This is a genomic window from Pseudomonas ceruminis (assembly GCF_021602025.1).
GTDB classification, from domain to species: Bacteria; Pseudomonadota; Gammaproteobacteria; order Pseudomonadales; family Pseudomonadaceae; genus Aquipseudomonas; species Aquipseudomonas ceruminis.
This window is the reverse complement of sequence record NZ_BQHW01000001.1, coordinates 461,372-519,042: the sequence shown is the minus strand read 5'-3', so window position 1 is coordinate 519,042 and position 57,671 is coordinate 461,372. Positions and strand designations below refer to the sequence as shown.

Annotated in this window: 50 protein-coding genes (2 of these 50 running past the window's edge); 14 read left to right on the top strand and 36 right to left on the bottom strand. The window is 62.5% G+C overall.

The window, feature by feature from the left end:
• The 5 genes from L6D80_RS02180 to fabB form a co-directional block, all read left to right on the top strand.
• Window positions 1-1,916, top strand: partial view of a TonB-dependent receptor plug domain-containing protein gene (locus tag L6D80_RS02180; protein ID WP_176512524.1) — the 3' portion only. Its footprint begins 232 nt before the window's first position; only the last 1,916 of its 2,148 coding nucleotides appear in the window; its start codon lies off the left edge, out of view; the stop codon is at window positions 1,914-1,916.
• Window positions 1,916-2,806, top strand: a complete 891-nt coding sequence (locus L6D80_RS02175) for an ABC transporter substrate-binding protein (protein ID WP_176512523.1) — start codon at window positions 1,916-1,918, stop codon at window positions 2,804-2,806. The genes L6D80_RS02180 and L6D80_RS02175 overlap by 1 nt, the downstream gene beginning before the upstream one ends.
• Window positions 2,803-4,734, top strand: coding sequence for an ATP-binding protein (locus L6D80_RS02170; protein WP_176512522.1), 1,932 nt, complete (start codon window positions 2,803-2,805; stop codon window positions 4,732-4,734). Before L6D80_RS02175 ends, L6D80_RS02170 begins: the two co-directional genes overlap by 4 nt.
• A gap of 221 nt (window positions 4,735-4,955) precedes the next feature.
• Window positions 4,956-5,471, top strand: coding sequence for a 3-hydroxyacyl-[acyl-carrier-protein] dehydratase FabA (fabA, locus tag L6D80_RS02165; RefSeq protein WP_054899906.1), 516 nt, complete (start codon window positions 4,956-4,958; stop codon window positions 5,469-5,471).
• Window positions 5,472-5,482: 11 nt separating this feature from the next.
• Window positions 5,483-6,703 carry a beta-ketoacyl-ACP synthase I gene (fabB, locus tag L6D80_RS02160; protein WP_176512521.1) on the top strand — a complete coding sequence of 407 codons (1,221 nt, stop codon included), beginning with the start codon at window positions 5,483-5,485 and terminating at the stop codon, window positions 6,701-6,703.
• Window positions 6,704-6,801: 98 nt separating this feature from the next.
• Here the strand turns inward: fabB and L6D80_RS02155 are convergent, their stop codons facing one another.
• Entirely contained in the window at window positions 6,802-7,806 is a 1,005-nt protein-coding gene (locus L6D80_RS02155) for an amidohydrolase family protein (RefSeq protein ID WP_054899908.1), read from the bottom strand.
• A 115-nt stretch (window positions 7,807-7,921) separates the two neighbouring features.
• Between L6D80_RS02155 and L6D80_RS02150 the strand changes: the two genes are divergently transcribed.
• On the top strand, window positions 7,922-8,785 hold the full coding sequence (locus L6D80_RS02150; RefSeq protein ID WP_176512520.1) for a pirin family protein: 864 nt from the start codon (window positions 7,922-7,924) through the stop codon (window positions 8,783-8,785).
• A 30-nt stretch (window positions 8,786-8,815) separates the two neighbouring features.
• Here the strand turns inward: L6D80_RS02150 and L6D80_RS02145 are convergent, their stop codons facing one another.
• The 4 genes from L6D80_RS02145 to L6D80_RS02130 form a co-directional block, all read right to left on the bottom strand.
• Window positions 8,816-9,541, bottom strand: coding sequence for a dienelactone hydrolase family protein (locus L6D80_RS02145; RefSeq protein ID WP_054899910.1), 726 nt, complete (start codon window positions 9,539-9,541; stop codon window positions 8,816-8,818).
• A 65-nt stretch (window positions 9,542-9,606) separates the two neighbouring features.
• The gene (gene htpG / locus L6D80_RS02140) at window positions 9,607-11,511 is read right to left on the bottom strand and encodes a molecular chaperone HtpG (RefSeq protein ID WP_054899911.1); all 1,905 of its coding nucleotides are present in this window, start codon (window positions 11,509-11,511) and stop codon (window positions 9,607-9,609) included.
• Window positions 11,512-11,581: 70 nt separating this feature from the next.
• Window positions 11,582-12,064: a PaaI family thioesterase gene (locus tag L6D80_RS02135; protein ID WP_054899912.1), complete on the bottom strand. Its 483-nt coding sequence runs from the start codon at window positions 12,062-12,064 to the stop codon at window positions 11,582-11,584.
• A complete protein-coding gene (locus L6D80_RS02130) occupies window positions 12,061-12,537 on the bottom strand; it encodes a PaaI family thioesterase (RefSeq protein ID WP_054899913.1) in 477 nt (158 codons plus the stop codon). The genes L6D80_RS02135 and L6D80_RS02130 overlap by 4 nt, the downstream gene beginning before the upstream one ends.
• 154 nt (window positions 12,538-12,691) lie before the next feature.
• On the opposite strand from L6D80_RS02130, the gene L6D80_RS02125 reads away from it, so the two are divergent.
• Window positions 12,692-12,967, top strand: coding sequence for a hypothetical protein (locus L6D80_RS02125; RefSeq protein WP_016393105.1), 276 nt, complete (start codon window positions 12,692-12,694; stop codon window positions 12,965-12,967).
• Between the two features lie 67 nt (window positions 12,968-13,034).
• On the opposite strand, the gene L6D80_RS02120 is transcribed toward L6D80_RS02125, so the two are convergent.
• The 11 genes from L6D80_RS02120 to sdhC all read right to left on the bottom strand — a co-directional run bounded on the left by L6D80_RS02120 (window position 13,035) and on the right by sdhC (window position 27,069).
• Complete coding sequence (locus L6D80_RS02120; RefSeq protein WP_054899914.1) at window positions 13,035-13,781, bottom strand: DUF599 domain-containing protein; 747 nt, start codon at window positions 13,779-13,781, stop codon at window positions 13,035-13,037.
• 253 nt (window positions 13,782-14,034) lie between these two features.
• Window positions 14,035-15,348, bottom strand: coding sequence for a branched-chain amino acid transport system II carrier protein (brnQ, locus tag L6D80_RS02115; RefSeq protein ID WP_176512519.1), 1,314 nt, complete (start codon window positions 15,346-15,348; stop codon window positions 14,035-14,037).
• Window positions 15,349-15,730: 382 nt separating this feature from the next.
• Complete coding sequence (gene sucD, locus L6D80_RS02110; protein WP_004376004.1) at window positions 15,731-16,615, bottom strand: succinate--CoA ligase subunit alpha; 885 nt, start codon at window positions 16,613-16,615, stop codon at window positions 15,731-15,733.
• The gene (sucC, locus tag L6D80_RS02105) at window positions 16,615-17,781 is read right to left on the bottom strand and encodes an ADP-forming succinate--CoA ligase subunit beta (protein ID WP_011534748.1); all 1,167 of its coding nucleotides are present in this window, start codon (window positions 17,779-17,781) and stop codon (window positions 16,615-16,617) included. Before sucC ends, sucD begins: the two co-directional genes overlap by 1 nt.
• 171 nt (window positions 17,782-17,952) lie before the next feature.
• Entirely contained in the window at window positions 17,953-19,389 is a 1,437-nt protein-coding gene (gene lpdA, locus L6D80_RS02100; RefSeq protein ID WP_176512518.1) for a dihydrolipoyl dehydrogenase, read from the bottom strand.
• 95 nt (window positions 19,390-19,484) lie between these two features.
• Window positions 19,485-20,708, bottom strand: coding sequence for a 2-oxoglutarate dehydrogenase complex dihydrolipoyllysine-residue succinyltransferase (gene odhB, locus L6D80_RS02095; protein WP_054899917.1), 1,224 nt, complete (start codon window positions 20,706-20,708; stop codon window positions 19,485-19,487).
• Window positions 20,709-20,750: 42 nt separating this feature from the next.
• Window positions 20,751-23,582, bottom strand: coding sequence for a 2-oxoglutarate dehydrogenase E1 component (locus L6D80_RS02090; protein ID WP_054899918.1), 2,832 nt, complete (start codon window positions 23,580-23,582; stop codon window positions 20,751-20,753).
• Window positions 23,583-23,828: 246 nt separating this feature from the next.
• Window positions 23,829-24,533 carry a succinate dehydrogenase iron-sulfur subunit gene (locus tag L6D80_RS02085; RefSeq protein ID WP_012315348.1) on the bottom strand — a complete coding sequence of 235 codons (705 nt, stop codon included), beginning with the start codon at window positions 24,531-24,533 and terminating at the stop codon, window positions 23,829-23,831.
• Between the two features lie 11 nt (window positions 24,534-24,544).
• A complete protein-coding gene (gene sdhA, locus L6D80_RS02080; RefSeq protein ID WP_054899919.1) occupies window positions 24,545-26,317 on the bottom strand; it encodes a succinate dehydrogenase flavoprotein subunit in 1,773 nt (590 codons plus the stop codon).
• A 3-nt stretch (window positions 26,318-26,320) separates the two neighbouring features.
• Complete coding sequence (gene sdhD / locus L6D80_RS02075) at window positions 26,321-26,689, bottom strand: succinate dehydrogenase, hydrophobic membrane anchor protein (RefSeq protein ID WP_054899920.1); 369 nt, start codon at window positions 26,687-26,689, stop codon at window positions 26,321-26,323.
• Window positions 26,683-27,069, bottom strand: a complete 387-nt coding sequence (sdhC, locus tag L6D80_RS02070; RefSeq protein ID WP_077068487.1) for a succinate dehydrogenase, cytochrome b556 subunit — start codon at window positions 27,067-27,069, stop codon at window positions 26,683-26,685. Before sdhC ends, sdhD begins: the two co-directional genes overlap by 7 nt.
• Window positions 27,070-27,421: 352 nt before the next feature.
• Here sdhC and gltA point away from each other — a divergent pair, with 352 nt between their 5' ends.
• Window positions 27,422-28,711 (top strand): citrate synthase, encoded by a 1,290-nt coding sequence (gltA, locus tag L6D80_RS02065; protein ID WP_054899921.1) that lies wholly within the window; start codon window positions 27,422-27,424, stop codon window positions 28,709-28,711.
• 103 nt (window positions 28,712-28,814) lie between these two features.
• On the opposite strand, the gene L6D80_RS02060 is transcribed toward gltA, so the two are convergent.
• The 9 genes from L6D80_RS02060 to L6D80_RS02020 all read right to left on the bottom strand — a co-directional run bounded on the left by L6D80_RS02060 (window position 28,815) and on the right by L6D80_RS02020 (window position 35,729).
• Window positions 28,815-29,420, bottom strand: coding sequence for an START domain-containing protein (locus L6D80_RS02060; RefSeq protein WP_176512517.1), 606 nt, complete (start codon window positions 29,418-29,420; stop codon window positions 28,815-28,817).
• Window positions 29,421-29,453: 33 nt separating this feature from the next.
• Window positions 29,454-29,708, bottom strand: a complete 255-nt coding sequence (locus L6D80_RS02055; RefSeq protein WP_033699278.1) for a YkgJ family cysteine cluster protein — start codon at window positions 29,706-29,708, stop codon at window positions 29,454-29,456.
• 132 nt (window positions 29,709-29,840) lie between these two features.
• Complete coding sequence (locus L6D80_RS02050; protein WP_176512516.1) at window positions 29,841-30,305, bottom strand: hypothetical protein; 465 nt, start codon at window positions 30,303-30,305, stop codon at window positions 29,841-29,843.
• A 63-nt stretch (window positions 30,306-30,368) separates the two neighbouring features.
• Window positions 30,369-31,811, bottom strand: a complete 1,443-nt coding sequence (locus L6D80_RS02045) for an aminotransferase-like domain-containing protein (protein ID WP_054899923.1) — start codon at window positions 31,809-31,811, stop codon at window positions 30,369-30,371.
• Between the two features lie 167 nt (window positions 31,812-31,978).
• A complete protein-coding gene (locus L6D80_RS02040) occupies window positions 31,979-32,791 on the bottom strand; it encodes an OmpA family protein (protein WP_054899924.1) in 813 nt (270 codons plus the stop codon).
• Entirely contained in the window at window positions 32,788-33,141 is a 354-nt protein-coding gene (locus L6D80_RS02035) for a DUF4398 domain-containing protein (RefSeq protein WP_054899925.1), read from the bottom strand. The genes L6D80_RS02040 and L6D80_RS02035 overlap by 4 nt, the downstream gene beginning before the upstream one ends.
• A 9-nt stretch (window positions 33,142-33,150) precedes the next feature.
• On the bottom strand, window positions 33,151-33,972 hold the full coding sequence (locus tag L6D80_RS02030; RefSeq protein WP_054899926.1) for a substrate-binding periplasmic protein: 822 nt from the start codon (window positions 33,970-33,972) through the stop codon (window positions 33,151-33,153).
• Window positions 33,973-34,049: 77 nt separating this feature from the next.
• Window positions 34,050-34,979, bottom strand: a complete 930-nt coding sequence (locus L6D80_RS02025; RefSeq protein ID WP_054899927.1) for an electron transfer flavoprotein subunit alpha/FixB family protein — start codon at window positions 34,977-34,979, stop codon at window positions 34,050-34,052.
• On the bottom strand, window positions 34,980-35,729 hold the full coding sequence (locus L6D80_RS02020; RefSeq protein ID WP_025339979.1) for an electron transfer flavoprotein subunit beta/FixA family protein: 750 nt from the start codon (window positions 35,727-35,729) through the stop codon (window positions 34,980-34,982).
• 556 nt (window positions 35,730-36,285) lie between these two features.
• Between L6D80_RS02020 and L6D80_RS02015 the strand changes: the two genes are divergently transcribed.
• Complete coding sequence (locus L6D80_RS02015; protein WP_176512515.1) at window positions 36,286-37,950, top strand: electron transfer flavoprotein-ubiquinone oxidoreductase; 1,665 nt, start codon at window positions 36,286-36,288, stop codon at window positions 37,948-37,950.
• A 205-nt stretch (window positions 37,951-38,155) separates the two neighbouring features.
• Here the strand turns inward: L6D80_RS02015 and L6D80_RS02010 are convergent, their stop codons facing one another.
• The 3 genes from L6D80_RS02010 to L6D80_RS02000 form a co-directional block, all read right to left on the bottom strand.
• Window positions 38,156-39,472, bottom strand: coding sequence for an MFS transporter (locus L6D80_RS02010; protein WP_176512514.1), 1,317 nt, complete (start codon window positions 39,470-39,472; stop codon window positions 38,156-38,158).
• Window positions 39,473-39,538: 66 nt separating this feature from the next.
• Complete coding sequence (locus L6D80_RS02005) at window positions 39,539-40,018, bottom strand: response regulator (protein WP_054899930.1); 480 nt, start codon at window positions 40,016-40,018, stop codon at window positions 39,539-39,541.
• Window positions 40,019-40,189: 171 nt separating this feature from the next.
• On the bottom strand, window positions 40,190-40,666 hold the full coding sequence (locus L6D80_RS02000) for a sigma-70 family RNA polymerase sigma factor (protein WP_054899931.1): 477 nt from the start codon (window positions 40,664-40,666) through the stop codon (window positions 40,190-40,192).
• Between the two features lie 211 nt (window positions 40,667-40,877).
• Between L6D80_RS02000 and L6D80_RS01995 the strand changes: the two genes are divergently transcribed.
• From L6D80_RS01995 to L6D80_RS01980, 4 genes are all read left to right on the top strand, one after another.
• A complete protein-coding gene (locus L6D80_RS01995) occupies window positions 40,878-42,044 on the top strand; it encodes an efflux RND transporter periplasmic adaptor subunit (RefSeq protein WP_054899932.1) in 1,167 nt (388 codons plus the stop codon).
• The gene (locus L6D80_RS01990; protein WP_176512513.1) at window positions 42,045-44,009 is read left to right on the top strand and encodes a MacB family efflux pump subunit; all 1,965 of its coding nucleotides are present in this window, start codon (window positions 42,045-42,047) and stop codon (window positions 44,007-44,009) included.
• Window positions 44,010-44,012: 3 nt separating this feature from the next.
• Complete coding sequence (locus tag L6D80_RS01985) at window positions 44,013-45,410, top strand: efflux transporter outer membrane subunit (RefSeq protein WP_176512512.1); 1,398 nt, start codon at window positions 44,013-44,015, stop codon at window positions 45,408-45,410.
• A gap of 78 nt (window positions 45,411-45,488) precedes the next feature.
• Window positions 45,489-46,457 carry a siderophore-interacting protein gene (locus L6D80_RS01980; protein WP_176512511.1) on the top strand — a complete coding sequence of 323 codons (969 nt, stop codon included), beginning with the start codon at window positions 45,489-45,491 and terminating at the stop codon, window positions 46,455-46,457.
• 35 nt (window positions 46,458-46,492) lie between these two features.
• Here the strand turns inward: L6D80_RS01980 and L6D80_RS01975 are convergent, their stop codons facing one another.
• From L6D80_RS01975 to L6D80_RS01940, 8 genes are all read right to left on the bottom strand, one after another.
• The gene (locus L6D80_RS01975; RefSeq protein ID WP_176512510.1) at window positions 46,493-47,890 is read right to left on the bottom strand and encodes an aspartate aminotransferase family protein; all 1,398 of its coding nucleotides are present in this window, start codon (window positions 47,888-47,890) and stop codon (window positions 46,493-46,495) included.
• 100 nt (window positions 47,891-47,990) lie between these two features.
• Entirely contained in the window at window positions 47,991-49,313 is a 1,323-nt protein-coding gene (locus L6D80_RS01970) for an ATP-binding protein (RefSeq protein ID WP_054899937.1), read from the bottom strand.
• Complete coding sequence (locus L6D80_RS01965) at window positions 49,310-49,993, bottom strand: response regulator (protein WP_054899938.1); 684 nt, start codon at window positions 49,991-49,993, stop codon at window positions 49,310-49,312. The genes L6D80_RS01970 and L6D80_RS01965 overlap by 4 nt, the downstream gene beginning before the upstream one ends.
• Before the next feature lie 94 nt (window positions 49,994-50,087).
• Window positions 50,088-50,654: a nucleotidyltransferase family protein gene (locus tag L6D80_RS01960; protein ID WP_176512509.1), complete on the bottom strand. Its 567-nt coding sequence runs from the start codon at window positions 50,652-50,654 to the stop codon at window positions 50,088-50,090.
• A complete protein-coding gene (locus L6D80_RS01955; RefSeq protein ID WP_054899940.1) occupies window positions 50,651-51,622 on the bottom strand; it encodes an XdhC family protein in 972 nt (323 codons plus the stop codon). The genes L6D80_RS01960 and L6D80_RS01955 overlap by 4 nt, the downstream gene beginning before the upstream one ends.
• Before the next feature lie 3 nt (window positions 51,623-51,625).
• Window positions 51,626-52,837 carry a cytochrome c gene (locus L6D80_RS01950; protein ID WP_176512508.1) on the bottom strand — a complete coding sequence of 404 codons (1,212 nt, stop codon included), beginning with the start codon at window positions 52,835-52,837 and terminating at the stop codon, window positions 51,626-51,628.
• 2 nt (window positions 52,838-52,839) lie between these two features.
• Window positions 52,840-53,376 (bottom strand): (2Fe-2S)-binding protein, encoded by a 537-nt coding sequence (locus L6D80_RS01945; RefSeq protein ID WP_176512507.1) that lies wholly within the window; start codon window positions 53,374-53,376, stop codon window positions 52,840-52,842.
• A complete protein-coding gene (locus L6D80_RS01940; RefSeq protein WP_176512506.1) occupies window positions 53,369-56,200 on the bottom strand; it encodes a xanthine dehydrogenase family protein molybdopterin-binding subunit in 2,832 nt (943 codons plus the stop codon). The genes L6D80_RS01945 and L6D80_RS01940 overlap by 8 nt, the downstream gene beginning before the upstream one ends.
• A 300-nt stretch (window positions 56,201-56,500) precedes the next feature.
• On the opposite strand from L6D80_RS01940, the gene dsbD reads away from it, so the two are divergent.
• Window positions 56,501-57,671 carry the 5' portion of a protein-disulfide reductase DsbD gene (gene dsbD / locus L6D80_RS01935; RefSeq protein WP_176512505.1) on the top strand. It continues 542 nt past the right edge of the window, so the window shows 1,171 of its 1,713 coding nt (coding positions 1-1,171); it begins with the start codon at window positions 56,501-56,503; its stop codon lies beyond the right edge, outside the window.

Genomic DNA, 57,671 nt, shown 5'->3' with positions numbered 1-57,671 from the left:
CCCGCGACATCCCCGAACTGCTGCGCCTGGTGCCCGGCATGATGATCGGCTACAGCGCGGGCAACCAGCCGAACGTCAACTACCACGGCACCAGCGTCAACGAAGCACGGCGGATGCAGGTGCTGATCGATGGCCGCTCGGTCTACCGGGCTGGCCTGGCCACGGTGGACTGGAGCGACATTCCGGTGGCGCTGGAGGACATCGAACGCATCGAAGTCTTCCGCGGCCCCAATACCGTCAGTTACGGCGCCAACGCGCTGATGGCGGTGGTCAACATCCTGACCCGCAACCCCGCTGACAGCCATGGCACCCGGATGAAGCTGACCCGTGGCCAGGACGGCATCGACGACTACTACCTCAGCCATGGCTTAGGCTGGGACGGCGGCGACCTGCGCCTGTCGCTGTCGGGGCAGAAGGACGATGGCTTCGATGAAAACCAGTTCGGCCAGGCCTACCGCGACAGCCGCCGCCTGAACCGCTTCAACCTCAGCGTCAGCCACACCCTGGCACCGAACCAGACCCTGGAATGGCAATTGGCGGCCAAGGAAGGCAGCAACCAGCGCCCGTACACCTACCAGCCGGTGTTCCCCTACGTCAGCGAAAGCGGTGACAACGCCGATGTCAACGCCAAGGACTACGCAGGCTCGGTGCGCTGGAACATCGATTTCAACCCCGAGCACAGCCTGTATGTGCAGGGCTCGGCACAGCACTTCGACCGCCAGCAGGTGTGGCGTGCCTGCGATGCCGCACTGGCCTTCAGCCCGGAGCTGACCCGGCTGTGGCAGCTCAACCCGAACTACGCTGAGCTGGTGGCGCGCGGGGCCAACAACCCGCCCAACAGCAGCAACCCGGAAGAACAGGCCCTGGTCGATGCGATCAAGGACCAGTGGACCCACCAGGGCGGCAGTAACGTGGTGTGCGGCGATGTCGACCAGAGCACCCGCGAAACCCGTTACGACCTTGAGATTCAGGACACGCTCAGCCTCACCGACAGCCTGCGCCTGCTCAGCGGCATGAACTACCGCTATGACCGCGCCGACTCGCAGACCTACTTCAATGGCAGCGTCGACGACCAGACCTGGCGCCTGTTCGGCCAACTGGAGTGGCGCGCCGATGAACACTGGATCGTACAAGGCGGCGCGATGTTCGAGGACTCGCAACTGTCGGGCAGTTCCCTGACCCCGCGCGTGGCGGTCAACTACCTGATCACGCCGCGCCACGGCCTGCGCGCGGTGTATTCCGAAGCGGTGCGCTCACCGGACATGTTCGAGAACAACGTCAACTGGAGCTACACGGTCAAGAACCTGACCCCCACCGCCTTCGGCCAGCAACACGGTGAATACTTCGTCAAGACGCGCGGGCCAGGCGACCTTGACCAGGAACGCATGCGCTCACGCGAGCTTGGCTACAACGGCTACTTCAGCGACATCGACCTGAGCATGGACATCAAGTTGTTCTATGACGAGATCACCGGCATGATCAGCGAGCCCCTGAAGAACAACCAGTACATCGCCAGCAATGCCAACAAGGCCCGCTTCAGCGGTAGCGAGGCGCAGTTGGACTGGCGCGTCACCCGGCGCGACCGGTTGCGGCTGACGTACGCCTACGTGGACGCCTGGGCCAGTAACCCCGCCGACGCCGCCAACACTGCCCGTAACAGTGGTTCGGCCGGCTGGATACGCGAGTGGGGCGACGGCTGGTCGAGTGCGCTGTTTTATTATGGCGACGATGCGCTCAACCAGTACCGTTTTGAACGCCTCGACTTGCGCCTGGCCAAACGTTTCCGTATCCAGGGCAGCAACCTGGAGCTGGCGGCGTTGTGGCAACAGCGCCTGGACGACGAACCGACCACGATGGTCCAGAACCGTTATGACAGCCGCCACCGCCTGAGCGTCAGCGCGGAGCTGGAGTTCTGATGTCCCGACTGCTGCGCCTGCTGCTGTTCTGCCTATGGCCACTGGGTTCGCTGTCCGCCAGCGAAATCCTCCTGGTCGGTGGCGAGGACCAGCCTGGCATCCGCAGCTTCGTCAGCGCCCTGGAGAGCCGTCGCAACCATGACCAGGTGCGTTTCAAGGCCGTCAGCGAGCTGCCACGTCCCGGGCAGCTCAAGGGCGACCTGCGCCTGATACTGCTCGACAGCGGAGCACTTGACTGGCGCCTGAGCGAACCCAGCGGTCCGCCGGCATTGGCCATGCGCATCAGTCGGGTGCAAGCCCAACAACGCCTGGGAAAGTCACGCCCCGCCTACCTCACGCTGCTGTGGAGTGATCCGCCGCTGGGCCGGCAACTGCGCCTGGCACGCTACCTGCTCCCGCAGGCCCAACGCGTCGGCGTGCTGTACGGCGAACACAGCCACTTCCTGATCGACGAACTGCGCCAGGCGGCCCGCCCGCTGGGGCTGGAAATCATCGCCCAGGACTGGCCAGATCAACGCGACAGCAGGCCGCTGCAGCACCTGCTGGGCAGCAGCGACCTGCTTCTGGGCCTGGACGACCCGGCGCTGTACAACTCCAAGACGGCGAAAAACCTGTTGCTCAGCAGCTATGGCCGGCAAATGGCACTGATCGGCCCCAATGCCGGCTTCGTCCGTGCCGGCGCCCTGGCCAGCACCTACAGCGATCAGGAGGACTGGCTGGCAGTGCTCGATCAAATGCTTGATCATCCGCCCTCGCGCTGGCCCCGCAGCCTGTACCCGTCGCGCTTTGGTGTCAGCGGCAACCAGCAGGTGGCGCGCGCCCTGGGCCTGGAGCCGATCGATCCGAACGCCACTGCCAAGGCCTTGGCCGAAGGAGAACCCACCCCATGAGCAAACGCCTGAGCTGGGACATCCACACCCGCACCCAGATCATCAGCCTGGGCCCTGCGCTGCTGCTGACCTTGTTGCTGATCAGCTTCTTCACCTTCGTGCGCATCCAGGACCTGCGCCAGGAGCTCAACCATACCGGCCAACTGATTGCCAACCAATTGGCGCCGGCCTCCGAATACGGGGTGATTTCCGGTAACAACGAAGTCCTCGAAGGCCTGATGCGTGCGACCCTGAGCATCCCCCATGTACGTTTTCTCGAGGTTCAGGACAACGGCAACCACATTCTGGTGTATGTCGAGCAGGCTGACGAAAGTGCCAACCGGGCCCAACGCGTGGAGGTGTTCCAGGCACCGATCCGCCTGCAGCAAATCCGCCTGGACAATGACTTCCTGCAGCAGGGCAAGGCACCGCCCACCGCCATCGGCGACGACTACCTGGGGCGGGTAATCGTCGGTATGTCGGACGACGCGTTCAGCCAGCGCCAACAGGAAATCGTGATCAAGGCCGGCATCCTGGCCCTGTTCGCCCTGCTGTTCACTTTCCTTCTCGCCCGCCGCCTGGCCGTGAGCCTGGCCAAGCCGATCAGCGACATGGGGCGCGCCGTCAAGGCGATTCAGGAGGGTGATTACAACACCCCACTGCCGGTGGTCGACGACAGCGAGCTGGGCCACCTGGCGCGTCACATCAATAATCTGGCCCGCGCCCTGGAACAGGCCAGCACCGAACAGAAGCAGGCCATTGCCCAGTTGATCCAGGCGCGCGAGGAAGCCGAACAGGCCAACGGCGCCAAGTCGGAATTCCTGGCAATGATGAGTCACGAACTGCGCACGCCCATGAACGGCGTGCTGGGCATGCTGCAATTGTTGGAAACCACCCAGTTGACCAGTGAACAGGCCGACTATACAGCCGTGGCCAGTGAATCCACCGGGCACCTGCTCAAGGTGATCAACGATATCCTCGACTTCTCGCGGATCGAACGCACCACACTGCAGTTGGAGCACATCGACTTCCATCTGGGCGAGCTAATCACCAGTTGCGTGCAGTCATTCCAGCACAGCGCGCAACAGCGCGGCCTTCAGTTGCACCTGCAGTTGCCCGTGGACCGCGAGCACCTGCAGGTGGTGGGCGACCCTACCCGTATCCGCCAGATCCTGCTCAACCTGGTAGGTAACGCCTTGAAGTTCACCGAACGGGGCCAAGTGCAGGTAGAGGCCCACTGGCAGCTACTTGATCGCCAGACGCTGCAATTCACCTGCAGTGTGCGCGACACCGGCATCGGCATCGACAGCGAGCGCCTGGAGATGATGTTCGTCGCCTTCCAGCAAGCGGACAGCTCGATTTCCCGGCGCTATGGGGGTACCGGCCTGGGCCTGTCCATCGCCCGTACCCTGGCCGAACGCATGGGCGGCAAATTGCGCGGTGAAAGCCGCGAGGGGCTGGGTTCGACCTTTACCCTGGAGATGCCATTGGCCCTGGCCAGCGCCCTGCCAGTGCCAGCCCCCGGCACACTGGCAGCCCCAGGGTCGCTGGCCGAGGGCCAACGCGTGCTGCTGGTCGAGGACAACCCGGTCAACCAAAGTGTCATCGAGGCCATGCTGCGCAGCCTGGGCCTGGAGGTCAGCGTGGCTCACGATGGTGCCCAGGCAGTGGAGCAGGTCAGCCAGCAGCACTTTGCCGCCATTCTGATGGACTGTCGCCTGCCGCAGGTCGATGGTTACGAGGCCACCCGGCGCATTCGCCGGCTGCCCAACGGTGGCCAGTTGCCGATCATCGCGCTGACCGCCAATGCCCTGCAGGGCGACCGCGAGCGCTGCATGGCCGCCGGCATGGACGATTATCTGAGCAAACCGTTCCGCCGCACTGACCTGCAGCGGGTATTGCAACGCTGGTTACCTGGCCGGACAGCCGCGACTGGCGATAAATGCTAAAGTGCGACAGTCTTAAGGACTGGACAGGACCTTCGTCGGCCCTGAAAATAGACGTTTCAGTGCACACCTGTACTTCTTTCGCCAGGTGCGCTGTGACTTTCACCACAACGCAATAGTCTACCTGTAGGCTGCCGCCCCGTAGTCATCGAACTGTGTGTCATCGATTGCGGGCCGGCCGGGAAGATTCATCCCCTGCCACAGGGGGTTATTGAGGAGCTCGCATGACCAAACAACACGCCTTTACTCGGGAAGACCTGCTGCGCTGCAGTCGCGGTGAGCTGTTCGGCCCAGGTAATGCGCAACTGCCCGCGCCGAACATGCTGATGGTCGATCGCATCACCCATATCAGCGAAGAAGGCGGCAAGTACGGCAAAGGTGAATTGGTCGCCGAGCTGGATATCACCCCGGACCTGTGGTTCTTCGCCTGCCACTTCGAAGGCGACCCGGTAATGCCTGGCTGCCTGGGCCTCGATGCCATGTGGCAGCTGGTGGGCTTCTTCCTCGGCTGGCAGGGCCTGCCGGGCCGTGGCCGCGCGCTGGGCTCGGGCGAAGTGAAGTTCTTTGGCCAGGTGCTGCCTACCGCCAAGACGGTCACTTACAACATTCATATCAAGCGCGTCCTGAAGGGCAAGCTGAACATGGCCATCGCCGATGGCTCGGTCAGCGTTGACGGCCGCGAGATCTACACTGCCGAAGGCCTGCGGGTCGGCGTGTTCACCTCCACTGACAATTTCTAAGGGTTATTCGCATGCGCCGCGTCGTTATCACTGGTCTGGGCATCGTATCGTGCCTGGGCAATGACAAAGCTACCGTCACCGAAAACCTGCGCAACAGCCGTCCGGGTATCCGTTACAACCCGGAGTACAAGGAACAGGGGCTGCGTAGCCAGGTTTCCGGCTCCATCGACCTCAACCTCGAAGAACTGATCGACCGTAAGGTCTACCGCTTCGTTGGTCACGCCGCCGCCTATGCCTACCTGGCAATGCAGGACGCGATCAAGGACGCTGGGTTGACCGAAGAACAGGTCTCGAACCCGCGCACCGGCCTGGTAGCCGGCTCCGGCGGCGCTTCGACCCTGAACCAGATGGAAGCGCTGGACACCCTGCGCGAGAAAGGCGTCAAGCGCGTCGGCCCATACCGCGTCACCCGCACCATGGGCAGCACCGTTTCGGCGTGCCTGGCCACCCCGTTCAAGATCAAGGGCATCAACTACTCGATCTCGTCGGCCTGCGCCACTTCTGCACACTGCATCGGCACTGCGCTGGAGCAGATCCAGTGGGGCAAGCAGGACATCGTCTTCGCCGGTGGCGGTGAAGAAGAACACTGGAGCCAGTCGTTCCTGTTCGATGCCATGGGCGCCTTGTCGACCAAACGCAACGAAACCCCGGAGCTGGCTTCCCGCGCCTACGACGCCGACCGTGATGGCTTTGTCATCGCCGGCGGTGGCGGCATGGTGGTGGTCGAGGAGCTGGAGCACGCGCTGGCCCGCGGCGCCAAGATCTACGCCGAAATCGTTGGCTACGGCGCCACGTCCGACGGCTACGACATGGTTGCCCCAAGCGGCGAAGGCGCCATCCGCTGCATGCAGCAGGCGCTGTCCACCGTCGACACCCCGATCGACTACCTGAACACCCACGGCACTTCGACCCCGGTCGGTGACGTTGCCGAAATGAAGGGTGTTCGCGCAGTGTTCGGCGACAAGGCACCGAAGATCAGCTCGACCAAGAGCCTGTCTGGCCACTCGTTGGGCGCTGCAGGTGTGCACGAGGCAATCTACTGCCTGCTGATGATGGAAAACAACTTCATCGCCGGCTCTGCCAACATCGACGAGCTGGACCCGGAGGTCGCCGACCTGCCGATCCTGCGTAAAACCGAAGAAGGCGCCAAGATCGACACGGTCATGAGCAACAGCTTTGGCTTTGGTGGCACCAACGCCACCCTGGTACTCAAGCGCTGGGAAGGCAAGTAAGGCCTTTTGATGCTGCGATGAAAACGCCCCGACTGGTTCGGGGCGTTTTCATTTGTGCTTGGTTGCACTGGCCATTTTCGCGGGGCAAGCGCAGACGGTTAACCAGCCTTGGGCAATACAGCCAGAAAGTTATCCCTTGCCACCTGCTTCGCCACCGCCTCTGGCAAGGCATCCAGGAACGGTTTGAAGCCGTGCATCTGTTCACCAAGGCTGCCAAACCTACCCACCACATCAGAGCCGAGCATGAACCGCTCCGGGAAGCGCTCGACCAACGCGACCCACTCCTTGCGAGGCACGCCCTTGTCATCCAGCAGGTAAGGCTCCAGCACGCTCCACGATAAATCGATGTACAAGTTGGGGTAGTCCTCCAGCATTCGGGTCAGCACCGGCAACAGAAAATCCATCTGTGTCTGATGCCGGTGAATCTCCAGGCTCGTGCCCGCATGCGCCCAGATAAACCGGGTATGCGGATGATTGCGCAGCGGCTCTTCGATCTCTGCCAGGTACAGCGGGTTGCGCTCGCGCTTGGAGGTGATGTTGGAATGCACCAGCACTGGCATATCGTGTTCGGCCGCCAGGTGGTAGATGCGAGTCATGGCCTCGTTATTGGCACGCGGTGTATCGCCACTGGTCAGGGCGGTGAGGTCATCATGGCGGGTGAACACTTCACCAATGCCCTGCCACAGCCCCGGGTACAGCTCGAGCATGCGCTCGATATGGCTCACGGCGTTCTTGTCCACCGGATTGAAACCCGCAAGGAACGGGTGGAAGCGTTGACGCTGCGCCTCGGGCAACTTCTGCAACGCTGCAGCCACGTAGAGGTCAGTGGCGCTATACCAGTACGCATCTGCGTCATCACCGGCGTAGTAGCGAGGGCGCTTGGGTTCGTCCTCGTGCCACTTCTTGGCCACGGACACACCAGAAATCATCGAGTGCTCGACACCGGCGTCATCCATGGCCTTGATCAGCGCAGGCATGCCTTCGCTCTCCTGAAAGAAGTCCACGTAGTGCAGGTGGGCATCACTGTAGCGATAGTCACGGGCCTGTATTGCCTGGCACAGGCATCCTGACAACAACGCACAGGCCAGCACTCTGGCGATCATGGGCAGTTTTCCTTTTGCAGATACGAACAAGGTAGACCGGCAGGCTGGCGCAACGGTTCAGCAATACCGGGCAAAGCGCTATGCTGGGGGCATTACGCCTCGCCTGGAGTCCACCATGAACCGACCCTTGGTCATCCGCCCCCGCGCCGAGTCGGTCGAGGGCCAGCCAATCCTGCGCCCGTTGCCTTCAGCACAGTGCCGCAGTGTTGGCCCATTCGTATTCTTCGACCATATGCTGGAAACCGACTATGCGCCGGGCCATGGCATGGATATTCGCCAGCACCCGCACATCGGGCTATCGACCCTGACTTACTTGTTCGAAGGGGCGATCCTGCACAAGGACAGCCTGGGCTCGGAGCAGCGCGTGCTGCCAGGCGACGTCCGCTGGATGACGGCCGGCAGCGGCGTGGCACATGTCGAACGCACGCACGCCGATGCCCTGGCCCACGGTTCGCGCCTGCACGGGCTGCAGGTGTGGCTGGCGTCACCCCGCGCACTCGAGCAAGGTGCACCAAGCTATAGCCATCACCCAGCGGCCAGCCTACCGGTGAGCGACAACCTCGGCGTGCGTATCTGCATGATTGCTGGCAATGGTTTTTGCCTTGAATCGCCGGTGCCGGTGCTCTCCCCTACCCTTTACGCCCATGTACGGATGCAACCGGCCACCACGTTGCTGGTGCCTGCTGACCAGGCACAGCGGGCGCTGTATCTGCTCGATGGCGAGCTGCTCATGGACGATGAGGACATCGAGCCGTGCAGCTTGGTGGTGCTGCCGGAAGGCGAACAGGTAACGCTGTTTGCCGAAGGTGAATGCCAGCTGGTGCTGATTGGCGGCGAGCCTCTGGACGGGCCGCGGCGGATGAACTGGAATTTTGTCGCAAGCGACCCGGAATTGATCGAGCAGGCCAGGGTAAAGTGGGCTGCCGGCGATTGGCCGGTGGTGCCGGGAGAAGTCTCAAGGATCGAGCTGCCTCGCTGATTGGGGCCGCGCAGCGGCCCCAATGCACGGTCAGCGCTGGAACACTTCGGTCAGCAGGTTATGCATCGAGCGGAACGCCCGCTCTGAGGTCCGACGGTCATACTGCATCATGCCCGGCACATTGGCCGCCGGGTCGGTGAACGAATGCACCGCACCGCCATAGCTCAGCAGCTGCCAATCCACCTTGGCCGCATTCATCTCGTCCTCGAACGCTGGCAGTTGTTCCTTCGGCACCAACGGGTCCGACGCCCCGTGCAGCACCAGCACCGAACCCTTGATATGCTTGGCATCCTGCGGGTCCGGGGTATCCAGCGTGCCGTGGAACGAAATGGCGGCCTTCAGATCGGCGCCAGTACGGGCCAGCTCCAGAGCGCAGCAACCCCCAAAGCAAAAACCGAAGGTGGCCACTTTGCCAGGCTCCAGCAGTGCCTTGGACTGCGCCAACAGTTGCGAGAGCGCTTCCTTCATGCGCTTGCGCAGTTCACCACGGTCGTTCTTCAACGGCATCATCGCCGCACCTGCCTCATCGGCATTGGACGGACGCACCGATTGCCCATACAGATCGGCAATCAGCACCACGTAGCCTTTCTCGGCCACCTCCTTGGCGATGCGTTCGGCACCTTCGCCAATGCCCATCCAGTTCGGCGCCATCACCAGACCTGGACGCCCCAGCGAACCTGGCTCATACACCAGACGGCTTTCATAGGTTTTGCCGGACAGGTGATAGACCAGCGATTCGACGATTACCTTGCTCATCAAGCAACTCCTTGGGTACTCACCATGAAAAAAGCCCGCCGAAGCGGGCTTTCCTGTGCATCAAGTCAAGCAGACAGCTCGACCAACAGCTTGTTCAGACGGCGAACATAAGCCGCCGGGTCTTTCAAGCTGTCGCCGGCCGCCAGGGCCGCCTGGTCGAAGAGGATGTGCGACAGTTCGGCAAAGCGGTCTTCGCTCTGCTCGTTGTCCAGTTTCTCGATCAGCGGGTGAGTCGGGTTGAACTCGAAGATCGGTTTGGACTCCGGCACCTTCTGCCCGCTGGCTTCGAGGATCTGGCGCATCTGCAGGCCCAGGTCCTGTTCGCCGATGGCAAGAATCGCCGGCGAGTCGGTCAGGCGGTGCGATACGCGCACTTCGGCGACGCTGTCACCCAACGCACCCTTCAGGCGCTCGACCAGGCCTTCTTTGTCCTTGGCGACTTCTTCCTGGGCCTTCTTGTCTTCCTCGGAGTCCAGCTTGCCCAGGTCCAGGTCGCCACGGGCAACGTCGACGAAGGCCTTGCCATCGAACTCGTTGAGGTAGCTCATCAGCCACTCGTCGATGCGGTCGGTCAGCAGCAGCACCTCGATGCCTTTCTTGCGGAAGACTTCCAGGTGCGGGCTGTTCTTGACCTGCGCGTACGACTCGCCGGTAAGGTAATAGATCTTGTCCTGGCCTTCCTTGGCACGTGCCAGGTACTCAGCCAGCGATACGCTCTGCTCGCCGCTTTCATCGTGGGTGGAAGCGAAGCGCAGCAGGCCGGCGATCTTCTCCTTGTTGGCGAAGTCTTCGGCCGGGCCTTCCTTCATCACCTGGCCGAAATTCTTCCAGAAGCCCTTGTACTGCTCCGGCTCGTTTTTCGCCAGCTTCTCAAGCATGTCCAACACACGCTTGGTGAGGGCAGTCTTCATCGAATCGATGACCGGGTCTTTTTGCAGAATTTCGCGGGAAACGTTCAGCGACAGGTCGTTGGAATCGACCACACCTTTGATGAACCGCAAGTACAGCGGCAGGAACGACTCGGCCTGGTCCATGATGAACACGCGCTGCACGTACAGCTTCAGGCCGCGTGGCGCTTCACGCTGGTAAAGGTCGAACGGCGCGCGGGCCGGCACATACAGCAACGAGCTGTATTCGAGCTTGCCTTCGACCTTGTTGTGGCTCCAGGCCAGCGGGTTTTCGAAGTCATGGCCGATGTGCTTGTAGAACTCCTGGTATTCCTCGTCCTTGATTTCGGTACGCGGACGGGTCCACAGGGCGCTGGCGCGGTTGACGGTTTCCCACGCTTCAGCCGGCTGCTCTTCGCCTTCGGCGGCAGCTTGCTCCTTGGGCAACTGGATCGGCAGGGCAATATGATCGGAGTACTTCTTGACCACGTTGCGCAGGCGCCAGCCATCGGCGAATTCCTGCTCGTCCTTCTTCAGGTGCAGGACGATGCGCGTGCCGCGCTGTGGTTTTTCGACCGTGGCGACTTCAAACTCGCCCTCGCCTTTGGACGACCAATGCACGCCTTCGGCGGCCGGCTGGCCGGCGCGACGGCTGAAGACATCGACCTTGTCGGCCACGATGAACGCCGAATAGAAGCCCACGCCGAACTGGCCGATCAGGTGCGAATCTTTCTTCTGGTCACCCGTAAGGTTCTTCATGAAGTCGGCAGTGCCGGACTTGGCGATGGTGCCCAGGTGGGTGATCACGTCTTCGCGGCTCATGCCGATGCCGTTATCCTCAAGGGTAACGGTCCCGGCGTCCTTGTCGAAGCTCAGGCGGATCTTCAGGTCGGCGTCGCCCTCATACAGCTCTGGTTTGGCCAGGGCTTCGAAACGCAGCTTGTCGGCCGCGTCGGAGGCATTGGAAATCAGCTCACGCAGGAAAATTTCCTTGTTCGAGTACAAGGAATGAATCATGAGGTGAAGCAGCTGCTTTACCTCGGTCTGGAAGCCCAGGGTTTCCTTTTGTGTTTCCACACTCATGGTCTTCAAAACTCCGATCTGATGGCAGTGGGCGCCCGGCGGCCGGTTTGGCCTGCGTTAATGGCGGATGTCATGCAGATGGGGGCTGCCCGGACGATTTCAAGGGCTTTTCCGGTTCGATCTTGAAATGCGCGCGCGCAGTGGCGATCGGTGACTGCCGATCCGCCTGCCATGCGGTGATCGCAACGTTGGTCACCCGCCTCCCCTGACGCCACAGCTGACACTGCGCATAGGTATCGCGGTAAAGCCCGGCACGCAGGTAATCGATGGAGAAGTCGATGATCTTCGGGATGCTGGCGCTCTCGCTATAGATCAGCAGGTATAGCGCTGCGCTTAGCTCCATGAAGCCGGCGATCACCCCGCCATGAATGGCCGGCAGCAATGGGTTGCCGATGTTGTCCGCGCTGGCTGGCAGACAAAACAGCAAGTCGTCACCCTGGCGCTGACAGGTGATGCCGATCAGCCCGGCATAAGGGATCAACGCCAGCAAGGGCTGGTAGTCGCCCACGGCGTGGGCGGCGTTCAGGCGTTGACGAACGTCCGGCGCAATCATGCTCCGCCCTCCTTCAGACTGTTGCCGAATCGGATACCGCCCTTGATCTCCTGGCCCAGGCGCATGAAGGTGCCTACGACCTGGCAGATTGGCTGCTGGGGGTCATCCTGGTAAGCAGTGCCGCGGGTGAAGATCACATCCCGGGTCACGCGGTAGCACTGAGCGTGGCCGTAGATGGCCTTGCCCGCCTCGGCAGGGTGCATGTAGTCGATGCGCAGGTCCAGGGTCGGGCACACCTCGAAGCTCGGCAGCACGCAGAGCGTGGCCATCCCGCAGGTGGTATCCATCAGGGTGGTCAGGGCGCCGCCATGTACTGCACCGGTCTGGGGGTTCCCGACGATGGCGGGCGACCAGGGCAACAGCAGCGTCATGCCGTCGGCGTCCGCATGGGCCACGCGCATCTGCAATACTTGGCAATGTTTCAGCGCCGACAAGAAGCGCTCGGCCATGGCCATCAAGCGTGTATCGGTCATCGGTACGTTCCCTGATCAGTGGGCCAGCGGCATAAAAACGATAAAAAGTCTATATAGAATGGGGTGTTATATATCTGTAACTGAAGCGGAACTAATGTCGCCCCGTCGAACTCGAAGGAACAAGTCACTTATTCCACCAAGGAGATATACCCCCATGCGTAAACCTTTTGCTTTTGCTCTGATGCTGGCTGCTGCCATGGGCCTGGCTGCTTGCGATAAAGCGAGCGAAGACAAAGCCCAGGACGCACAGCAACACGCCGAGCAAGCCCAGGAAAAGATGGGCGAAGCTCAGGATAAAATGAACGACGCCGCCAAGGAAAACGCCGAAGCCGCCAAAGATCAGGCCGAAGCCGAGAAGAAGGCTGCCGAAGAAGCCGCTCCGGCGACTCCGGCGCCAGAAACCGCGCCAGCCGAGCCTGCCAAGCAGTAATCGAGCGACATAAAAAAACCCGACACTGTCGGGTTTTTTTATGCCTGTCATTTAAGGATTAAACGTTTCAGTTATTCATACTGGCGTTTTCCCTGCTCATCTCTGACGCACTTTCCGTTGGCGTAAATACCATCACTTCCAGCACGTCGGAATGAAACTCGCGGCGATACAGAATCAGCACGACCCCGACACTCACGAGCATGAACAACCAGGGGCTGATGAACCAGGTGAGCATGGCCATGCCGAAATAATAAGAGCGCAACCCAAAGTTGAACTGGTTGGCCGCCAGCGACAACACCCTCGCCGCCCGCAACGCAAATGCCTTGCGTTCCTGTTCATTGACCAGACGCTCGCCAATCATCGGGGCGGAGCCAACCAATACGGCTGCGAAGTTGTACTGGCGCATGCACCAACTGAAGGTGAAGAACGCGTAGACAAACACCATTGCCAGGCACAACAGCTTGATTTCCGACATCCCTTGCGAGGCCTGCTGCACCAAAGGCAGATCCGCCAATAGCGACAATGCACGGTCGGATGCACCCAGCACGGTCAGGATACCGGCGAGGATGATCAGGGTACTGGAGGCGAAGAACGACGCATTGCGCTCCAGGTTACCGATCACGCTCGCATCGGCAATTCGGTTATCGCGCAGCAGCATACGGCGCATCCAGTCTTCCCGGTACAGGTGCAGGACGCTGGCCAGGCAGGCAGTATCGCGGCCTTTGCAAATGGCATAGCGGGTGTAGCCGCCCCAGCAAAGGGCGAACCAACAGACAGCCAGCACGTTGTGAAGGTTGTTTTGGATGAAGTGCATGCAGGGTTCCCGAAGGGCTGTTGCATAAAGGATACGGACCGGGTTTCGACGCCCGCACCCGCGGAAAGACACACGCTTGGCACACAATTTTTGTTGCTTCCGAGCCCACCTACCTTGATGGGCGCCAGCTTGCCAGCGATGGGCCAAGTGCAAGCAAAAAACCCCGCATCCTTTCGAATGCGGGGTTTCTGGTCTACAGCCGTGGCTGGCGCTTATGGCTTGTGGCCGCTACCAGCGTGGAGGCTTCGACACATCAGGCCAGCGATTCACGCGGCTTGCCAAGCATGCGGTCGCACGCCACGGCACCCGCCAGGGTGACCACGGAAGGCACCAACCAGGCAAGGCCCTGATCGCTCAGCGGCAGGTGCGCCAGGACGTCCGGCAACACATGGGCAATGCTGCTGCCCTTGATCGCATCGACGATGCCGAACACCAGCGACACCAGCATCACCGGCGCGAGGATGCGCGCCGGCGAGTTCCACAGTTCTTTGACGAAGCTCAGGCCCACCACCACGATGCAGGGCGGGTAGATAGCGGTCAGCACCGGGATCGAGAACATGATCAGCTTGGTCAGGCCCAGGTTGGAGATCAGCAACGAGAAGCCCGCCAGGATCACCACCAACGCCCGGTACGACAGCGGCAGAATCTGGCTGAAGTACTCGGCGCACGCACACGTCAGGCCAACTGCGGTCACCAAGCAGGCCAGCGCGATCAGCACGGCAAGGAAACCGCTGCCAAGCGAGCCGAAGGTGTGCTGCACATAAGCGTGCAATACCGCCGCGCCGTTGGTGGCGCCCGCCGCGATTTCATGGCTGCCGGCACCCAGGCGGAACAGGCTGATGTACACCAACGCCAGGCCCACACCGGCAATCAGGCCGGCAATGATGGCATAGCGGGTGATCAGCTTGGGCGACTCGACGCCACGGGAGCGGATGGCATTGACGATGACGATACCGAAGACCAGCGCCCCCAGCGTGTCCATGGTCAGGTAACCATCGGAGAAGCCTTTGGAGAAGGCGGCGGCAGCATACGCTGGCTGCGCCTCACCCATAGTACCGGCCGGCAGCGCGAACGCAGCGATGCCCAGTACCGCCAGGGCAATGATCTTCAGCGGCGCAAGGAAACGGCCCACGGTATCGAGCAACTTGCCCGGATACATGGAAACCGCCAGCACCACGATGAAGTACACCAGGCTGTAGATGAACAAGGCCAGCGGACTTTCACCGGTGAGCGGGGCTACGCCCACCTCGAACGACACGGTCGCCGTACGCGGCGTGGCGAACAGCGGGCCGACCGACAGGTAGCACACCGCAGCCAGCAGGCCACCGAAGAACTTGCCGATCGGGCTGCTCAGGGCATCCATGCCGCCGCCGACCTTGGCCAAGGCAACCACGGTGATGACCGGTAGGCCCACGGCGGTGACCAGGAAGCCCAGGGCCGCCATCCATACATGCGGGCCGGACTGCAGGCCAACGATAGGCGGGAAGATGATATTGCCCGCGCCGACGAAAAGCGCAAACGTCATAAAGCCAAGCGCCAGGATATCCTGGCCTTTTAACACTTTCATTTAGGGTAGTACCACACTGCTGAAATCGGGATTCGAGAAGGGATTTCCCCATGGGTGGGGGAAATGCTGCCCGGCTTGATAGGCCAGACCCGTTTAGCGTGTCGTTCCCTTTTGGGGTACGGGCACAGAGTGAACGCGTAGATTAACCGTTTTACCCGGCAAACGCACTGACACAGGGCTGCTTGTCCGATGTGCGTATGTGTTTGTCGTCTGTGCGACCGAGGACAACAGGAATTATCCCCAGGGCAAGAACATTCGTCTGTGTGAAAATTCCTATCAAACCAATCGAAAACGCTCTGCCATTGATGCCAACCTGTAACGCATAAACGACAAAGGCCACCCGAAGGTGGCCTCTGTGCGCGTGGGGGGTGTTACGTGTTACTTACTTCTTCACTTCCCAGCCGGTCAGCTCGGCCAGGGCCTTGCCGATATCAGCCAGGGAACGCACGGTCTTCACACCCGCGTCCTGCAGGGCGGCGAACTTTTCATCCGCAGTACCCTTGCCGCCGGAGATGATGGCGCCAGCGTGGCCCATGCGCTTGCCCGCAGGTGCAGTAACACCGGCGATGTAGGAAACGACAGGCTTGGTGACGTTGGCCTTGATGTAGGCCGCCGCTTCTTCTTCAGCCGAACCGCCGATCTCACCGATCATGACGATCGCTTCGGTCTTCGGGTCTTCCTGGAACAGCTTCAGGATGTCGATGAAGTTGGAGCCTGGGATCGGGTCACCGCCGATGCCGACGCAGGTCGACTGGCCGAAGCCGGCGTCGGTGGTCTGCTTGACCGCTTCGTAGGTCAGGGTACCGGAACGGGAAACGATACCGACTTTGCCTGGCAGGTGGATGTGGCCAGGCATGATGCCGATCTTGCACTCGCCCGGCGTGATGACACCTGGGCAGTTAGGGCCGATCAGGGTAACACCCAGTTCGTCGCACTTGACCTTGGCATCCAGCATGTCCAGGGTAGGAATGCCTTCGGTGATGCAGACGATCAGCTTGATGCCGCCGAAGGCTGCTTCCAGGATCGAGTCCTTGCAGAAAGGAGCTGGAACGTAAATGACCGAAGCGTCAGCGCCGGTTGCTTCCACAGCTTCCTTGACGGTGTTGAACACCGGCAGGCCCAGGTGGGTGGTACCACCCTTGCCCGGGGTAACGCCGCCGACCATCTTGGTGCCGTAGGCGATGGCTTGTTCGGAGTGGAAAGTACCCTGCGAGCCGGTGAAGCCCTGGCAGATGACTTTGGTGTCTTTATTGATCAGGACGCTCATTACTTGCCCTCCGCAGCTTTGACAACTTGTTGAGCAGCGTCGGTCAGGCTGGTTGCCGCAATGATGTTCAAACCGCTTTCTGCCAGTACTTTAGCGCCCAGTTCGGCGTTGTTGCCTTCGAGGCGAACGACGACCGGAACTTTAACGCCGACTTCTTTCACTGCACCGATGATGCCTTCGGCAATCATGTCGCAACGAACGATGCCGCCGAAGATGTTGACCAGAACGGCCGCGACATTGCTGTCGGACAGAATGATCTTGAACGCTTCGGTAACGCGCTCTTTGGTAGCGCCGCCACCCACGTCGAGGAAGTTGGCTGGCTTGCCGCCGTGCAGGTTGACGATGTCCATGGTACCCATGGCCAGACCAGCACCGTTGACCATGCAGCCGATGTTGCCTTCGAGGGCAACGTAGTTCAGTTCGAACTTGGCAGCGTGGGCTTCACGGGCGTCGTCCTGGGACGGGTCGTGGAAGGTTTTCAGCTTTGGCTGACGGTACATGGCGTTAGCGTCGATGTTGATCTTGGCATCGAGGCAGTGCAGGTCGCCGTCGGCCTTGATGACCAGCGGGTTCACTTCCAGCAGGGCCAGATCGTGATCCTTGAACAGCTTGGCCAGACCAACGAAAATCTTGGCGAACTGTTGAACTTGCTTGCCTTCCAGGCCCAGCTGGAACGCCAGTTCACGACCCTGGAACGGCTGAGCGCCGACCAGCGGGTCGATAGTAGCCTTGAGGATCTTCTCAGGCGTTTCGTGCGCAACTTTCTCGATGTCCACGCCACCTTCGGTGGAGGCCATGAACACGATACGGCGGCTCGAACGATCCACTACAGCGCCCAGGTACAGCTCTTTGGCGATGTCAGTGCAGGATTCGACCAGAATCTTGGAGACGGGTTGACCGTTGGCATCGGTCTGGTAGGTAACCAGATTTTTGCCCAACCACTGTGCAGCGAACGCCTTGGCGTCTTCCTTGCTGCGAACCAGCTTGACGCCGCCCGCTTTACCGCGACCACCGGCGTGAACCTGGGCTTTGACAACCCACTCGGAACCGCCAATCTTGTCGCAGGCTTCTGCAGCTTGCTCAGGGGTATCGACCGCGAAACCCTTGGAAACTGGCAGGCCGTACTCAGCGAACAGCTGCTTACCCTGATACTCGTGAAGATTCATGCTTTTTACCGTCTTCGTTAGGTACTGCGCTTCGGCGCTGCGCCATTGCTGGCGCCGCACCACCTGTGACCGTTAACCCCGGGTTTTCCCATGTGGTCGGTCCGGCGGACGTTCCGCGGTGAGTCATGCACGCAAGACTCACGACGGGCAGCCCGCCGTGGTTTCTTATAATTAACGCTTCTTACGGTTGGCCACGTGAATGGCGCCGCCATTCACTGCCAGCGCTGCTTCATGCAACGCTTCGGACAGGGTCGGATGGCTGAAGACCATCATGCCCAGATCCTCGGCACTGGTGCCGAATTCCATTGCGATTGCGCCCTGCTGTACCAGTTCGGCAGCCGATGGGCCAATCACGTGTACACCCAGTACGCGGTCGGTCTTGGCATCAGCGATGACCTTGACGAAACCACCGGTATCGTTGGCTGCCATCGCACGGCCGCTGGCCGCGAACGGGAAGGTGCCTACGTTAACCTCAACACCCTCGGCCTTCAAGGCTTGTTCAGTCTTGCCAACCCAGGCGATTTCCGGGTGGGTGTAGATGACCGAAGGGATCAGGTCGTAGTTCATCTGGGCTTTGTGGCCCTTGATGCGCTCGACCACCATGATGCCCTCTTCCGAGGCCTTGTGCGCCAGCATCATGCCACGCACCACGTCACCGATGGCGAATACGCCCGGCACGCTGGTGGCGCAGTGATCGTCGACGAAGATGTAGCCACGCTCGTCGATGTTCACGCCGCTGTCGGAAGCCAGCAGGTCGGTGGTCACCGGACGACGGCCGACCGCGACGATCAGTTTGTCGAAGGTAATCTTCTGCTCGCCGTTGGCGTCGGTGTAGGTCACTTCGACTTCGTCGCCGCTGACCTTGGAACCGGTCACGCGGGCGCCCAGCTTGATGTCCAGGCCCTGCTTGGTCAGGGTTTTCTGGGCTTCTTTGGAGACCGCAGCATCGGCGGCCATCAGGAAGGTGTCCAGGGCTTCCAGCACGGTGACTTCAGCACCCAGGCGAGCCCAGACCGAGCCCAGTTCCAGGCCGATGACGCCAGCGCCGATGACGCCCAGGCGCTTGGGTACCGACTGGAATTCCAGAGCGCCGGTGGAGTCGACGATGACGTTCTGGTCGACCGGAGCCGGCGGAATGTCGATGGGACGCGAACCGGAAGCCAGGATCACGTTTTCCGCTTCGATCACTTCGGTGGTGCCGTCAGCCTTGGTGACTTCGACCTTTTTGCCAGCCAGCAACTTGCCGTGGCCCTGGATCGAAGTCACGCCGTTGGCCTTGAACAGGGTGGCGACGCCACCCGTCAGGTTCTTGACGATGCCAGCCTTGCGGCCAACCATCGCGGCGACGTCCATCTTCACTTCACCGGTGGAGATGCCGTGGACGTTGAAGCTCTCTTTGGCTTCCTTGTACTTCCAGGAGCTGTCCAGCAGCGCCTTGGATGGAATGCAGCCTACGTTCAGGCAGGTGCCGCCCAGGGCCAGCTTGCCCTCAGCGTCGGTGTATTTCTCGATACAGGCAGTCTTCAGACCAAGTTGTGCGGCCTTGATGGCAGCTACATAGCCGCCAGGACCTGCACCAATCACCACTACGTCGAATTTCTGGGTCATAAAAGATTCCTTATCAGCAACAAGCTACACGCCAAAAGCTGCAAGCCTACACGCTTCTACTTGAAGCTTGCAGCTTGCAACTTGTGGCTGTTCGATTAGATGTCCAGCAGCAGGCGAGACGGATCTTCCAACAGGTTCTTGATGGTGACCAGGAAGGTTACCGCTTCCTTACCGTCGATCAGGCGGTGATCGTACGACAGCGCCAGGTACATCATCGGGCGGATTACCACTTGGCCATTGATGGCCATCGGGCGCTGGATGATGTTGTGCATGCCGAGAATGGCAGCCTGCGGCGGGTTGACGATCGGAGTCGACATCATCGAACCGAAGGTACCACCGTTGGTGATGGTGAAGGTACCGCCAGTCATCTCTTCGATGGCCAGCTTGCCGTCACGGGCCTTCTTGCCGAAGGTGGCGATGCCGTTCTCGATTTCTGCCAGGCTCATCGACTCGGCGTTACGCAGTACCGGTACGACCAGGCCGCGGTCGCTGGACACGGCAACACCCACGTCGGCGTAACCGTGGTAGACGATGTCGTTGCCGTCGATCGAGGCGTTGACTGCCGGGAAACGCTTCAGCGCTTCGGTGGCTGCCTTGACGAAGAACGACATGAAGCCCAGGCGCACGCCGTTGTGGGTCTTCTCGAACAGGTCCTTGTACTTCGAACGCAGGGCCATGACTTCGGTCATGTCGACTTCGTTGAAGGTGGTCAGCATGGCCATGTTGGACTGCGCTTCGACCAGACGCTCGGCGATCTTGGCACGCAGGCGGGTCATCGGCACACGCTTCTCGGTACGGTCGCCAGCGGCAACCACAACCGGAGCGGCAGCTGCAGCGGCAGGCTTGGCAGCCGGTGCCGGAGCGGCTTTCTTGTTGGCGACTGCCGCGACCACGTCTTCCTTGGTCACGCGGCCACCTTTGCCCGTGCCGGCAACCGAAGCCAGGTCGATGCCGTTCTCTTCAGCCAGCTTGCGCGCGGCTGGAGCGGCGACCGGGTCGTCTTCACCAGCATCGGCAGCAGCAGCGGCCGGCGCGGCAGCCGAAGCGGCCGGTGCAGCGGCTGGCGCAGCAGCGGCAGCGCCACCTTCAACGATCGAACCCAGCACTTCGTCGGACAGGACAGTTTCGCCCTCGCCCTTGACGATGTCACCCAGCACGCCATCAGCGGTGGCCAGGACTTCCAGGACGACCTTGTCGGTCTCGATGTCGACGATCAGTTCGTCACGCTTGACGGCTTCGCCCGGCTTCTTGTGCCAGGTGGCAACGGTGCCGTCGGCGACCGATTCCGGGAAGGTTGGGGCTTTGATCTCGATAGCCATTATCAGTATTTCCTTAAATTCGGTTTCAGGTGCGCGAAGGCGTTAGACAGTGAAGGCGTCTTGCAGCAGTTTTTCCTGCTGTTCGGCGTGCTTCGATGCGTAACCACAGGCTGGCGCGGCCGATGCGTCGCGGCCGGCGTATTCCAGGGTCAGCGCCTTGTTGTGGCGGCCCAGGATACGGCGCATGTGGTGCTGGCTGCTGTACCAGGCGCCCTGGTTCATGGGTTCTTCCTGGCACCACACCGCATGCTTGAGGTTGGTGTACGGCGCCAGAATCTCGACCAGGTCGTCCTCAGGGAACGGATACAGCTGCTCGATACGCACGATGGCGATGTCTTCGCGGCCTTCGGCACGGCGTTTTTCCAGCAGGTCGTAGTACACCTTGCCACCGCACAGTACCAGGCGCTCGACCTTGGCCGGATCGAGGGTATCGATTTCCGGGATCACGGTCTGGAACGAGCCTTCTGCCAGGTCTTCCAGGGTCGAGATGGCCAGCTTGTGGCGCAGCAGCGACTTCGGCGTCAGGACGATCAGCGGCTTGCGCAGCGGACGGATGACCTGGCGACGCAGCAGGTGGTAGATCTGTGCCGGAGTGGTCGGTACGCACACCTGGATGTTGTGCTCGGCGCACAGCTGCAGGTAACGCTCCAGACGTGCGGAGGAGTGCTCCGGACCCTGGCCTTCATAGCCGTGCGGCAGCAGCATGGTCAGGCCGCACAGACGGCCCCACTTGTGCTCGCCACTGGTGATGAACTGGTCGATCACCACTTGCGCGCCGTTGGCGAAGTCGCCGAACTGGGCTTCCCAGATCACCAACGCGTTCGGCGTGGTGGTCGAGTAACCGTATTCGAAGGCCAGCACGGCTTCTTCCGACAGGAAGGAGTCGTACAGCTCGAACTTCGGCTGGCCCGGGAACAGGTTCTGCAGCGGCACGTAGGTGCTGGCGTCCTTCTGGTTGTGCAGCACCGCGTGGCGGTGCGAGAAGGTGCCACGGCCGATGTCCTGGCCGGTCATGCGGATCGGGTGACCTTCGAACTGCAGCGTGGCGTACGCCATGGTCTCTGCATAACCCCAGTTGATCGGCAAGCCACCGGCCTGCATCTTCTGGCGGTCTTCGTAGATCTTCGACACCTGGCGCTGGACGACGAAGCCTTCCGGCAACTCGAGCAGCTTGGCCGACAGCTCCTGAAGGGTCTTAAGGTCGAAGCGGGTGTCGTGACGCGCGGTCCAGGCGTGACCCAGGTACGGACGCCAGTCGACGAACAGCTCGCGGTTCGGCTCCTTGACCAGGCTCTTGACCACGTGCAGGCCGTTGTCCAGGGCATTGCGGTATTCGTCGATCTTGGCCTGGGCACGCTCGGCGTCGATACGACCCGCTTGAATCAGGGCCTCGGCATACAGTTCACGGGTGGTGCGCTGCTTGCTGATCTGTTGATACATCAGCGGCTGCGTACCGTTCGGCTCGTCGGCCTCGTTGTGGCCGCGGCGGCGGTAGCAGACCAGGTCGATGACCACGTCACGCTTGAACTGCATGCGGTAATCGATGGCCAGCTGGGTCACGAACAGCACTGCTTCCGGGTCGTCACCGTTCACGTGCAGGATCGGCGCCTGGATCATCTTGGCGACGTCGGTGGCGTACTCGGTGGAACGCGAGTCCAGCGGGTTGCTGATGGTGAAACCAACCTGGTTGTTGATCACGATGTGCACGGTACCGCCGGTCTTGAAACCGCGGGTCTGCGACATCTGGAAGGTTTCCATGACCACGCCCTGGCCGGCGAACGCAGCGTCACCGTGGATCGAGATCGGCAGCACCTTGTCGCCAACGGTATCGTTGCGACGGTCCTGACGGGCGCGCACCGAACCTTCCACCACCGGCGAGACGATTTCCAGGTGGGACGGGTTGAACGCCATGGCCAGGTGAACTTCGCCACCAGCGGTCATCACGTTCGAGGAGAAGCCCTGGTGATACTTCACGTCACCGGAGCCCAGCTCGTTCATCTTCTTGCCTTCGAACTCGTCGAACAGCTCGCGCGGGTTCTTGCCGAAGGTGTTGACCAGCACGTTCAGACGACCACGGTGGGCCATGCCGATCACGACTTCCTTGGTGCCGTAAGAGCCGGAGCGCTGGATCATTTCGTCCAGCATCGGGATCAGGCTTTCGCCACCCTCCAGACCGAAGCGCTTGGTGCCCGGGTACTTGGTGCCCAGGTACTTCTCAAGGCCTTCACCAGCCGTCACGCGCTCGAGCAGGTGGGCCTGCACGTCGGCGGAGAATTCCGGGCGGCCGCGCACGCTTTCCAGGCGCTGCTGGAACCAGCTGCGCTGCTCGGAATCGACGATATGGGTGAACTCGGCGCCAATGGTGCGACAATATGTCTTCTGGAGCGCCTCGAAGATCTCGCGTAGGCTCGCTTCCTCTTTGCCGATGAACAGGTCGCCGGCACGGAAGGTCGTATCAAGATCGGCATTGGTCAAGCCGTAGTGATTGATCGACAGGTCTACGGGCGCAGGGCGCTGCCACAACCCCAACGGGTCGAGCTTGGCAGCCTGATGGCCGCGCATACGATAGGCCTGGATCAGTCGCAGAACTTCAACCTGCTTCTTCTCGTGTTCACTGCTCACGCTCCCGGCGGATACCGGTTGGGCGCGGCGCTGGTTCTTTGCCAGCAGTACGAAATGGTCGCGGATTGTCGAGTGCGATACATCAGTAGCGGTGCTGCCATCAGCAGGCAACTTCTGGAAGTAAGTGCGCCACTCTTCTGGCACAGCGTTAGGGTCGTGCAGGTAGAGCTCGTAGAGCTCTTCCACATATGCAGCGTTACCACCTGAAAGGTGGGCGCTTTCCCACATGCGCTGCATCACGCTTTCTTGCATGCTTGGTCACCCTCGGTTAGGGGACTGATCGGCGAGAGCCACAGCAAACCTGGAAAAGTCCGAACACAGCGACTGAACCACGCCACTTGGATCTTGCTGATTTTCCGGGTACCAGCCCGGAAAGCCCCTGCTGGTCTCATATCTTCATAGGTATCGAGCGCGAGCTTTGTGGGCCCTTGCTCAGGTTTTACCTCAGTGCGGGCTCACCACCCGCACCTCGGCTTACTGCAGTTACAACGCTTTGAATCAGGTGCCGCTTTGCAGCAGCATGTTACGTACGTGGCCGATTGCCTTGGTAGGGTTCAGACCCTTCGGGCAAACGTTGACGCAGTTCATGATCCCGCGGCAGCGGAACACGCTGAACGGGTCATCCAGGGACGCCAGGCGCTCCTGGGTCTTGGTGTCACGGCTGTCGGCCAGGAAGCGGTAGGCCTGCAGCAGGGCGGCGGGGCCCAGGAACTTGTCCGGGTTCCACCAGAACGACGGGCAGGAAGTCGAGCAGCAAGCGCACAGGATGCACTCGTACAGGCCGTCCAGCTTGTCGCGGTCTTCCGGCGACTGCAGACGTTCGATGGCCGGAGCCGGCGTATCGTTCTGCAGGAATGGCTTCACCTTCTCGTACTGCTTGTAGAAGATGCTCATGTCGACGACCAGGTCACGAATGACTGGCAGGCCCGGCAGCGGGCGCAGCACCAGCTTGTTGCCCTTGACCACGCCCGACAGCGGGGTGATGCAGGCCAGGCCGTTCTTGCCGTTCATGTTCATGCCATCGGAGCCGCAAACGCCTTCACGGCAGGAGCGACGGTACGAGAAGCCCTCGTCCTTCTCCTTGATCAGCGCCAGCACGTCCAGCACCATCAGGTCTTTGCCGCCGGTATCGACGTCGAACGACTCCATCTTGGGCGCCGAGTCGGTGTCCGGGTTGTAACGATAAACTTCGACTTTCAACATAGCAGCCACCCTTAGTAAGTCCGGACTTTTGGTTCGAAGGCTGGAACAGTCTTCGGCGCAAAGTTGACACCACGCTTGGCGACGCGCTTCTCACCCGGATAGTACAGGGTGTGGCACAGCCAGTTTTCGTCGTCACGGTCTTCGAAGTCTTCACGGGCGTGAGCGCCGCGGGACTCTTTACGGGCTTCGGCCGCAATGGCGGTAGCTTCGGCGACTTCCAGCAGGTTCTGCAGCTCCAGCGCTTCGATACGCGCGGTGTTGAAGGCCTGGGACTTGTCGTTGATCTTGACGTTGGCGATGCGATCACGCAGGCCCGCCAATTGCTCGATACCCTTCTGCATGTATTCGCCGGTACGGAATACACCGAAGTAGTTCTGCATGCAGCTCTGCAGCTCGCGCTTGAGGCTGGCAACGTCTTCGCCGGTAGTACGCTCGTTGAGCTTGTTCAGGCGGTTCAGGGCGACATCCACGTCGGTGTCGCTGGCATCGCGGTACTCGACGCCTTCGGTCAGCGCCTTTTCCAGGTGCAGGCCGGCAGCACGGCCGAAGACCACCAGGTCGAGCAGCGAGTTGCCGCCCAGGCGGTTGGCACCGTGGACCGATACGCACGCTACTTCACCTACAGCGAACAGACCCGGAATGATCTGGTCCTTGCCTTCGGCGTCCATGGTAATGGCCTGGCCATGGATGTTGGTGGCGACACCACCCATCATGTAGTGGCAGGTCGGTACGACCGGGACCGGCGCGACGACAGGGTCGACGTGGGCGAAGGTCTTGGACAGCTCGCAGATGCCTGGCAGGCGGCTGTGCAACACTTCCTCGCCCAGGTGGTCCAGCTTCAGCAGTACGTGGTCCTTGTTCGGGCCCACGCCGTTGCCGGCGATGATTTCCTTGACCATGGAGCGGGCGACGACGTCGCGACCGGCCAGGTCCTTGGCGTTCGGCGCGTAACGCTCCATGAAGCGTTCGCCGTGGGCGTTGATCAGGTAACCACCTTCACCGCGGCAACCCTCAGTGACCAGTACACCGGCGCCGGCGATGCCGGTCGGGTGGAACTGCCACATCTCGATGTCCTGCACCGGCACGCCGGCACGCAGGGCCATGCCGACGCCGTCACCGGTGTTGATCAGGGCGTTGGTGGTCGAGGCGTAGATACGGCCCGCACCACCGGTGGCCAGAACGGTGGCCTTGGACTTGATGTACAGGGTTTCGCCAGTTTCGATGCAGATCGCGATCACACCGACGAACGCGCCGTCCTGGTTTTTCACCAGGTCCACAGCGTAGTACTCGTTCAGGAAGGTGGTGCCCGCTTTCAGGTTGCCCTGATACAGGGTGTGCAGCAGGGCGTGACCGGTACGGTCGGAGGCGGCGCACGTACGAGCAGCCTGGCCGCCCTTGCCGAAGTCCTTGGACTGGCCACCGAACGGACGCTGGTAGATACGGCCGGTTTCGGTACGCGAGAACGGCAGGCCCATGTGGTCCAGCTCGAAGACCGCAGCCGGGCCTTCCTGACACATGTATTCGATAGCGTCCTGGTCACCGATGTAGTCGGAACCCTTGACGGTATCGTACATGTGCCAGCGCCAGTCGTCGTTCGGGTCGGCCGAAGCGATGGCGCAGGTGATGCCGCCCTGGGCGGATACAGTGTGCGAACGGGTCGGGAAGACCTTGGTGACTACGGCAGTCTTGTGACCGCCCTGGGCCAGCTGCAGCGCTGCGCGCATGCCGGCACCGCCGCCACCGATGATGATGGCGTCGAAGGAAATGGTTGGAATGCTAGCCATGGATCAGATACCCCAGAGAATCTGCACACCCCAGACGAAGTAAGCGAACATCGCAACGCCGCATACCGCCTGGAACAGGAAACGAATCGCAGTCGCCGACTTGCCGAACGACATCGGCGTCAGGTAGTCGGTGGCGATGGTCCACATGCCAACCCAGGCGTGAGCGCCCAGGGCAACGAGGGCCAGCAGACTGAAGATCCGCATCGCGTTATTGGAGAACAGACCGTGCCACTGGGCATAGTCGATGCCTGGGTGGGCGACCACGTAACCGATCAGGAAGAGGAAGTAAGCCGCGAGAACGACCGCCGAGACGCGCTGCGCCATCCAGTCATAGAGGCCCGAACGCGACAGGTTCGTGACATTGGTTACCATACCCAAACTCCCACCAGAACGATCACCACCACGGAGATGACAATCACGATTTTCGAGCCCAGCTTGCCGCCTTCCAGCGTCTCACCGATGCCCATGTCCATGATCAGGTGGCGTACACCTGCCACCAGGTGATACAGCAGGGCGGACAGCAGGGCCCAGGTCACCAGTTTGGCCAGCGGGCTGGTCAGACACGCCTTCACCTCACCGAAGCCTTCCTCGGAACCCAGCGACTTGCCCAGTGCATAAAGCATGATGGCAAGGCCGAGGAACAGGATGACGCCGGAGATACGGTGAAGAATGGACGTGTACGCGGTGATCGGGAGCTTGATGGTCCTTAGGTCTAGGTTTACAGGTCGTTGGCTTTTCACGGCTTTTTTCACACTGAAGAGCCCCTAGCGAATCAGGGCAAAGTTGTTGGTAAGTGTACTGGTCAGGTACCCACCACCCAGGGAACGGCGACCCCCAGCAGTTCGGGCTTGCAAGCCCCTGGCGGTCGGGTGCCGAGTATAGACAGTTAGGCTGCTTATGACAACGGAAGGGGGTAGCCCAAATAGCGCATTGCCTTTAGCGAGCAAAAGGCGTAAATGGGCGAGAATTTCGCGAAAAATCAGGCCTCGGAGCCGGTTTCAACCAGCCTTTAGGCAAATTGACATTCGAATTTACTTCTCTATAGTGGTGCGGGCCCTGCGTGGGGGGTCTGTCTGATGATTTCAAGCATTAATAGGAGGCCACATGGCTGACAAAAAAGCGCAGTTGGTCATCGAGGGCGCTGCCCCCGTCGAGCTGCCCATTTTAACCGGCACCGTTGGTCCTGATGTAATCGACGTCCGCGGGTTGGGGGCCACTGGTCACTTCACCTTCGACCCTGGTTTCATGGCGACCGCCTCGTGCGAGTCGAAGATCACCTACATCGATGGCGACAAGGGCGTACTGCTGCACCGCGGCTACCCGATCGAACAGCTCGCCGAGAAATCCGACTACCTGGAAACCTGCTACCTGCTGCTTAACGGCGAACTGCCCAATGCCGAGCAGAAGGCCCAGTTCGTCAGCACCGTGAAAAACCACACCATGGTTCACGAGCAGCTGAAGTCCTTCTTCAACGGTTTCCGCCGCGACGCTCACCCGATGGCGGTGATGTGCGGCGTGGTTGGCGCCCTGTCGGCGTTCTACCACGACTCCCTGGACATCAATAACCCGCAACACCGCGAGATCTCCGCGGTGCGCCTGGTCGCCAAGATGCCGACCCTGGCCGCGATGGTTTACAAGTACTCCATGGGCCAGCCAATGATGTATCCGCGCAACGACCTGTCGTACGCGGAAAACTTCCTGCACATGATGTTCAACACCCCGTGCGAGATCAAACCGATCAGCCCGGTACTGGCCAAGGCAATGGACCGGATCTTCATCCTCCACGCCGACCACGAGCAGAATGCCTCCACGTCCACCGTGCGCCTGGCCGGCTCGTCGGGTGCCAACCCGTTCGCCTGTATCGCCGCTGGTATCGCCGCACTGTGGGGCCCTGCCCACGGCGGTGCGAACGAAGCCGTACTGACCATGCTCGATGAAATTGGCGATGTCTCGAACATCGACAAGTACATCGCCAAGGCCAAGGACAAGAACGACCCGTTCAAGCTGATGGGCTTCGGTCACCGCGTGTACAAGAACCGCGACCCGCGCGCCACCGTGATGAAGAAGACCTGCGACGAAGTCCTGGGCGAACTCGGCATCAAGAACGATCCGCAGCTGGAACTGGCGATGCGCCTGGAAGAGATCGCCCTGACCGATCCGTACTTCATCGAGCGCTCGCTGTACCCGAACGTCGACTTCTACTCGGGCATCATCCTGAAGGCGATCGGCATTCCGACCAGCATGTTCACTGTGATCTTCGCCCTGGCACGTACCGTAGGCTGGATCTCGCACTGGAAAGAAATGCTCTCCAGCCCGTACAAGATTGGCCGCCCGCGCCAGCTGTACACCGGCGAGCTGCAGCGCGATATCGTCGAGCTGAAAGACCGCAAGTAAGCTCCCAGAGCCGAACGCAAAAGGCTGCCCTCGGGCAGCCTTTTTCATGCTTGCGGCAGCGGGCTTACCCGCGAAAACACCAGCACACGCCAGCCAAAAGGCTTCAGTTCTTCTCAGCCCGCTCGCGCAACCCCTTCAGGGTATTGAACGGTGCATCGACCACGAACTTGTTGGCGACCATCGCTGGCACACTGCCCCCCGGCTCGGTGTGCACCTGGTAGGTCACTTCGGTGCTGTCGCCCTTGGGCACCAGCTTCCAGAAGCCTTCGACTTTCGCCACCCGCACGAACCCCTTCTCTTCCGGGATATAGGTCGGCTCTTCTTTCAGCTCCCGAGTCAAGCTGCCATCGGCGCCCTTGACCGTGGTGATGTGCAGCACCGAGTCCCGCGGCGTCACCGGCCAAGGCGTATTGAACCGGGTGTAGGTCCAGCTCTGATCACCCTCATGCTTGAGCAGCTTCTGCGATTCGCACTCATGAATCCAGGCACATGCACCGGCCACATCTTCCTGCAGCGCCTGCACCTTGGCCAAAGGGGCCTTGATCAGGGTCACGCCGCGGTAGGCCTTGTACTTGGACCCCGGCACTTCGCTGAGGGAAACCTTGATCCCCTCCTCGTCCTTGGCCACTTGCCAGTTTTCTGCCCAGGCGGCCGGGACCAGCAGGACACCCATGCCACACAGCAGTGCAATACGCTTGAACGATCTCATCATCTTTATCCTTGTTGTCGAAGATCCAGCTTGTCACGCCGCCGTCATTTGCTCCCACCAGCCAAGAATCCTGATTGCCTCATCGCGATCACTGCCACAGACCTCGACATCTGCCTTGAAACCACCACACACCGCCGGCCGCTCAGGCTTGCCGAACAGGTCGCAGAGGTTGTCGACGGTCAGGTGCAGGCAGCGCTCGCCGGCAGGCTTGCCGTGAGGCATGCGCGGCATTGCAGAGCTGATGGACGGGGCGATGCAGCAGGCACCACAGCCTTCACGGCAATTCATGGCAATACACCAAAATCAGGACTCCCTGGAACAAAACGGGACGAACGTCCCTGGATACTAACCGCTCAAACATACGTTTGAAATTGCTGGCCCGATGAAATCTGCCGTGACCCAGTAGTCAGTTGGACTGGGCTACTGGCGGAATTCGAAATCGATCGCCGCACCTTCGACGTCATGACGGCTCTCGTTGCGCAGTTGAAGCTGCATTTCATTGCTGATCAGTCGGCCATTGAGCTGGAACGGGCTGTCGTTGCTCTGCGGTTTTTCGGTGAACATCGCCGGCAGCAAAGGTTTGCGGCGAGTGGCAGGATCACCGACATTCGGCTCGAGGTCCTTAACCATGTCCGCCGGCAGACTCAGGTCGAGCTTCGCCTTGGGCACTGGCTTGGCCACCGCCTTGCTGACCGGTTTGCGTACAGCCTTTGGCTTGGCGCCGGGCTTGGTCTGAGGCTTGACTGCCTGCTTGGCCGGCGCCTTTTTGGCGGCCGATTTGCCCTGTACCGCTTGGGCTGAAGGCTGTGCAGCCTGCGCCGCATGACAGGGCATGCACAGGGGCGCAAGGCAGAAAATCAGGGCAAAGCTACGCAACAGGTTCATGGACATCGGCAGACAGGTTGTCAAAATGCGTATGCTGTCTGTTCCGCCGACGCCTGGCAAGCCTTACAAAAGTGTTGGCGCAGACTCTCTGCACAGTTGCTGGGCCAGCAAACCAAGGGTGATCACCGCACGCTCGGCTTCCTTGTTCCACGGGATGCCACAGTTCAGGCGAATGCAGTGATTGAACTGCTCGGTATTACTGAAGATCAGCCCCGGTGCAATGCTGATGCCCTGCTCCAGCGCGCGCACATGCAAATCCTGGGTATTGACCCGCCCCGGCAGGCTGACCCAGAGAATGAAGCCACCGGTTGGCCGGGTCATCTGGGTGCCCTCCGGGAAATGCTGCTGTACGGCCAATTGATAGGCACTGAGGTTCTTGCGGTACTCCTGACGGATAAAACGCAGGTGACGGTCATACCCGCCATTCTCCAGATAGGCTGCCACCCCCATCTGCGTCACGCTGCACGCCGAGTGGGTGGTGAAGGTCTGCAACCGTTGAATCTCGTCCTGATAGCGCCCAGCCACCATCCAGCCGACCCGCACACCGGGCGACAGGGTCTTGGAAAAGCTGGAGCAGTAGATCACCCGGTCCAGCCGGTCGAACGCCTTGAGGGCCTTGGTCTTGCCTTGCTCGAACATCAACTCGCCATAGATATCGTCTTCAACGATCTGAATATCGAAGTCCGAAGCCAGGCGCAGCAGCTGCTTCTGCCGCTCCTCGGGGATGGTGCCACCCAACGGGTTGCTAAGACGCGAGGTCAGTACCAACGCCTTGATCGACCACTGGTTGGCCGCCAACTGCAGGGCCTCGAGGCTGATGCCGGTGGACGGGTCACTGGGAATCTCGATCACTTTCAGCCCGAGCAGATCGGCCAACTGCAACAGGCCGTAGTACGTCGGTGACTCGGCGGCGATCAGGTCACCCGGGCGGGTCAACACCCGCAGCGACATTTGCAAGGCGTCCACGCAGCCATGGGTCACGATCACTTCGCGCGGATCGACCAGTACCCCGGCATCGCGCATGCGGATTGCAATCTGCCGGCGCAGCGGCTCGAAACCGGGGCTGAACATGTAGCTGAAGGCCCGCGGGCTATGGAAGCGCGTAACCTTGGCGATCTGCTGATGCAGGGCGCGTACCGGCAGGTAATCGACGTGCGGCACGGCGGCACCAAAGGGGAAGACGCCGTCGCGACGGGCCTCGGTCAGCACCTGCTGAATGATACTGGCGCGGGTGACCAGGCCGGGGCGCTCCACGCGGGCGATGTCCGGGGTCTGCGCGGTCAGGGCCGGGGTCTGGTGCACGTAGTAGCCCGACTGCGGCCGGGCGCGGATCAGCCCTTGGTCTTCGAGATTGGCATAGGCCTGCAGCACCGTGGCATGGCTGACGTTGAGCTGGGCACTCATCTTGCGCACGGAAGGTACACGTTCGCCTGGCTGGTAGACACCGCGACGGATGTCATCGGCCAGTTGCTGGGCGATGCGCTGGTACAGCAGCAGGTTGGTCATGGCGATATCTCGACCCGCGCAGGGGCTCGTTGTTTTTGTGCGACTCACTGACGGTAGAGGATACCGTAACAGTTGCAAAGTGTACGGGAACAGATTGCAGAATAGTCGACAATACAGTTGCGTTGGCAGCTGTCGGGGGCCGCGGTGCCGGCCCCCGCTGCAATCGGTCAACGCGCCGGCGCGAGCTTGCCTTTGTCGTCAGAGAAGACGATCTCGACCCGACGGTTCTGCGCCCTGCCCCGCTCCGAGGCATTGGCCTCGATCGGGTATTGGTCGCCATAGCCTTCCACCGTCAGGCGTTTCTCGTCGATCCCAAGGTCGACCAGCATGTCGGCCACCGCCTGGGCGCGATCACGGGACAACGTGAGGTTGTCCTCCGGCGTGCCCGTGCTGTCGGTGTAGCCTTCGATACGCACCACACGACGGGGATTGAGCTGCAGGAACTGCACCAGCTTGAGCACGGTGCGGCTGGCCGAGTTCTTCAGGTCGGCACGACCGGTATCGAACAGCACATCACCCAGGGTCATCACCAGGCCGCGATCAGCCTGCTCCGAAGCCAATGCGGCGATCTGCGTCTCAACCCACTTGCCCTGCTGCTGCACACTCGCAAGCTTGGCCTCGCGCAACGCCAACTGCAGGCGCTGGCGCTCGAGGTCGAGCTTGGCCAAGCGTTCCTGGTTCAGCGCCAGCCTGGCGTGTTCACTGGCGATTTCGCTGTAACGCTGGCTCAGGTAAGCATAATGACGCACATCGCTGCCGGTGCCGACATAGCTGGACAAGCGTTCGGCACGGGCCAGCGACTCGCCGGCGCGGATTACGTCGCGCGGTGCGCTGCGCAACACGTCAGAATCATCCTTGACCTTCTGGAAGGCGGCGGCTGCATCGTCCAGTGCCGAGGCGCTGCGCTGGCTGGCACACCCTTGCAACCCGGCCGCCAGCGTCAGCAGCGCCAGCGCGGCGATTGGCTTGAAGCGCATCATGGCTGCACCTCCAGCTGCTTGCGCAGGCGTTTGACACGCGACTGCAGCAACTCGAGCTGCTCGTCACTTTTCTGGTTCAGCACGCGCGCCTCAGCAAGGCGCGCATCCAGTTCGGCCTGTTCGGCACGCATGCGGGCATCGCGGTAGTCTTCGGTGAGCATGTTGGTCTTGGCCCGGGCGAGCTTGTCTTCGGCAAGCTTCAGCTCCTCGACCTGATCGGTAGCGCCAACCGCCTTGGCCTGCTCCAGCGCCTGCTCGGAAATACGCATCTGCTCATTGGGCGCCGGGTCGTTGGCGCAGCCGGCCAGGCCGAGCATGGCCACGGCAAGGATCAGTGATTGGGTTTTCACGCACTCTTCCTACTGTTTGGGGGCGTCCGCCTGCACTTGCATCTGCGCTTTCCAGCGCTCGACATTACGTTGCAGCACGGCTTCGGACGCACCGGAGATCGGCAATTCTGTCAGTTTTTTCGCCAGTTGCCCACGCAACCAGGTGTCATTGCATGCCGAGTTATGCGAGACGGCCAGGTACAAGCCCGGCCGATCCACCGGCAGGCCTCGGGCGATCAGGTCATTGCTCATGCCCAGGCTCTGGGTCATGGCCATGCCCGAGTAGCGTCCAGCCAACACGTAGTCGACCTGGCCCAGCACCAGCTTCTGGAAAGCTTGTGTCAGGTTCTGCGCCGGCTCCAGCTTGAGCTGCGCCTTGGCGAATGCGCTGAATGCCGGCGTCAGGCGGGCCCGCTCCGACAGGCTACCCTGGTACCTGGCCAGGTCAGCAGGGCCATCGAAATCCAGCTCGGCATCATGACGGGTCCAGACCAGGTACTCGTTGAGCTGCAAAGGCGGATGGATGTAGTCCAGCGCCGTGAGCTGCTCCACCTGCATCGGGGTATCGAGCAACAGGTCCATGCGTCCGCTACGCACTTCCTCCAGGGCCTGATCGCGCTTGCCGGCATTGAGCACGTCCACCTTGACGCCCAATTCGCCGGCCACCTGGCGCAACAGGTCGACATTGGCACCGATCAGGTGCTTGGGGTCTTTCGGGTCTTGCCAGGAGTAAGGCGGTGCGTCCGGGCTGCCGGTCGCCACCAGACGCTCACACTTGCCTGCTGCCATCGTCAGCGGCGACAACATCGCCATCGTGCACGCCAGCACCCTGCCCGCTTTGCGAAACGCCATCCTTCACTCCTTGCCCGCACAAAAAAGCCCGGCCCTCAGTACGAGGGCCGGGCTTCTTTATAAGTGAAGCAGGCGGATCAGACCAGCTTTTCCAGCTCTGGGACGGCTTCGAACAGGTCAGCGACCAGGCCGTAGTCAGCCACCTGGAAGATCGGCGCCTCTTCGTCCTTGTTGATCGCGACGATCACCTTGGAGTCCTTCATGCCGGCCAGGTGCTGGATCGCGCCGGAGATACCGACGGCGATGTACAGCTGCGGTGCAACGATTTTGCCGGTCTGGCCGACCTGCATGTCGTTGGGCACGAAGCCTGCGTCGACCGCGGCGCGCGAGGCACCGACGGCAGCGCCAAGCTTGTCGGCCAGGCTGTACAGGTGCTTGAAGTTGTCACCGTTGCCCATGCCACGGCCGCCGGAAACGACGATCTTGGCAGCGGTCAGCTCAGGGCGGTCGGACTTGGCCAGTTCTTCGCCGACGAAGGCAGAGATACCGGTGTTGTGGGCTGCACCCACCGCTTCGACAGTAGCCGAACCCCCTTCGGCAGCGACAGCGTCGAAGCCGGTGGTACGCACGGTGATGACCTTGACCGCAGCGCTCGATTGCACAGTGGCAATAGCGTTACCGGCATAGATCGGGCGCTTGAAGGTATCGGCAGCTTCGACCGAGATGATCTCGGAGATCTGGTCGACGTCCAGCAGCGCAGCAACACGCGGCAGGATGTTCTTGCCGTTGGTGGTGGCCGGGGCCAGCACGTGGCTGTAACCCTTGGCCAGCTCGACGATCAGCGGCGCAGCGTTCTCTGGCAGCAGGTGCGCGTAGGCCGCATTGTCGGCGACCAGCACCTTGGCGACACCCGCGATCTTGGCGGCGGATTCGGCGACGCCACCCACATTCTGGCCCGCGACCAGCACGTGGATATCACCACCGATCTTGGCAGCTGCGGCGACAGTGTTCAGGGTGGCCGGGGCTACGGCACCGTTCTCGTATTCAGCGACAACCAGGATAGTCATTTAGATTACCTTCGCCTCGTTCTTCAGTTTCTCGACCAGTTCAGCCACCGACTTGACCTTGATCCCGGCGCTGCGCGCAGCAGGCGCTTCGACCTTCAGGGTCTTGTTGGTGGAGGCGAGCGATACGCCCAGGGCATCTGGCGTAACGGTTTCCAGCGGCTTCTTCTTGGCCTTCATGATGTTCGGCAGCGACGCGTAGCGCGGCTCGTTCAGGCGCAGGTCGGTGGTGACAATCGCCGGCAGGTTCAGAGCAACGGTCTGCAGGCCGCCATCGATTTCACGCGTGACGTTGAGTTTGTCACCAGCGACTTCGACCTTCGAGGCGAAGGTGCCTTGGGCGAAGCCGGTCAACGCAGCCAGCATCTGGCCGGTCTGGTTGTTGTCGCTGTCGATGGCCTGCTTGCCGAGAATGACCAGCTGCGGCTGTTCTTTATCGACAACGGCCTTGAGCGCCTTGGCCACGGCCAGGGAGTTCAGTTCATCGGCGGCTTCGACCAGGATAGCGCGGTCGGCACCCAGTGCCAGGGCAGTACGCAGCTGCTCCTGGGCAGTGGTCGGGCCGACAGAGACGACGACGATTTCGCTCGCCACGCCCTTCTCTTTCAGGCGCACAGCTTCTTCCACAGCGATTTCGCAGAAGGGGTTCATGGACATCTTGACGTTTGCAAGGTCGACGCCGGAGTTGTCCGCTTTGACGCGAACCTTGACGTTGTAGTCGACCACTCGTTTGACAGCTACAAGAACCTTCATGGATTCCTCGTTACTCTCCGGTGAATAGATAGTCGCCTGGGGCCATGCCCGGCGATGCGCGTGGGTACAAGGGCACCTCTAAAAACGTTGCGGGAGGGGCAAAGTTAACGGTGACCGATAAGTCTTGTTCAGACTATCGCGGCAAATACCCGCGGGTCATTTCCTGTTGTGGCGTGTAAACTCCACTACAACCCGGGTTTGGCCCGAAAACCCTGCTCCACAGCTGGTCTTTAGAGGTGTACCTGCGCCCGGCGGTAAGCCTACGGCGAACGGTAAACCGCTCGTATCTTGACCGTAACACCCAATCCGGTCAATACGGCAAATCGGTCACCCTCCAGCCGCGCTCCTGTGATTTTACTGGCCTGCGGCAAATTCAAACAAACGTTTGTATTGGACCCGCCAAGTGGTGTAGATATAATGCGCGGCCAAGACAAAACGGTGTAGTCCATCCTCTGCGCTGCTACAGCCCCGCTCCCGTGAAGGGCGGCCGCGCAGGATCACCCCACACCCATAAGACAAAGCAACAGCATGAGCCTTGATGAGTAGGAGAGAACCAGTGGAACGCGAATACATGGAATTCGACGTGGTCATCGTCGGCGCCGGCCCGGCGGGCCTGTCCGCCGCCTGCCGCCTGAAGCAGAAGGCCGCCGAAGCCGGTAGCGAGATCAGCGTCTGCGTGGTCGAGAAAGGCTCCGAAGTCGGTGCCCACATCCTCTCCGGTGCGGTCTTCGAACCGCGCGCCCTGAACGAACTGTTCCCCGACTGGAAAGCACTGGGTGCGCCGCTGAACACCGAGGTCAAGCGCGACGACATCTATGTGCTCAAGGATGCCGGTAGCGCGACCAAGGTACCTGACCTGTTCGTGCCCAAGACCATGCACAACCAGGGCAACTACATCATCTCGCTGGGCAACCTGTGCCGCTGGCTGGCCCAGCAGGCCGAGAACCTTGGCGTGGAAATCTACCCAGGCTTCGCCGCCCAGGAAGCGCTGTTCGACGAAAACGGTGTGGTCCGCGGCATCGTCACCGGCGACCTGGGCGTTGACCGTGAAGGCAACCCCAAGCAAGGCCTGTATACGCCAGGCATGGAACTGCGCGCCAAGTACACCTTGTTCGCCGAAGGTTGCCGTGGCCATATCGGCAAGCAACTGATCAAGCGTTTCAACCTCGACAGCGAGTCCGATGCCCAGCACTACGGCATCGGCCTCAAGGAAATCTGGGAAATCGACCCGAGCAAGCACGAACAGGGCCTGGTGGTACACACCGCCGGTTGGCCACTGGACGTGATGAGCGCCGACAATACCGGCGGCTCGTTCCTTTATCATCTGGAAAACAATCAGGTGGTGGTCGGCCTGATCGTCGACCTGTCGTACACCAACCCCTACCTGTCGCCGTTCGACGAGTTCCAGCGGCTCAAGCACCACCCGGTGATCAAACAGTACCTTGAAGGCGGCAAACGCATCAGTTACGGCGCCCGGGCCATCTGCAAAGGTGGCTTGAACTCGTTGCCGAAGATGGTCTTCAATGGCGGCGCGCTGATTGGCTGCGACCTTGGCACCCTGAACTTCTCCAAGATCAAGGGCAGCCACACCGCGATGAAGTCCGGCATGCTGGCAGCCGACGCCGTGGCCGATGCACTGGTCGCCGGCAGCGAGGGCGGCGATGCACTCACCACTTATGTCGATGCCTTCAAGGCCAGCTGGCTGTATGAAGAGTTGTTCGCCAGCCGTAACTTTGGCCCGGCGCTGCACAAGTTCGGCCCGATCCTGGGCGGTGCGTTCAACTACATCGACCAGAACTGGTTCGCCGGCAAGCTGCCCTTCACCCTGCATGACACCAAGCCGGACTACGCCTGCCTCAAGCTGGCGGCCGATTCGAAAAAGATCGATTACCCGAAACCGGACGGCAAGCTCAGCTTCGACAAGCTCAGTTCGGTGTTCCTCTCCAGCACCAACCACGAAGAGGAACAACCCTGCCACCTGAAGCTGGCCGACCCGAACGTGCCAATCGCCAGCAACCTACCGCTCTACGACGAGCCGGCGCAGCGTTACTGCCCGGCAGGCGTGTACGAAGTGGTTACCCAGGAAGATGGCAACAAGCGCTTCCAGATCAACGCGCAGAACTGCGTACACTGCAAGACCTGCGACATCAAGGACCCGGCCCAGAACATCACTTGGGTCACCCCTGAAGGCGCCGGCGGGCCGAACTACCCGAACATGTAAGCCCTGCCCCGCGCAACGACAAAGCCCCCAGGTCACAAGACCTCGGGGGCTTTTTCATGAGCCATGCAGCACGATCAGGTTGACCACACCTGACGCCTGTAGCAAACCACCGCTTGGCCAGTGTCCAAGCCGTTCGAGTACATGCCCAGGCAAACGCCGCCGTCGAGCGGCAACGCCCGGAGGCATCGGCCTGCCGGGCGCCCCATCAGGATGCCGAGGTTGCCGGGCGCTGCGCCCTGCAGCCTGCATCACGGCGGCCATAATGCAGCGCCGTCATCAGCCCCACCAGGCCCATGATCAGGCAGAAGCCGACACATACCCAAGGACTCCAGGGCATCAGCGCAATCAACGCCAGCGGTGTGGTGCTGGCCCACAGTGCATAGGCGACGTTATAGGTAAAGGAAATACCCGATACCCGGATCTCGGCCGGGAACAACCCCACCATCACCGAGGGCACCACCCCCACCACACCACAGCTCAACCCTGCCACGGCATACGCCAGCCAGGTCAGGCCCCACTGCCCCACCAGGCTCGCATACAGCGCGCCAATGCCCAGTGGCAGCAGCAGGCTGTAGATCATCAGCGCACGCCAGGCCCCCAGACGGTCGACCAGCAGCCCAGCCAGCACACAGCCAATATTGAGAAAAACGATCCCCACACTGCTCAGGGCGAAGGTGTGCCCGGCCGACATGCCGAAACGTTGCTGCATCACGGTCGGGGTAATGACCACCAGCACCACAACCGCCGACGTCAGCACGCAGGTCAACAGCGCGGCGGGGAGCAGTGACCGCCGGTGCTCGCCCAGCACCCGCCGCAGCGGGAATGCCACAGGCTGCTCCTGACGTTGGCGCAGCGCCAGGAACACCGGTGTTTCATTCAGCCAGCGGCGCAGCCACACACCAATCACACCAAATACCCCCCCGAGCAGGAACGGATAGCGCCAGGCGTAATCGAGAATTTCCTGGGCGGTAAACGCCTGGGCCAGCAGCGTCGCAGTCAGCGCGCCCAAAAGGTACCCAAAGGTCAGCCCCGCTTGCAGAAAGCCCAGGGCATACCCACGGCGCCCCTGCGGAGCGTGCTCAGCAACGAAGGTCCAGGCGCTTGGCACTTCACCGCCCACTGCAGCACCCTGCAGGATACGCAACGCCAGCAGCAACAACGGGGCTGCGTAACCGATCTGGGCATAGGTGGGCATCATGCCGATCAGCAGACACGGCAAGGCCATCATCAGAATGCTCAGGCTGAATACCCGCTTGCGCCCCAGGTGGTCGGCGAAGTGGGCCATGAGAATGCCGCCCAAAGGCCGCGCCAGGTAGCCGGTGACGAAGATGCCGAAGCTCTGTAACAGGCGCAGCCATTCGGGCATTTGCGGGGGGAAGAACAACTGGCTGAGGGTCAGGGCGAAGAACACGAAGATGATGAAATCGTAGATTTCCAGCGCACCACCCAGTGCCGCCAGGCCCAGGGTCCGATGGTCACCACGGCTGAACCGGGGCGGGGGAGCGGTATCGATGGCAGTCATGCAAGAGCCCACAAATCGGCAAAGGGCAAGAGGATAACAAATACCCGCCGCCTTGCCCTGCCCCGGCTAACGGCTGAACACCGTCTGGCCGAAGTTCTTGCGCTGGTATGCTGGCGGCCCGCTGCCCGCGACGCCTGGGGGCAAGGCGATCTTGCCGACCAGCACCGGCCCATCGATGATCGCCATGAACGACTCCAGCGCCTCGTTATCAGGCACCTGCGGCAGGCTGACGCTCACGGCCTGGCGCTCGGTCTGCGGCACCGTGGGTACTTTCAGCTGCCGGGAGTGGTACAACAGCGCATGTTGGATCTGCGTGCTGACCCGGCAAAAACGGGCCAGGTCGACACCTGCATGGCTGGCCAGCTCGATATTGCCAATCAGCAGGTTGAACGGTTGCAGCGCGCAATGTACCAGGCGCTGGAGCTCCTCGAAGCTCTCCACGGGCGCGATCCGGTAATAGCCCAGACCATTGAGCAGTCTCTCCAGCTGCAGGCGCTGAGACGGATGCTCGTCGGCAATCAGGATGCGCAGGGTCTTGTTTGGCATTGTCGGACCTGGGCAGTCGGGTGAATAGGGGCACGCTCCCTGACCAAACTGCGCCAGTAACAGGCAACCGCCAGGGCTGTGCCTGGAGGGGTCAATCTAGATAGTTGTCGGGAAACACCTAGAAATCAAGTGGCCAGCACACAGAATTTTCACTGGCGGTTTACCACTTTTTCAAGATTCCCATTGGCGCATGCGCACGCGGCAATGCTTCATGGCGTTGACGATGTGCTTTTCCACCAGACAGCGGGAGATGCCCAGGCGCTCGGCAATCTGCTGATGCGACAGGCCTTCGAGCTTGCGCAGCAGGAAGCTTTCGCGGCAGGGTTTGGCCAGCTCGTCCAGGGCTTTCGTCATCAGCGCCAGGCGCTGGTCAAGCTGCAGATCCTGCTGCAGCTCGGCGCTGTGCAAACGCCCATCCTCATCGAGTACGTCCAGCGGCTCGGCCCGACGCACCAGCAGGCGCCGGTGCCGGTCGACCACCAGGTTGAGCGCAGTGCGGTACAAAAATGCTCGGGGGTGGGTGATCTGCTTGTCGTCGGCGCACTCGAGCACCCGCACATAGGCATCGTGGGCAACGTCCTCGGCCGCCTGACGGCTGCCCAGGCGCGCGGAGAGAAAACTCACCAGTTCGCGATAGTAACGTTCCACAACAACACCTGAGATCGCCTTGCAACCCCGCAGTGCGGGGGCGGGACAGAGTGATAGCAGCGTCGAATACTACAAAGTATAACCATTCTCAGCAACACGTTGCCCCCACGCCGCTGGGGCTAAATCCGTCGCCCCTGCCTTCGTTTACTTGGCACCTCCCTGCGCGCCACGAGTGGCAGCGCGTGGCCGTTCCCCCTGGCTGGAAGCCCCCATGAGCCGTTTAACCCATCCCCGCCGCCCGTTCATTCTCGCCGGCCTGGGCCTGCTGAGCGTGGGCTGCCTGCTAGCCTGGCAGCGCCTCCCCTTGGGTGCGCACCCGACCAGCACCGTCACGGTGACCCGAAGCGACATCGAAAGCAGCGTCACAGCCTTGGGAACGTTGCAACCCCGGCGTTATGTGGATGTGGGCGCCCAGGCATCCGGGCAGATCCGCAAACTGCATGTTGAAGCGGGCGACCCAGTGCGCAAGGGCCAACTGCTGGTCGAGATCGACCCTTCCACCCAACAGGCGCGGCTTGATGCCGGGCGGTTCTCGATCGATAACCTCAAGGCCCAGCTAGCCGAACAGCGCGCGCAGTTCCAACTCGCCAGTCACCAGCTCAAGCGCCAGCGTGACCTGGCCGCCGCTGGCGCCACGCGTGACGAGGACGTGCAAGCTGCCCAAGCACAGCTCAAGGTCACCCAGGCACGCATCGACATGTTCCAGGCCCAGATCCGCCAGGCCCAGGCCAGCCTGCGCAGCGACGAGGCCGAGCTGGGCTATACCCGCATCTACGCCCCCATGGACGGTACGGTGGTGGCCGTCGATGCTCGAGAAGGCCAGACCCTCAACGCCCAGCAACGCACCCCCTTGATCCTGCGCATCGCCAGGCTCTCGCCCATGACGGTCTGGGCACAGGTCTCCGAAGCCGACATCGGCAAGGTAAAACCCGGCATGACCGCCTATTTCACCACGCTGGCCGGCGGCAAGCGGCGTTGGAGCAGCACCGTGCGGCAGATCCTGCCGATCCCGCCCAAACCTTTGGAAGAAGCCAGCCAAGGCGGCGGCAGCCCTGCCAGCGCAGGCAGCACCGGCAGCCATGTGGTGCAGTACACCGTGCTGCTCGATGTGGAAAACCCCGATGGTGCGTTGATGGCCGACATGACCACGCAGGTGTTCTTTGTCGCCGGGCAAGCCAGCCAGGTGCTGACCGTGCCTCTGGCCGCGCTGGATGGCGACGATGGCCAGCACGTGGCACGCGTGCTCGATCAGCACGGCAAGGTGGTGCAGCGCCAGGTTCGCACCGGGCTCAGTGATCGCCTGCGCGTTCAGGTGCTCGACGGCCTCAGCGAAGGCGAGCAGCTACTGATCGGCGCTCCCAGCGCCAGTGGAGGTTGAATGACTGCGCCGCTGATCGAACTGGTCGATATCCGCAAGTCATACGGTGGTGTCGACACACCGAAGGTCGAGGTGCTGCAGGGCATCAGCCTGAGCATCCATGCCGGCGAGTTCGTCGCCATCGTTGGCGCCTCCGGCTCAGGCAAATCGACCCTGATGAACATCCTGGGCTGCCTGGATCGCCCTACCTCGGGCAGCTACCACTTCGCCGGCAAGGACGTTGCTGACCTGAGCAGCGACGAACTGGCCTGGCTACGTCGCGAAGCGTTCGGCTTCGTGTTCCAGGGGTACCATCTGATTGCTTCAGGCTCGGCCCAGGAGAATGTCGAAATGCCGGCCATCTATGCCGGCACCCCCGCCACCGAGCGCCATGCCCGCGCCGCCACCCTGCTGGCACGTCTGGGGCTGTCCAGCCGTAGCGGCAACCGCCCGCACCAGTTGTCGGGCGGCCAGCAACAGCGGGTCTCGATCGCCCGTGCGCTGATGAACGGGGGCCACATCATCCTTGCCGACGAACCCACCGGCGCGCTCGACAGCCACAGCGGGACCGAGGTCATGGCCCTGCTCGACGAACTGGCTGGCCAGGGCCATGTGATCATTCTCATCACCCACGATCGCCAGGTGGCGGCACGGGCGCAGCGGGTGATCGAGATTCGCGATGGCCTGATGATCAGCGACACCCCCACCCACCAAGCGCCCGCCGCGCCACGCCAGGCTTTGCAAGCCGGCGACTTGCGCCAGCGTCTGGATCGCGGTGCTACCCTGCGCGGTGCGTGGAAAGGAGAACTGCTCGAAAGCCTGCAAGCAGCCTGGCGCGTAATGTGGGTCAACCGCTTTCGCACCGCCCTGACCCTGCTCGGCATCATCATCGGGGTGGCATCAGTGGTGGTCATGCTTGCCGTGGGCGAAGGCAGCAAACGCCAGGTGATGGCGCAGATGGCCGCGTTTGGCGCCAACATCCTCTACCTCAACGGCAAGCCGGCAACGTTGGGCGAACCCGCCGGGACCATTACCCTGGACGATGTCGCCGCCATTGGCCAGTTACCGCAGGTCAAGCAGATCATGCCAGTCCTGGGTGACAAGGTCATGGTGCGCCACGGCAACAACAGCCAGCGCTTCTATGTGGGCGGCAACAACACCTGGTTCCCGCAGATATTCAACTGGCCAGCGGTAGAGGGCGCGTTTTTCACCGAAACCGACGAAGCCAACGGCGCAGCCGTGGCGGTCATCGGCCAGAAAGTACGGGAAACGTTGCTGGAGCCCGGTCGCGATCCCATCGGGCAATACATCCTGATCGGCAACGTCCCTTTCCAGGTCGTCGGCATCCTCGCCGGTAAGGGCGCAAGTTCCGGTGACCAGGACGCCGACGGGCGGATCGTCGTGCCCTACTCGGCGGCGGCGGTCCGCCTGTTCGGGCAGCGTGACCCTGATTACATCACCGTTGCGGCCCTCGACTCGACCAGGGTCGATGAAACCGAAGCCGCCATCGACCACCTGCTGCGACAGCGCCACCAGGGCCGCCATGACTTCGAACTGACCAACGCCGCCGCGCTGATTCAGGCCGAGGCGCGCACCCAGAACAGCCTGTCGCTGATGCTAGGGGCAATTGCGGCCATCTCTCTGCTGGTAGGCGGCATCGGCGTGATGAACATTATGCTCATGACGGTCCGTGAACGTACCCGCGAGATAGGCATACGCATGGCCACTGGCGCACGGCAGCGCGACATCCTGCGCCAGTTCCTCAGCGAGGCGGTCATGCTGTCGATGGTCGGCGGCCTGGCCGGCATCGCCTTGGCCCTGCTCATCGGCGCGGGCCTGATGCTGGCCGACGTGGCCGTGGCCTTCGCCCTGTCGGCCATGCTCGGCGCCTTTTCCTGCGCAGTTCTCACCGGCATCGTGTTCGGCTTCATGCCGGCGTGCAAAGCCTCCCGACTCGACCCGGTCAAAGCACTCACCAGCGAATAGCCCATGACATTGCCAAGCCGCATCAGCCTGTTGTTTCTGAGCCTGGGCCTCACCGCCTGCAGCTTGCCGACCGCCCCGCAAAGCGGCATCACTGCGCCCTCCACCTGGCAAGGCGAAACCGCCCAGGCCAGCGCACCCTCGGCCCAGTGGTGGCACGCCTTCGCCAGCCGCGAACTGGACCGTCTGGTGGCGCGTGCCCAACGCAATGCCCATGACCTTGGTGCAGCGACCGCCCGGGTGCGCCAGGCCCAGGCCCGGGCCGTGATCGCCGGCGCACCTTTGTTGCCGGAACTGCAGCTGGGCCTTGAGGGTAGCCGCCAACGCCTGCTGCATGGTGAAGGCAATGATCAGCTGGACGTCAGCACCTATGAGCGAACGAGCACCTCGTTCGGCCTGCAACTTACCGCCAGCTATGAAATCGACTTCTGGGGTGGCCTGCGCGCAGCCCGGGCAAGTGCCTTGCACGGCCTTGATGCCAGCCGTTTCGAGCGCCAGACGGTCGAGCTGACCCTGGTCAGCAGCGTTGCCAACAGCTACCTGCAAGGCCTGGCCCTGGAAGAGCAACTGCGCATCGCCCGCCTTAACCTGCGCAACGCACGCGATGTGCTGGGCCTGGTCGAGAGCCGCCAGCGCGCAGGCTCCGCTACTCGCCTGGAGCTGGCCCAGCAGCGCAGCCTGGTGGCGGCCCAGGAACGGCAGTTGCCGTTGCTCGAACAGAAGCGCCAAGACAACCGCATCACCTTGGCCACCCTGCTGGGCGACCCGGTACAGGCGTTGCCGGCCAGCCCCGAAGCGATCGATGCGCTGCACTGGCCACGCACAGGCAGCGGCCTACCCAGCGAACTGCTCACCCGGCGCCCGGATATCGCCGCCGCCGAAGCACGCCTGGCCGCGGCCAACGCCAATGTGCAAGTGGCCAGGGCCGCGCTGCTACCAAAACTGACCTTGGGCGCCAATGTGGGCACGGGGGCAAGCACCTTCGCCGAGGTGTTCAACAGCGCCTATTACACCCTTACCGCGGGCCTTGTCGCGCCGGTGTTCAACAATGGTCGGCTGCGCGCATCGCGGGACTTGGCCGAAGCCGAGCAGGACGAACTGCTGGAAACCTACCGCAGCAGCATCATTGCAGGCTTCGCCGACGTCGAAAAGGCACTCAACGCCCTCCACGGCGTGGCATTGCAGTGGCAGTGGCAGGCCCAGGAGGTCGAGCACGCACGCACCGCCTTCGACTTCGCTCAACAACGCTACGCGGCGGGTGCAGAAACCTTGTTGAGCGTGCTTGAAACGCAGCGCACCCTATACCTTGCACAGGATCAGCAGGCGCAACTGCGCCTTGCCCGCCTGCAAGGCAGTGTGGCGCTGTACAAGGCCCTGGGGGGAGGCTGGCAGGTGGAGCACTGAGCCGTGGCAGGCCATGAAGGTAATTTGCAGCGGCACCGGCTCGTTCCTCAAGAAAGCCGTTTGCAAGAGGACTTCCGCATGTCCAGCTCCGCCAGCATGATAAAGGCATGCCAGCAAGGCCTACGCCGCCTGATTTCAGGCCGTTCACCGGCCACCAGCGCCTACCGCGTCTTCGACCTGGTGCTCGCCCGGCGTATCTGCCTGAGCCCATCGCTCGCTCGCCTGGTGTTTACCGGCCCGGATATCGAAGCAATGCACACCCTGGCGCCCGACCAACGGGTCAAGCTTTTCTTCCCCGCCCCTGACGGCTCGTTGCCTGTCCTGCCCCAGGACGCTCACTGGAAAGCCGCGCACACTGCGCTGCCAGCAGCCCAGCGCCCGCCCATGCGCACCTACACCATCCGTGCGTTGCGGCGGGAAACCCTGGAGGTCGATGTGGATTTCGTTCTGCATGGCGTCAGCGGCCCCGCATCGGCCTGGGCTACCCATGCCCAGGTCGGCGATAGGCTGCAGATGGTCGCGCCAAACCTGGCCTTCAATGACGATCCAGGCGGTTACGCGTGGAAGCCCCCTGCCGGGGTCCGCTCTGTATTGCTGGTGGGTGACGAGACGGCACTGCCCGCCATCGCCGGCATTCTCGAACAGCAGGCCGACACCCAGCCTACGCTGGCCATCGAGGCATTCATCGAGGTGCCCCTGGAGGCAGACTGCCTGCCCCTGCGCCACGGCGCGGCCACCCGCCTGCACTGGTTACCCCGTGAACTGCTGCGCTGCAGCCATGGCCAGGCCATGCAACATGCCGTACGCGAACTGGCACTGCTGCCGCAGGGGCACGACGCGGCCGGCCTGCAGCTTGAAGACGTGGACATCGACAAGCGCATTCTCTGGGAGCAGGCGAGCAGCGCCAGCAGTGGCTTCTATGCCTGGGTGGCAGGGGAATCGGCGGCTGTGATGGACATTCGCCGCTACCTGATCAAGGCGCGCGGGCTGCCGCGCGATTGCCTGACATTGATGGGGTACTGGCGGGCCGGGCGCACCCTTGACTGATTCGGTAAAGGGGCCGCCATGCGGCCCCTCTGCCTTCAGTTGGCGATGGCAGCCGCCACTGCATCGGCAAAGCGCTGCGCCACGTCGTCGATCTGTTGCGCGCTGATGATCAACGGCGGCAGGAAGCGCACCACCGCACCATAGCGCCCACCCAGTTCGAGAATCAGGCCACGCTTGAGGCATTCACGCTGCACCCTGGGCGCCAGCTCGCGGTTGGCCGGTGGATGGCCCAGTGCATCAGGCTGGCCTTGCGGCTCTACCAGCTCTACCCCGAGCATCAGGCCACGGCCACGGATATCGCCCAACTGCGGGTAATCCTTCTGCAGCAGAGTCAGGTGACCACGCAAGCGCTGGCCCATGGCCTCGGCATGCTCGGCCAGGCGGTGTTCGACCAGGTAATTGATCACCGCAGACCCTGCAGCCATGGCCATCTGGTTGCCGCGGAAGGTGCCGGCATGGGCGCCTGGCTTCCAGGTGTCGAGCCAGTCGCGATAGACCACCACCGCCAGCGGCAGGCTACCGCCAATGGCCTTGGACAGGGTGACCACATCCGGCACGATGCCCGCGTGCTCGAAGGCGAAGATGCGCCCGGTACGGGCGAAACCGCTCTGGATCTCGTCGACGATCAGCGCCACGCCAGCTTGTTCGGTGATACGGCGCACGCCCTGGAGCCACTGGATATCGGCGGGAATCACCCCACCTTCGCCCTGTACCACTTCCAGGATCACCGCTGCCGGCAGCGGCACGCCGCCTTCAGGGTCGAGCAGCAGGTTTTCCAGGTAATGCAGGTTGGCCTTGACCCCGGCCTCGCCACCCAGGCCAAACGGGCAACGGTAATCGTAAGGGTACGGCATGAACTGCACACCGTTGCCGAGCAAGGCGCCCAGCGGCTGCTTGGGGCCGTGGCTGCCCATCAGGCTGAGCGCGCCCTGGCTCATGCCATGGTAGGCACCCTGAAACGCCAGCACGGTGCTGCGCCCGGTGGCACTGCGCACCAGCTTGAGCGCCGCTTCCACCGCGTCGGTGCCGGTCGGGCCGCAGAACTGCACCTTGGCCTCACGGCGCAGCGCTTCTGGCAGCACACCGAACAGGTCCTGGACAAAGCGGTCCTTGACCGGTGTGGTCAGGTCGAGGGTATGCAGCGGCAGTTCATCGGCCAGCACACGCTGGATCGCTTCGATCACCACCGGGTGGTTATGGCCCAGGGCGAGAGTCCCTGCACCGGCCAGGCAATCGATGAACTGACGGCCTTCGACATCCTCGACATGAATGCCACGGGCGCGCTTGAGCGCCAGCGGGATGCGCCGCGGGTAGCTGCGGGCGTTGGACTCCTGGTGCTGCTGGCGTTGCAGCAACGGCGACTCGTTGAACTCGTACAACGGTTGCGGCGCGTTGGCCGGCAGGACCTGGGCAAGGCTGGAAGCGGTCGACATGGGGTAAATCCTCGCAAGCAAGCGAATGTGCGGGTGGTTATCGCTTGGAAAACGCTTGGCCGCAGGGAGGATTTAGCGCTTGCTGTTGGATTTTTGCGGCTCAGGTACCCGATCGCGCCGGCACTTGCAGCAACACCCGCAACCCATCACTGCGGCTGTCGAACCTCAGGTTCCCGGCACAGCGCTGCACGATGGCCTGAACGATTGCCAGCCCCAGGCCACAGCCACCGCTTTGCCCATTGCGCCAGAAGCGCTCGGTCAGGTGCTGCAAGTCGCCCTCGGCAATGCCTGGCCCATGGTCACGGACCATGAACCCCACCTGACCATCGGCCATCTGCACCTCCAGCTCCACCTCGGTATCACCGCCGTGGCGCAGGGCGTTGTCCAGCAGGTTGCGCAAGGCCGCCACCGCCAGCGGCGCAGGCATGCCGAGGTAGATGCGGGTCGCCTCCTCGGGCAGGCGCAGAACGATGCGTCGGTTGTCACCGCCACCGGCATCCTGCACCGCCTGGCGGGCAACCTGTTCGGCGCTGCACTGCACCCCGTCCTCGAACGACAGGCTGCCCTCCACCCGCGCCAGCATCAGCAACTGCTCCAAGGTCCGATGCATGCGATCAGCGCCCTGCTCGGCGTGCTCAAGCGCCTGCTCGCGCACGGTACCGTCGGTCATCCGTGCCACCTGCAGGTGGGTCTTGATGGCCGTCAGCGGGCTGCGCAGCTCATGGGCGGCGTCGTCCGTCAGGCGCCGCTCACGCTCGATGGTCTGGGCAATCCGCAGGAACAGCTGGTTCTGAGTATCCAGCAGCGGTTGCAGTTCGCTGGGCAACCCCGCCACCTGCAAGGGCTCGACACTGTCTGCACGCCTTCGGCGCAGGGCGTCACGCATGCGATTGAGCGGTTCCAGGCCTTTCCCCAGGCCGATCCAGAGCAACCCGAGGCTGCCCAGCAAGGCCATCAGCACCGGCGCCGACGCGGCCAACAGAATCGACTGGTTCAGTGCCTCGCGCTCCATGTGTCGGTCGGCAGTGGTGATGCGCACGTCACCGTGGTTGTAGGTGAAGGTGCGCCATAGCGCGCCATCGATGGTCTGGTCGCGAAAGCCGCTGCGTTCGTCATCCATGGCACCTTCATGCTTGTGGTTGCTGGCGAGGATTTCACCCCGCAGCGAACTCACCTGGCAGGCCATGCCGTCGGGCACGCTGAACTGATCGGCGGAGAAGTGCGCGTCCTCGCCCTTGGCGGTCAACGGTTGCGGCAACTGGTCAACCAGCCCGGCGACCATCCGCGCCGATGCCACCAGGCGCTGGTCGAGGGAGAACATCATCTGCTGGCGCAGGTCGCGCAACATCCACGCAGCCGCCAGCACCCAGATGATGACGAAGGCGCTACCAAGGATCAGGCTCAAGCGCACCCGCAGGCTCATGATGCCGCTTCCTCCGATGCCTGCGCCGGCCCCAGGCGATAGCCCAGGCCGCGCACGGTCTCGACGATGCTGTTGCCTAACTTGCGGCGCAAATGGTGGATATGCACGTTGAGCGCGTTGCTTTCGACTTCGTCGCTGAAGCCGTACACGCAGTCCTTGAGCTGCTCGCTGGAGAGCACCCGCCCGGGGTTTTGCAGCAGGGCCTGGAGCAAGGCCTGTTCACGCCGCGACAAGTCCACCGGCTTACCGCCCAGGGTCGCTTCGCAACTGCTCGGGTCATAGCGTAGCGGGCCATGCTCGATCACGTTCACCGCCCGCCCTGCGACCCGACGCAGCAACGTGTGCAAGCGCGCAGCCAGTTCACGCAAGTCGAACGGTTTGAGCAGATAGTCGTCGGCACCGGCCTGCAGGCCATCTACCCGATCGGTGACCGCGTCGCGCGCGGTGAGCACCAGCACCGGCAGGTCCACGCCCTGCTGACGCAGGCGGCGCAGGAGCTTGAGGCCGTCTTCATCAGGCAGGCCGAGGTCGAGAATCATCACATCGAACTGCGCTGCCTGAAGCATGGCCCGCGCACCGGCGGCGTTGGCCACACGGTCGACGGTCAGGCCCTGGGCGGCAAGGCCGGCGCAGATGCCGCTGGCGATCAGGTCGTCGTCCTCGCAGAGCAGAACGTGCATGGTGGGGGCTCCCGGAATGGTGTGGCTGGCATTGCACTACTGGGGGATTAAGGGGGGATTATGGGCCCTTTCTTGCCGCCAGTGGGCATCACACTCACGGGCGTAACGCGTCAGGCCTGTCGACGTCCTGCAGCACCCCGGCATCCGCCACCTGCAGCCTGACGCAACAGGCCGGGTGTGCCTGTACCAGCGAACGCGCACCTTCATCGCCCGTCAGGCGTGCCAGCGCGGGCCAGAAATCACGCCCGAACAGCACAGGATGGCCGGGTTGCCCGCCATGACAAGGCAGGACGATGGTCGATGCGCCGGCCTCGGCGGCAAGCTTTCGAAGGGTGGCGGGTGCAATCCAAGGCATATCGCCCAACAGAATCGCCACCGCCTGCGCTTCGCTGTCCAGCAGCGAGGCGGCACCCGCCGCCAGGCTATGGCCCAAGCCCAGGGCAAAATCCGGGTTGGAGATGACTCGGCATTGCGCTGGCAAGCCCAGGTCCTCGCCCTGCTCCCCTTCGCGCAACACCACCCGCACGTCATCGAACGCCGTGCAGGCACGCTCGACGCTATGCACCAGCAAGCTGCGGCCGTCCGGCAGGGTAGCACGGCGCTTGTCACGGCCAAAACGCACACTGCTGCCTGCCGCCAACACCAGCGCGACCACGCTCACAGCGCCGCCCGGGCGATGCCATTGCGCATGCGCAAAATGTCCGCCAGCACCGCCAGGGCGATCTCCGCCGGCGTCTTGCTGCCCAGGTTCAGCCCAATCGGCGCATGGATGCGCGCCAGTTCGTCGTCGCCCAGGCCGCCAATACGGTGCAGGCGTTCACGGCGTTTGTCGGAAGTGGCCCTTGAGCCCATCACACCGATGTAGAACGCATCGGTATGGACCGCCTCGAGCATGGCGAGGTCGTCGATTTTCGGGTCGTGGGTCAGTGCAACGACCGCCGTGTCGGCATGGCAACCGCCGTTGGCGATGAATACCGATGGCAGTTCGCGGCGCACCTCGATGCCATCCAGGACCACGCCTTCGAGCACCTCGTCGCGTGGGTCGCAAAGGATGACTTCAAAGCCCATCCCCTTGCCAAATTCGGCGCAGAAATGCGCAACACTGGAATACCCGGCCAACAGCAAGCGCTGGGCGGCCCCCACGCGAATGCGCACGCAACCGCCTTCACGTTCCACCCGCGGGCCGTGGGCAGCATCACTGGCGAGGCGGCGCAGCCCGTGCGGCAGGCTCACCTCGCGCAGCAACCGACGCTGCCCCTGCAGGGCGCCCTGCAGCTCGCGCAGGTGCGCCTGCACCTCGCAGCCTGCCGCCAGATTTTCCACCAGCACCTCAAGCACGCCACCACAGGGCAGGCGAATGTTCGAGCGCGGGTCGCTGCCGTCGCCGTAGCGCACGATGACAACGGGTTCGGGGAATTCGCCCCGGGCCACACGTTCGAGGAAGTCCTCCTCGACGCAGCCACCTGACAACGACCCCACCCACTGCCCGGCATCGTTCACCGCCAGCAACGAGCCCGGCGCACGGGGCGCCGAACCGTAGGTGGCGAGGACCGTGCATAACCATACCCGCTGGCCGCTGCATGACCACTGCAACGCCTGGCGTACGACCTGCAGATCAAGATGCTGCACGGCTTACTCCGCCTTCAGCTCGGCGAGCTGCTGCACGCTCAGGTCACCGGGTAAACCGCCCCAGGCCTGGCGCAGGTAATTGACCATATCCGTCACCTGCTCATCAGTGAGCTTGTTGGCAAAGCCCGGCATGGGCTGCATACGCTCGAAACCGGTGAACTGCTGCTCACGGATACCTTCCAGGATAGCCTTGACCAAGTTACGCGAGTCGCCCTGGCGCAGCACCGTATTGCCCTGCATGGCCACCGCAATGTGCGGCTTGCCCTCGCCTTCGACGCCGTGGCAACCGGCGCAGACGTTGAGGTACTGCTGATGGCCGCGCGTGGCACTGTCGCTGAGCTGGTCCAGGGGCACTTCCTTTATGACCTTCGCTGCGGGCGGCTGTTCACCCAACAGGTACGTGGCCATGGCAGCCAGGTCGGCGTCCTCCAGGTGCTGGGTGCTGTGGTGCACCACCGGGTACATCTCGTTGAACATGCTGCCCTGGGCGCTGATCCCGTGCTTGAGGAAGGTGGTGAGGTCTGGCTGGGTCCAGCCCCGCTCGGCCAGGTCCTGGGCGAGCAGGCTCGGCGCCAGGTAGCCATTGAGCAGGCCGCCCGTCAGGCGCCGGTCCTGCTGCAGGGCGCCGATGGCGTTGCGTGGGGTGTGGCATTCACCACAGTGGCCCATGACCTCTACCATGTACTGCCCACGCTGCCAGGCCGGCCCCTTGCCTTCGGCGGCCTGCAACTGGACGCTCTTGCCGTACAGCATGTTCCAGCCGGCCAGCCCCAGGCGCACATTGAACGGGAAGTCCAGCTGGGTCTGCGGGGCTTGTCGGTTGATGGGCGGCACGGTCTTCAGGTACGCCAGGATCGCGTCGGAATCCTCCCGGGTGATCAGGTGGTACGAGGTGTACGGCATGGCCGGGTAAAGGTTGGCGCCGTCCTTGCGCTTGCCTTCGGTGACCGCCGCGAAGAACTCATCGGCCGTGTAGCGGCCAATACCGTGTTGTTTGTCTGGGGTGATGTTGCTGCCATAGATAGTGCCGAACGGCGAATGGATCGGCAGGCCGCCGGCGAACGGCGCGCCGCCCTCGGCAGTGTGACAGGCCATGCAATCAGCGGCGCGGGCCAGGTACTCGCCGCGCTTGACCAGCGCCTGGTCATCGGCCTGGGCCGCCAGCGCAACGGCAAACCCGAACGCCAAGGCGAAACCGGAACGGACATGCCCCATGCTCACCCCTCCTTGACCAGGCCGAGCTCATTGAGCACCGCGCGGGTCGCGTCGTAGTAACGCACGTAACCGGTACAGCGGCAGATATGATGACCAAGGCTCGCCTCGATGCGGTCTTCAAGCTCGCTCTTGTTCACTGGCTGGCGCTGGGCGCTTTCCACCAGCACCGTGGCCGCGTTGACGAACCCTGGCGCACAGTAGCTGCACTGGAAGGCGAACAGGTCGACGAACTTCTGCTGGATCGGGTTCAGGGTGACGTTGCCGGCCTCATCCTGCGTTGCGTGGCCCTCGATGGTGCGCACCTTCTTGCCGGCAAAGTAATGGGCGCCGGTGATGCAAGTGCGCACTTGCTCGCTGGTACCGTCGGGGTTGTCGACAATCACTACGCAGGCGTGGCAGATGCCCTGCCCACAACCCAGGCGCGAGCCGGTGAGGTTCAGGTGTTCGTGCAGGTAGTCGATCATCGCCAGGTCAGCAGGGACCTCGACCGGACCGACAGGTTGACCGTTGAGGGTCAGTTGAAGCGGACGGTTAGCCATTGAGGGCCTCCTTGATACGGGCTGGGGTAATCGGTAGTTCACGCACGCGTTTGCCAATGGCGTGGGCCACAGCGTTGCTGATGGCCCCTACCACAGGGATCATCACGACCTCGGCAATACCTTTGGACGGGTCGGTCGGCGACAGCGGCGGGAGAATCTCGCTGGTCTGCTGCCACACCGCCACGTCCCTGGCGTGCGGCAGGCGGTAACGGTTGAAGTTCCAGTCACCCTCGCCCGGGCCGCCTTCGTGCAGCGGCATTTCTTCGGTCAGTGCATGGCCGATCCCCATGGCGATGCCACCTTCGAGCTGGCCCTTGACCAGCTCCGGCACCAGTACCCGGCCGCACTCGACCCAACTGTGATGGTTGAGGACCCGGGTTTGGCCAGTACCCTTGTTCACCTTCACTTCGACGAGGGTTGCCACAGGGCTGTAGTAGGTCACCATGGCGTTGTTCAACTGGGTAGCCGGATAGGCGGCATTCTGCCGATCAAGCAAGTGGAAACCGTTGCGGGTCATCTGCGCCTTTTTGGCCGCCGGCGCACCGTCGCCGTACTTCACAGCAAGGGCATCGAGTGGGAACCGCTCGCGCACGCCGTCAATCACGAAGTCAGCCTCAGCCCAGCTCCAGCGGTTGAAACCGTGCACGCTCACACCGGTGACCAGGCCCATTTCGTGGGCTTTTTTCGCAAGCTCAACGAACGGGATCGGCGCCAGGCCGTTGCCCGTCAGTTCGCCGTTGACCCACACGGCGTTTTCGCGGCGCACCACCAAGGGGTTGGCCTGGCCGCCGTAGGGGCCCTTGCGCCACAGCGCCAAAGCGGCTGGCCACAGGCTGTGGTTGAACAGCACGCGTGCCGCTTCGCGGGTGGCGTGGCTGAAATAGAACGCCGAGTTGGTCGCCGACGAGGGCGACGCCAGCCGACCCACCCAGCGCGGGTCGCGTAGCGCCGCGTCCTGCTCGGCCTGGCTCATCAGGTAGGGGTTGCCGCTGGTGGTCAGTTGCAACTCCGGCCACTCGGTGACAGCGGTTGTTACCTCATCGGCCGAGCGGCCTAGAAAATCACTGACCACCAGCGCCTGGGAGGTGGACATGCCCGTGCCCAGCTCAGTGCCGATGTGACGCAAGCTGATGCGGCCATCAGCAGTGAACTCGATACTGGCCATCGGCGCCTCGGACCCGGTACCGAAATCCTTCTGGCAGATGGCAAAACCGACGCCGTACCAATGGTCGGGGTCCTTGGCGTCCATGTCCTGCTTGCGTGCCGCGCGATTGCGCCACCAATCATGGGCAGCAGCCTTGTCGAGAATCTCATGCAGGCGCAGAGCCCCGGCAGGCACCGCGCCCTGGGTGTTCTTCATGCCCGACTTCAGCGCATTGGCCCGGCGCAGGTCGATGGCGTCGACCCCTAGGCGCCCGGCAACCTCATCGACCATCATCTCGGTGGCGGCCATGGTCTGCAGGGTGCCATAACCACGCATCGAGCCGGCCTCGACCCCACGGGAGTGATAGGCAGTGACGGACAGGTCGTTCTGCGGCATGTAGTAGATCGACTGCGCTGCCGTAGCCCCTACTGCGGCGACGGACGGGCTGTAGTTGATGCGGCCACCGCCGTCGCAGCTCATGTCGGCACGGAAAATCTTGAAGCTGTTGTCCTTCTTGTCCACCGCCAGCTGGTAGCGAATGTCGAAAGCATGGCGCTTGATGCCGCTCTGAAACTGCTCATAACGGTCGTTGGCCAGGCGGATAGGTACACCGCCGCCATACAGCGCGGCCACGGCCGCGTAGAAGACGAAGATGTTGTTGTCCTTGGAGCCATAGCCCACGGTGTAGCCGGGGTGCATGTTGAGGGTTTTCAGGACGAAGCGCGACGGCTTGATCATGTGCACGCATTCCTGCGCGGCCTCGAACGGGCACTGGGTAGCAACCACGAAATGCAACGTACCGGTTGCAGCGTCGTACCAGCCATTGCCGTTGTCGGGCTCCAGCGCGGCCGGCTCGATGGACGGCGTCTTGTAGCGCTCGTCGAACACCAGCCAGTCTTCGGGCGGGTTATCCAACTGCTCGCCGATACGCTTGGCGTAGAACAAGCCCTGCTCGGTCAGGTCGCCGTGCAGGTTGGGCTGTTTCGACCACACCGGCTTACGGTTGAGGATGGTGGGGAACAGCATGGAGTTCTTCAGGCTGGAGAACTCGTCTTCGTCGAACGGCGTGGCTCCGCCAACGCGTACGAAGCGGAAGCTGCCATACGGGTCACGCTGGTACAGCGGTGCCTGCTCCCCGTAGCGGATGGCCTGGTCATTGAACTGCAGCTTGCGCTTGGCCTGGCGAAAACGCTCGAAGTCGTGCCAGATCAGGATTGCCACGGGGTGGCCGATGAACATCGGGACCTTGCCGGGTGGCAACAGCGGGTCCGGTGAGTGCGCCTCCGGCCAGGCGATGCCGTCCTCCTCCAGGTCGGCGGCGGTGACGATGCGGTCTGGCTGCAGGTCGGTGCCGAGCCCGTCGAGGTCATAACCGGCGTAGAGGCGATCGGCCTTGGTCGCCTTGAGCAACAGGGCATGGCCTTGTTGTTCAGGCCAGCCCGGCATGTCCTTGGCACGGATGTCACGGGCGAACACCTTGTTGCCGCACACCTTGGACAAGGCGTCGTTACGGAAACGGGCCTTGCCATCATGGTTCATCCACTTCTGCGGCGACGCAGTGACGCGGTCCTCCATCAGCGCGGCGAACGCCTGGCTGCCAAGCGGCGCCATCGTCACACCGACACCGGCGATCAGGCCGCCTTGCAGGAAGGCGCGCCGGGAAATATCACGGTTGGACATGCTTGATCCTCTGGGCAGCACGTTAGCTGCCCATTTTTGATTCTTATGCAGGGGAACTCGGAAGGGGCGAGCGCCTTGACATGGCCAGCCTAAAAAACTGACCCGTGCGTCAACTTTACAGCAATAAAATAGCTTTTGGCAAAGTCAAGCCGACAATATGTCGCGGTGTTTCAAAACCAAGCCTGCGCCGGCAAGCACCGTACCGAACCCGTAGGACCTGCCTGCGTAGGAGCGGGTTAACCTTGGGTTAATCGACCCACGCCAGCATGGGCGCACTTCACGTACTGCCAAGGCGAAGACATGCGCGTTCTCCTGCTCTTCCTGACATTCCTGCTAGCCGGCCCGTTGCAGGCCAACCCGTTCGACGTCAAACCCGACTTCCTGCCGGTCGACCAGGCCTTCGTCCTCACCCAGGACCGCCAGGCCGACGGCCAGATGCGCCTGTTCTTCCAGATCAAACAGGGTTACTACCTGTACCAGAAACGCCTGAAGTTCGATGGCCTGGCCGTCGACCAGCACCCGCAGCTGCCCGCTGCCCTGAACCACCATGACGAATTCTTCGGTGACAGCGCGGTGTACCGCGACCAGCTCGAGCTGCTGATACCGGCCAATGCCCAAGGGCAATTGCGCCTGGGGTGGCAGGGCTGCGCCGATGCCGGCCTGTGCTATCCGCCACAGACCACGGTCATCGACCTGGGCGGCAGCGCCACACCGGTCGCCGATCAGGCCAGTGACCAGGCCCTGGCCAGCGGCCTGCAAAGCACCAGCCTGGCGTGGAGCCTGGTCGCCTTCTTCGGCCTCGGCCTGCTGCTGGCGTTCACGCCCTGCTCACTCCCCATGCTGCCGATCCTGGCCGGGCTGGTGCTGGGTAACGGCGCCAGCGCGCGGCGGGGTTGGCTGCTGGCCGGCGTCTACGTGCTGAGCATGGCACTGGTGTATGCGGCGCTGGGTGTGGTTGCCGCACTGCTGGGCGCCAGCCTGCAGGCCTGGCTGCAGCAACCCTGGCTGCTAGGTAGCCTGGCAGGGCTGTTCGTGGTGCTTGCCTTGCCCATGTTCGGCGCCTTCGAACTGCAACTGCCGGCCGCCGTGCGTGACCGCCTGGACCGTGCAGGGCAAGGCACCCGCGGTGGCAACCTGTATGGTGCGGCGCTGCTGGGCGCACTCTCGGGGCTGCTGCTGGGCCCTTGCATGACCGCGCCGCTGGCCGGCGCGCTGCTCTATATCGCGCAAAGCGGCGATGTGCTGCAGGGCGCGCTGGTGCTGTTCAGCCTGGGCCTGGGCATGGGGCTGCCACTGTTGCTGCTGGTGACCCTGGGCAACCGCTACCTGCCACGTCCGGGCGCCTGGATGAACCGGGTCAAGGGCGTGTTCGGTTTCGTGTTCCTGGCCATGGCCCTGTACACCGTGCGCAGCCTGCTGGCCGCCCCGCTGCTGCTGGCCTTGAGCGGTGCCTGGCTGATCGCCCTGGGCT

Excerpts from the sequence above, each read along its gene's own strand:
- L6D80_RS02025 (WP_054899927.1), bottom strand. The coding sequence starts at position 34,979 with ATGACTATCCTGGTTGTCGCTGAATACGAGAACGGTGCCGTAGCCCCG.
- L6D80_RS01990 (WP_176512513.1), top strand. The coding sequence starts at position 42,045 with ATGACTGCGCCGCTGATCGAACTGGTCGATATCCGCAAGTCATACGGT.
- htpG (WP_054899911.1), bottom strand. The coding sequence starts at position 11,511 with ATGAGTGTGGAAACACAAAAGGAAACCCTGGGCTTCCAGACCGAGGTA.
- L6D80_RS01995 (WP_054899932.1), top strand. The coding sequence starts at position 40,878 with ATGAGCCGTTTAACCCATCCCCGCCGCCCGTTCATTCTCGCCGGCCTG.
- L6D80_RS02130 (WP_054899913.1), bottom strand. The coding sequence starts at position 12,537 with ATGACCGATACACGCTTGATGGCCATGGCCGAGCGCTTCTTGTCGGCG.
- L6D80_RS02175 (WP_176512523.1), top strand. The coding sequence starts at position 1,916 with ATGTCCCGACTGCTGCGCCTGCTGCTGTTCTGCCTATGGCCACTGGGT.
- L6D80_RS01945 (WP_176512507.1), bottom strand. The coding sequence starts at position 53,376 with ATGGCTAACCGTCCGCTTCAACTGACCCTCAACGGTCAACCTGTCGGT.
- L6D80_RS01940 (WP_176512506.1), bottom strand. The coding sequence starts at position 56,200 with ATGTCCAACCGTGATATTTCCCGGCGCGCCTTCCTGCAAGGCGGCCTG.
- odhB (WP_054899917.1), bottom strand. The coding sequence starts at position 20,708 with ATGGCTATCGAGATCAAAGCCCCAACCTTCCCGGAATCGGTCGCCGAC.
- L6D80_RS02135 (WP_054899912.1), bottom strand. The coding sequence starts at position 12,064 with ATGATTGCGCCGGACGTTCGTCAACGCCTGAACGCCGCCCACGCCGTG.
- L6D80_RS02040 (WP_054899924.1), bottom strand. The coding sequence starts at position 32,791 with ATGATGCGCTTCAAGCCAATCGCCGCGCTGGCGCTGCTGACGCTGGCG.
- fabB (WP_176512521.1), top strand. The coding sequence starts at position 5,483 with ATGCGCCGCGTCGTTATCACTGGTCTGGGCATCGTATCGTGCCTGGGC.
- L6D80_RS02085 (WP_012315348.1), bottom strand. The coding sequence starts at position 24,533 with ATGTTGAAAGTCGAAGTTTATCGTTACAACCCGGACACCGACTCGGCG.
- L6D80_RS02150 (WP_176512520.1), top strand. The coding sequence starts at position 7,922 with ATGAACCGACCCTTGGTCATCCGCCCCCGCGCCGAGTCGGTCGAGGGC.
- L6D80_RS01980 (WP_176512511.1), top strand. The coding sequence starts at position 45,489 with ATGTCCAGCTCCGCCAGCATGATAAAGGCATGCCAGCAAGGCCTACGC.
- L6D80_RS02120 (WP_054899914.1), bottom strand. The coding sequence starts at position 13,781 with ATGCACTTCATCCAAAACAACCTTCACAACGTGCTGGCTGTCTGTTGG.
- sdhD (WP_054899920.1), bottom strand. The coding sequence starts at position 26,689 with ATGGTAACCAATGTCACGAACCTGTCGCGTTCGGGCCTCTATGACTGG.
- L6D80_RS02145 (WP_054899910.1), bottom strand. The coding sequence starts at position 9,541 with ATGAGCAAGGTAATCGTCGAATCGCTGGTCTATCACCTGTCCGGCAAA.
- L6D80_RS01975 (WP_176512510.1), bottom strand. The coding sequence starts at position 47,890 with ATGTCGACCGCTTCCAGCCTTGCCCAGGTCCTGCCGGCCAACGCGCCG.
- L6D80_RS02060 (WP_176512517.1), bottom strand. The coding sequence starts at position 29,420 with ATGAGATCGTTCAAGCGTATTGCACTGCTGTGTGGCATGGGTGTCCTG.
- L6D80_RS02030 (WP_054899926.1), bottom strand. The coding sequence starts at position 33,972 with ATGGCGTTTCGCAAAGCGGGCAGGGTGCTGGCGTGCACGATGGCGATG.
- sdhA (WP_054899919.1), bottom strand. The coding sequence starts at position 26,317 with ATGGCTAGCATTCCAACCATTTCCTTCGACGCCATCATCATCGGTGGC.
- lpdA (WP_176512518.1), bottom strand. The coding sequence starts at position 19,389 with ATGACCCAGAAATTCGACGTAGTGGTGATTGGTGCAGGTCCTGGCGGC.
- L6D80_RS02020 (WP_025339979.1), bottom strand. The coding sequence starts at position 35,729 with ATGAAGGTTCTTGTAGCTGTCAAACGAGTGGTCGACTACAACGTCAAG.
- sucD (WP_004376004.1), bottom strand. The coding sequence starts at position 16,615 with ATGAGCGTCCTGATCAATAAAGACACCAAAGTCATCTGCCAGGGCTTC.
- L6D80_RS02050 (WP_176512516.1), bottom strand. The coding sequence starts at position 30,305 with ATGAACCTGTTGCGTAGCTTTGCCCTGATTTTCTGCCTTGCGCCCCTG.
- L6D80_RS02155 (WP_054899908.1), bottom strand. The coding sequence starts at position 7,806 with ATGATCGCCAGAGTGCTGGCCTGTGCGTTGTTGTCAGGATGCCTGTGC.
- L6D80_RS02010 (WP_176512514.1), bottom strand. The coding sequence starts at position 39,472 with ATGACTGCCATCGATACCGCTCCCCCGCCCCGGTTCAGCCGTGGTGAC.
- brnQ (WP_176512519.1), bottom strand. The coding sequence starts at position 15,348 with ATGAAAGTGTTAAAAGGCCAGGATATCCTGGCGCTTGGCTTTATGACG.
- L6D80_RS02005 (WP_054899930.1), bottom strand. The coding sequence starts at position 40,018 with ATGCCAAACAAGACCCTGCGCATCCTGATTGCCGACGAGCATCCGTCT.
- L6D80_RS01970 (WP_054899937.1), bottom strand. The coding sequence starts at position 49,313 with ATGAGCCTGCGGGTGCGCTTGAGCCTGATCCTTGGTAGCGCCTTCGTC.
- sucC (WP_011534748.1), bottom strand. The coding sequence starts at position 17,781 with ATGAATCTTCACGAGTATCAGGGTAAGCAGCTGTTCGCTGAGTACGGC.
- gltA (WP_054899921.1), top strand. The coding sequence starts at position 27,422 with ATGGCTGACAAAAAAGCGCAGTTGGTCATCGAGGGCGCTGCCCCCGTC.
- L6D80_RS02170 (WP_176512522.1), top strand. The coding sequence starts at position 2,803 with ATGAGCAAACGCCTGAGCTGGGACATCCACACCCGCACCCAGATCATC.
- fabA (WP_054899906.1), top strand. The coding sequence starts at position 4,956 with ATGACCAAACAACACGCCTTTACTCGGGAAGACCTGCTGCGCTGCAGT.
- L6D80_RS02055 (WP_033699278.1), bottom strand. The coding sequence starts at position 29,708 with ATGAATTGCCGTGAAGGCTGTGGTGCCTGCTGCATCGCCCCGTCCATC.
- L6D80_RS01950 (WP_176512508.1), bottom strand. The coding sequence starts at position 52,837 with ATGGGGCATGTCCGTTCCGGTTTCGCCTTGGCGTTCGGGTTTGCCGTT.
- L6D80_RS02125 (WP_016393105.1), top strand. The coding sequence starts at position 12,692 with ATGCGTAAACCTTTTGCTTTTGCTCTGATGCTGGCTGCTGCCATGGGC.
- L6D80_RS01965 (WP_054899938.1), bottom strand. The coding sequence starts at position 49,993 with ATGCACGTTCTGCTCTGCGAGGACGACGACCTGATCGCCAGCGGCATC.
- L6D80_RS01985 (WP_176512512.1), top strand. The coding sequence starts at position 44,013 with ATGACATTGCCAAGCCGCATCAGCCTGTTGTTTCTGAGCCTGGGCCTC.
- L6D80_RS02090 (WP_054899918.1), bottom strand. The coding sequence starts at position 23,582 with ATGCAAGAAAGCGTGATGCAGCGCATGTGGGAAAGCGCCCACCTTTCA.
- L6D80_RS02045 (WP_054899923.1), bottom strand. The coding sequence starts at position 31,811 with ATGACCAACCTGCTGCTGTACCAGCGCATCGCCCAGCAACTGGCCGAT.